Here is a 57,671-nt window from a genome sequence, read left to right as displayed (position 1 = left end):
TGTTCGTCGACGTGGACGAGTTCAAGGCGATCAACGACGGCTGGTCGCACGGGGTCGGCGACGACGTCCTGCGCGCGCTCGCCGACGTGCTCCGCTCGGAGTCGCGCCACTCGGACGTGCTCGTGCGCTACGGCGGCGACGAGTTCCTCGTGCTCGTCCAGGGTGGTCCGGACGCGGCACTGTCCGTCGCGGACCGCGTCCAGCGCGCGGTCGGGGCGTACGCGTGGGACGCGCTCGCGCCGGGCCTCACCGTCACCGTCTCGATCGGCGTGGGCGGCCGGTCCGAGACGCGGACCCACCTGCAGGCGGCGGACGACGCGCTGCTCGAGGCCAAGCGGTCGGGGCGGAACAGGGTCTCGGTCGCCTGACGACGGCGGTCAGCCGGACGCGAGCGACGCGCGGTGGTCCGCGAGGAGCGCGTCCACGACGGCGGCCGTGCGGCGCGCGCTGCGGCCCGTGCTGGGGCACTCGCCGCGCCCGGTGAGGGCGTCGACGACGGTCTGCACGAGCGGCAGCTGGACGGTCGCGGGGTACGGCGCGGGGACGTGGCGCGTGCCGTCGGCGGTCGTGAGCCGCAGCGGCTCCTCGCCGAAGCTCGAGAACCGCAGCGTCCCGCCGTCGCCCACGATCTCGACCTCGTCGAGCCTCTCGTGCGCGTCGAAGGACCACAGGCCGACGCCGTGCACGCCGGACTCGAACGACAGCGACGCGGTCACCAGGTCCTCGGCGCGGTGGCGCCCACCCTGGTTCACCGAGGTCCCCTCGACCCGCGTGACCGGACCGAGCAGCTGGTCGAGCAGGTCGAGCGTGTGCGAGCCGAGGTCCACGAAGAGACCACCGCCGGAGACCGCGGGGTCCACGCGCCACGGCAGGTGCTCGGCGTCCCACATGCCCGCGGGGCGCTGGAGGCGGACGCTCACGGCGCGCGGCCGCCCGATCGCGCCGTCGGCGAGCAGCGCGGCGACGGTGCGGAAGCGCGGCATCGCGCGGCGGTAGTAGGCGACGAACAGCGGGACGCCCGCGTCCTCGCACGCACGGATCATCGCGTCGCACTCGTCCGCTGTGCGCGCCATGGGCTTCTCGACGTACACGGGCTTGCCCGCCGCGGCGGCGCGCAGCGCGTAGTGCGCGTGGGTGTCCGGGGGAGTGGCGACGTACACGGCGTCCACCTCGGGGTCGGCGAGCAGCGCGTCGGCGTCGTCGTACGAGCGCGCGACGCCGTGCCGCCGCGCCCAGTCGGCCGCCTTGGCGCCGTCGCGGCGCATCACCGCGACGAGCTCGGAGCGCTCGGCCTGCTGGAACGCCGGACCGCTCTTGACCTCCGTCACCTGACCGACGCCGATGATCCCCCAGCGGACGCGCTCGAGCTGTGCCATGGCCCGCACGCTAGCCGTGCGCGGCGCGGCGTCGTCGGCGGGTCCGGGATGCGCGCGGGTCAGATGAGCTTCTCGAGCGCGTCGCCGGACAGCACGTGCTCGATCGCCATGGTGGACGCGCCGAGGACGCCGGCGCGTCCGCGCGTACGGCTCGTGACGATGCGCAGGTGCTGCGTCGCGAGCGGGAGCGACCGGCGGTAGACCACCTCGCGGATGCCCGCGAGCAGGTGCTCGCCCGCGTCGGCGAGGCTCCCGCCGATGACGATCACCGACGGGTTGAGCAGGCTCACGCACCCGGCGAGGACGGCGCCGAGCGACCGTCCGGCGTCGCGCACCGCGGCGGACGCGGCCAGGTCGCCGCCCCGCACGAGCGCCACGACGTCCGCGCTGGTCGCGGCGGGCGTCCCGGCCGCGGTGAGCCGGGCGGCGACGGCGCGCCCGCTCGCGAGCGCCTCGAGGCACCCGGTGTTGCCGCACGTGCACGGGACGTCCTCGCCGCCCGGGACGGCGACGTGGCCGAGGTCGCCCGCGGCGCCCTGCGCGCCGCGCCGGATCGCGCCGTCGCTGATGACGCCCGCGCCGATGCCGGTCGCGACCTTGACGAACATGAGGTGGTCGACCTCGGGCAGCTCGGTCGCGTGCTCCCCGAGCGCCATGACGTTGACGTCGTTGTCGACGAGCACGGCGACCGGGCCGAGGTGGCCCTGGAGCGTGCCCGCGACGTCGGCGTCGTCCCAGCCGGGCATGATCGGCGGGTTGGTCGGGCGCGCGGTGCGGTGGTCGACGGGCCCGGGCAGGCCGACGCCGACGCCCACGAGGTCGTCGGCCGAGCGGCCCGCCTCGCCGAGGAGGTCCCGGACGACCTGCGCCGCACGCGCGAGCACGGGCTCGGGGCCGTCCCCGATCACGATGTCCTCGAAGTGCTCCGCGAGGACGGTCGCGGCGAGGTCCGTGACGGCGATGCGTGCGTGCGTCGCGCCGAGGTCGACCGCGGCGACGACGCGGGCCGCGGGGTTGAACGCGAACGTCGCCGGCGGGCGGCCCCCCGTGGAGACCGCCTCTCCCGTGGGGGCGACGAGACCGGACGAGAGCAGCTGGTCGACACGCAGCGCCACCGTCGACCGGGCCTGGCCGGTCAGGTTGGCGAGCTCGGCGCGCGTGCGCGGCCGGCGGTCGCGCAGCAGCTGGAGCGTCGCGCTGAGATCGCCGGGGCGGCCGCTCGTGGTCGTCATGGTGGAAGTCAAGCACAATCGCCTAGGCTGCGTGAGGATGTTGACACGCAGTTCTCGACTTTTGCTTGACGCCCGACAAAACATCACCCTACGGTCGTCGACATGGTCAATGAGGACGGCCGGCGCGACGCCGGCGACGGCGCCGGGCGCCCCCTGCTGCAGATGCAGGGCATCGTCAAGCACTTCCCGGGAGCCAAGGCGCTGGACGGCGTCGACCTCGAGGTCCGGCCTGGCGAGGTGCACTGCCTCCTCGGCCAGAACGGCGCCGGGAAGTCGACGCTCATCAAGGTCCTCGCGGGTGCGCACCGGCCCGACGCGGGCACCCTGCTCTGGCGCGGCGAGCCGCTGCGGATCACGTCGCCCGTGGCCGCGCTCCACGCGGGCGTCGCGACGATGTACCAGGAGCTCGACGTCGTGGACGGGCTGACCGTCGCGGAGAACGTCTACCTCGGCCACGAGCTCGCCGCCGGGGGCTTCACGCGTCGTCGTCAGGCGCACGCCCGGACCGCGGAGGTGCTGCGCCGCCTCGGCCACCCCGACATCACGCCGCACCGCGAGGTCGGGACGCTGTCCGCGGCCGGCAAGCAGATCGTCAGCATGGCCCGCGCCCTCTCGCACGACGCCCGCCTGATCATCATGGACGAGCCGTCCGCGGTCCTCGACTCCGGTGAGGTGGCGAACCTGTTCCGCGTCGTGCGCGAGCTGACGGCGTCCGGGGTGGCGGTCCTCTACATCTCGCACCGCCTCGAGGAGATCCGCCAGATCGGCGACCGGATCACGGTCCTCAAGGACGGCCGCACGGTCGCAGCGGGCCTGCGCGTCGCGGACACGCCCACGACCGAGCTCATCCGGCTCATGACCGGTCGCGCCGTCGACCAGGTGTTCCCCGCGCGCACCCCGGTGCGGCCTGACGCCGACGAGCTGCTGCGCGTCGAGGGCCTCGGGCTGCGCGGCGCGTTCTCCGACGTCTCCTTCACCGTCCGCGCCGGGGAGGTGGTCGGCCTCGCCGGCCTCGTCGGGTCGGGACGGTCGGAGATCCTCGAGACGATCTACGGCGCGCGGCGCGCGACCTCCGGCACCGTCCACGTGGCCGGGTCGCGCGTCCGGCCGGGGTCGGTCCCCGCGGCGGTCGCCGCGGGCGTCGGGCTGGCGCCGGAGGAGCGCAAGAGCCAGGGCCTGCTCCTGGACGAGCCCGTCTACCGCAACATCACGTTGTCGACCTTCGCGCGGACCGCGCGGGGCGCGATGCTCGACGAGCGCACCGAGCGGCGCGTCGCGCGCGAGCAGATCCAGGCCCTCGACCTGCGACCCGCCGACCCGGACCGCGCCGCACGCACGCTCTCGGGCGGCAACCAGCAGAAAGCCATGCTCGCGCGCTGGCTCGTGCACGGCTGCCGCGTGCTCCTCCTCGACGAGCCGACGCGCGGCGTCGACGTCGGGGCCCGCGCCGAGATCTACGGCCTCGTCCACGCGCTCGCCGAGGCCGGCAACGCCGTCGTCGTCGTGTCGAGCGAGATCGAGGAGGTCCTCGGCCTCTCCCACCGCGTGCTCGTCGTGGCCGACGGCCGCGTCCTGCACAGCGGACCCGCAGACCAGATCGACGAGCACGGCGTGCTCGACCTCGTCATGGAAGGAAGTGCCGCGTGAGCGAGCAGACCCCACCCACGCTGGCCACGGCCGGCAGCGTGCCGCCCGATCCCGACCGGTCCACGCCGCTCGAGCGCCGCGAGGGCGGCGACACGACCGGGGCGACGTCCCGCAGGTCCCGCAACCCGTTCCACGGTGCGGCGGGCCGCAACATCGGGCTCGTCATCGCGCTCGCGCTCCTGTGCGCCGTCGGCGTCGCGACCGCGGGCGAGCGGTTCGCGAGCATCGACAACCTCATGACGATCCTGCGGCTGGCCGCGGTCATCGGCGTCCTGAGCATCGGGATGACGTTCGTCATCACAGGGGGCGGCATCGACCTGTCCGTGGGCTCGGTGCTGGGCCTCGCGTCGGTGTGGGCGTCGACCCTCGCGACGCAGACCATGGCGCGCGACGCGCACTGGGGCGTCATGGTGTTCACCGCGCTCGCGGTCGGGCTCGCGTGCGGCCTCGTCAACGGGGTGCTCATCGCGTACGGGCGGGTGGTCGCGTTCATCGCGACCCTCGCGATGATGGTCGCCGCGCGCGGCCTCGCCGAGATCATCGCCAACCGCCAGACGCAGATCGTGAGCGTCGACGCGTTCCTCGACGTGTTCCGGGCCGACGTGCTCGGGGTGTCGGTGCTCGTCTGGATCTTCGCCGCGGTCGCGGTCGCCGGCTGGGTCCTGCTCAACCGCACGACCTTCGGCCGCCGCACGATCGCCGTCGGCGGCAACCCCGAGGCCGCGCGCCTCGCGGGCATCAAGGTCCGACGCCACACGATGTACCTCTACGGCCTCGCGGGCCTGACCGCCGGCATCGCGGCGATCATGATGCTCGCGCGGACGACCTCCGGGTCGTCGACGCACGGCATGTACTACGAGCTCGACGCGATCGCCGCGGTCGTCGTCGGCGGCACGCTCCTCGCGGGTGGTCGCGGCACGATCGTCGGCACCGTCCTGGGCGTCCTCATCTTCACGACGCTCACCAACGTGTTCACGCAGAACAACCTCTCGATCTCGGCGCAGTCCGTCGCCAAGGGCGTGATCATCGTCGCGGCGGTCCTGCTCCAGCAGCGGTTCGCGGCGCGCTCGCGCAGCGCCTGACCAGCGCCCGACCGGCGCCCGACCGGCGCCACGTCGCTCCACCCACCGGCCCCACCACCCGCCGCACCCGGCGGTCCCCACCTCGGCCGGCGTCCCCCACCCGCCCGACCGCACCACTGCACGGCCCCCGGGCCGGCGCAGCGGTCCCGCTCACCCTCGGCCCGCCCGAGGTGCCCCACCGTCGAGCCCCACCCCGAACCGACCGACTCCCGGAGTCAAGGAGGATTCCCATGTCCGCTCCCACCACCCCGCGCCGCCGCTGGTGGCTCACCGCCGGCAGCGTCCTGGCCGGTGCCGTCCTCGTCACGGGCTGCACGTCCAACACCCCCGAGCCCAGCGCGACCGAGGGCGCCGTCGAGCAGGCACCCCTCGCGAGCGGCTCCAACGACGAGCCGGGCGACACCGTCCGCATCGGCTTCTCCGCCCCGGCCGCCGACCACGGCTGGATGGGTGCGATCACCAAGGCCGCGATCGCGGAGGCGGACCGGTACGAGGACGTCGAGCTCGTCGTCGCGGAGGCGACCAACGACGTCAACCTCCAGATCAGCCAGGTCGAGCAGTTCATCAACGACGGCGTCGACGCGATCGTCCTGCTGCCGTTCGACGGTGCGGCACTCACCGAGGTCGCGACCGAGGCCATGGAGGCCGGCATCCCCGTCATCAACGTCGACCGCGAGTTCGCGAGCCCGTTCGCGGCACGCACCACGATCCTCGGTGACAACTACGGCATGGGCGTCAGCGCCGGCACGTACGTCTGCGAGCAGCTCGGCGACCAGCCGGACGCCGTCGTCGCGGAGATCGCGGGCATCGACTCGCTGCCGCTCACGCAGGACCGCAGCCAGGGCTTCGCGGACGCGCTGGCCGACTGCGGCCTCGAGGTCTCCAACCGCGTCGCGGCGGACTTCACGGTCCAGGGCGGCCAGACGGCCGCGGCGAACCTGCTCCAGGCGGCGCCCGAGATCGACGCGCTGTGGAACCACGACGACGACCAGGGCGTCGGCGTCCTGGCCGCGATCGAGGAGGCCGGGCGCGACGAGTTCTTCATGGTCGGCGGGGCCGGCTCCGCGAACGTGATGCGCGAGATCCAGTCGGGCGACTCGGTGCTGCAGGCGACGGTCATCTACCCGTCGACGCAGGCGGCCGACGGCATCCGCCTCGCCCGCCTCATCGCGCAGGACAAGGCGATGGGCGACCTCGTCGAGGTCGAGGTGCCGCGCCAGGTGCAGCTGTTCGCGCCGGTCGTGACGTCCGAGAACGTCGACCGCTACCTGCCCACGGCGTTCGAGTCCTGATCCGCTCCTGATCCGCACGGGGGTGCGGGGCGGGCGCACGCGCCCCGCACCACCCGTCGGCCGGCCGTGGGCCGCCGACGCCCCGACGACGCGTGCGCACAGGAGGTGACCGGCATGGTCGAGCAGGAGAGCACCGGGGCGGCCGAGGACGGCGCACGTGCGACGCTGGGCGTCGGGATGGTCGGGCACGCGTTCATGGGCCAGGCCCACTCGCAGGCGTGGCGGGTCGCACCGCGGTTCTTCGACCTCCCGGTCGAGCCCCGGATGGCCGTGGTCGCCGGCCGTCGGGCCGCCGCCGTCGAGGAGGCCGCGCGACGGTGGGGGTGGGCCGAGTCCGAGACGGACTGGCGCAAGCTCCTCGTGCGCGACGACGTCCAGCTGGTCGACGTGTGCACGCCGGGCGACACGCACGCCGAGATCGCGATCGCGGCGCTCGAGCACGGCAAGCACGTGCTGTGCGAGAAGCCGCTCGCGAACTCGGTCGAGGAGGCCGAGCAGATGGCGGCGGCCGCGGCGGACGCGGCGGAGCGGGGCGTCATGGCGATGGTCGGCTTCACGTACCGCCGGGTCCCGGCGATCGCGCTGGCCCGCGAGCTCGTCGCCGAGGGCCGGATCGGGACGGTCCGCCACGTGCGCGCGCAGTACCTGCAGGACTGGATCGCGGACGAGGACGCGCCGCTGTCGTGGCGTCTCGACAAGCAGAAGGCGGGCTCGGGTGCGCTCGGCGACATCGGCGCGCACGTCGTCGACCTCGCACAGCACGTCACGGGCGAGCGCGTCACGGGGGTGGCCGGGCTGCTCGAGACGTTCGTCGACGAGCGCCCGCTGCCCGCCGACGGCGGTGCGCTGCGCGGCACGGCGTCGTCGGGCCGCGGCCCGGTGACGGTCGACGACGCCGCGGTGTTCCTCGGGCGGCTCAGCGGCGGCGGTCTGGCGACGTTCGAGGCGACGCGCTTCGCGTGGGGCCGCAAGAACGCCATCCGGCTCGAGGTCAACGGTTCGCGTGGCTCGCTGGCGTTCGACTTCGAGGACATGAACGTCCTGCACTACTACGACGCGACGGAGGACCCGCGCCTCGCCGGGTTCCGCCGCGTCCTCGTGACCGAGCCGGACCACCCCTACGTGGGGGCGTGGTGGCCGGCCGGGCACGGGCTCGGCTACGAGCACGGCTTCGTGCACCAGGCCGTCGACCTGGTGCGCGCGATCGCGGCCGGCACGCAGCCCGAGCCGTCGTTCGCCGACGGCCTCCAGGTCCAGCGGGTCCTGGCCGCCGTCGAGCGCAGCGCTGCCGACCGCAGCACCTGGACCACCGTGGAGGAGAGCTGACATGGCGCGACCGATCACCCTGTTCACCGGCCAGTGGGCGGACCTTCCCTTCGAGGAGGTCGCCCGGCTCGCGTCCGAGTGGGGCTACGACGGCCTCGAGATCGCGTGCTGGGGCGACCACCTCGACCCGTGGCGCGCTGCCGAGGACGACGCGTACGTGCGGAACCGCCTCGACCTGCTGGAGAAGTACGACCTGAAGGTCTTCGCGATCTCCAACCACCTCAAGGGTCAGGCGGTGTGCGACGACCCGATCGACCAGCGGCACCGCGACATGCTCCCGGACCGCATCTGGGGCGACGGCGAGCCCGAGGGCGTGCGGCAGCGAGCGGCGGAGGAGATGAGGATGACCGCGCGCGCCGCGGCCCGGCTCGGCGTGGACACCGTCGTCGGCTTCACGGGCTCGTCGATCTGGAAGTACGTCGCGATGTTCCCGCCCGCGTCCGAGGAGCTCGTCGACGCCGGCTACCGGGACTTCGCCGACCGGTGGAACCCGATCCTCGACGTCTTCGACGAGGTCGGCGTGCGGTTCGCGCACGAGGTGCACCCGAGCGAGATCGCGTACGACTACTGGACGACGGTCAGGACGATGGAGGCCATCGGCCACCGCGAGGCCTTCGGCCTCAACTGGGACCCGAGCCACTTCGTGTGGCAGGACCTCGACCCGGTCGGCTTCCTGTGGGACTTCAAGGACCGGATCTACCACGTGGACTGCAAGGACGCGAAGCGCCGCGTGGGCAACGGGCGCAACGGGCGGCTCGGCTCGCACCTGCCGTGGGCCGACCCGCGCCGCGGCTGGGACTTCGTCTCGACCGGCCACGGCGACGTCCCGTGGGAGGACTGCTTCCGGATGCTCAACACGATCGGCTACTCCGGGCCCATCTCGGTCGAGTGGGAGGACGCCGGCATGGACCGCCTGGTCGGCGCGCCCGAGGCCCTCGAGTTCGTCCGGCGGCTCGCGTTCGACCCGCCGACGGCGTCGTTCGACGCGGCGTTCAGCACGCGCTGAGCGCGCCGGACCGGCACCCAGGAGGGGGAGGGGAGGGGGACAGCCGCAGACGTGAGACACCCCGCTACCGCACACATCCCGTCGTTGCAGCGACGGGGGCCGCAGCGGGGGCCCACAGCACCTGAGTCCTGATGAGAGGAAGTGCCAGCTGTGAAGCATAGTCGCAGGAGGGTGGCCGCACTCGGCCTCGCGCTCGCCACCGCGGTCGCGCTGCCGCAGGCCGCCACGGCCCACGACGGCGTGGACCACGGGGCCGAGCCGGGGGCCGACGCGGCCCTGGACTGGTCCGCCTACGAGAAGATCGAGCTCACCAAGAACGTGGGGGAGCCGATCTCGCTGGCCGTCATGCCGGACCGCACGGTCCTGCACACGGCGCGCAACGGTGACATCCGCCTGACCGACCCGACGACCGGCGTCACACGCGTGATCAACACGATCGACGTGTACGCCAACTCCGAGGACGGCATGCAGACGATCACCCTCGACCCGGACTTCGAGGAGAACGGGTGGGTCTACCTCTACTACGCGCCCCGCGTGATGGAGGCCCCGTACCCCACCACGACGCCCCAGGGCTCCGCGCCGAACCAGCTGCCGGCCGGTGAGGACGAGTCCTACTGGGACCAGTGGAAGGGGTACAACCAGCTCACGCGCGTGCAGTGGGACCCGCAGGCGAGGCAGCTCGACATGACCACCGAGCAGGTGATCCTCAAGGTCGAGGTCCAGCGCGGGCAGTGCTGCCACGTCGCCGGTGACGTGGCGTTCGACGCGGACGGGAACCTGTACCTCTCGACCGGCGACAACACCCCCGCCGGGACGCCGGGCGCGAACGGGTTCGCGCCCAACAACGACGCACCGGGGATGAACCCGGGCTTCGACGCCCGCCGCGGCGCGGGCAGCACGAACGACCTGCGCGGCAAGATCCTGCGCATCACGGTCCAGGAGGACGGGTCGTACACCGTCCCCGACGGCAACCTCTTCGAGCCAGGCACCGAGGGGACCCGCCCCGAGATCTTCGCGATGGGCCTGCGCAACCCGTTCCGGATCGACGTCGACGCCGAGACCGGCGCGGTCATGTGGGGCGACTACGGTCCCGACTCGGGCACGGCCGACCCGGCGCGGGGCCCCATGGGCTACGTCGAGTGGATGAGCACGACCGACCCGCTCAACGGCGGGTGGCCGTACTGCCACGGCCCGAATGCGAACTACAACGAGTGGGACTTCGCCACGGCGACGCCCGGTGCGTGGTTCGACTGCGAGGCGGGCGCCGAGAACAACTCGCGCTGGAACACGGGACTGGACGTCCTGCCCCCCGCGACCGCGCCGCAGCTGTACTACGGCGACAACCCGGGCGACCAGCCGTGGGACGAGCTCGTCGAGTTCGACCCGCAGGGCGGTCAGGGCCCCATGGGCTCCCCGATGTACCGGTACGACGAGACGCTCGACGCGGCCGGCAAGTTCCCGGAGTACTGGGACGGCAAGGCCTTCTTCTACGAGTTCTCGCAGGACTACGTCGCCGCGCTCACCGTCCCGGAGCCCGACGGGCCGGTCACGCACATCGAGCACTTCCTGCCCAACGCCGCGCTGCGCGCCCAGGTGCAGGCGATCACGGACAGCCCGATCGACATGGAGTTCGGGCCGGACGGGTCGCTGTACGTCCTCGACTACGGCAACGGCTTCTTCCGCCAGAACCCCGAGGCGGGCCTGTACCGGATCGACTACGCCCCGGGCAACAAGACGCCGCAGGCGGCCGTCGACGCGGACCCGATCTCCTCGAGCGAGGCGCCCCTGACGGTCACGCTCGACGGCTCGCGCTCCGTGGACCCCGAGGGCGAGGAGCTCACGTACGAGTGGGACCTCGACGGTGACGGGACCTTCGACGCGACCGGCGCCCAGGTGACGCACACGTACACCGAGCTCGGCCAGTACACCGTGCGGCTGCGCGTCACCGACCCCGAGGGCAAGTTCGGCATCACGTCGCGCGCCGTCACCGTCGGCAACGTCGCGCCCACCCTGACGCTGGACCACCCGGCGGACGGTGGGTTCTTCGGCTGGGGCGACGCCGTGCCGTACCGGTTCTCGGTCTCCGACCCGGAGGACGGGACCACCCCGGTGTGCTCGCGCCTGTCCTGGACGTTCGGCCTGGGGCACGACACGCACGCGCACCCGGAGGTGCTGGGCAGCGGCTGCTCGGGGGCGTGGGCCACACCGGCCGACGCGCCCGAGCACGGCGAGACCGAGAAGCTCTTCGGCGTCGTCGTCGCGAACTACACCGACGCCGGCAACGGCGACGTCCCTGCCGCGCAGGGCGAGGTCTCGATCGTCCTCAACCCGTTCGTCAAGGAGGCCGAGCACGCCGACGCGCTCGCGGGTGTCGAGGTCGCCGAGGACACGACCGCGGGTGCGCTCGCCAAGGTGACCTCGCTCGACGCGGGCGACCACCTCGCGTTCGAGCCGGTGAACCTCGCCGGGATCGAGGGCGTCGAGGCGACCCTCGCGGGCAGCGGGACGCTGGCGCTGCGCTGGGGCTCGCCGGACGCCGAGCCGTTCGGCACCGTCTCGGTCGACGGCGAGGACTGGCAGACGCTGCCCGTCGTGCTCGACCAGCTCCCCGAGGGCACCTCGGCGCTCTACGTCACGAGCACGGGCGGCGTCGAGGTCGACCGGTTCCGGTTCATCGGGACGGGCGTCACCGACGTCACGGCCCCGGTCGTGGACCACTCGCTCACGCCGGCCGAGCCGACGGGTGCGAACGGGTGGTACACCGAGCCGGTCACCCTCCGCGTCGACGCCACGGACGACGGCCAGGTCGCGTCGGTCGAGGTCTCGTACGACGGCGGCGCCACCTGGCAGAGCATCCGCAGCTGGTGGAGCGGCGCCGTCAACCCGGTCACGCTGTCGGAGGACGGCGTCCACGAGGTGCTGTACCGGGCCGCGGACAACGGGGGCAACGTCTCCGAGGTCGGCAGCGTGACCGTGCGGATCGACACGACGGCACCCGAGGTGACCGTGACGGGCGTCGAGGACGGAGTCGACGCCGGTTCGTCGGCGACGGTGGACGTGGCCTTCTCGGCGCAGGACGCCACCTCCGGCGTGGCCGAGCTGACGGCGACGCTCGACGGCGAGGCCGTCGAGCCCGGAACGCTCGACCTCTGGACGGTCGCGCTCGGTGAGCACGTCCTCGTGGTGACCGCGACCGACGAGGCGGGCAACGTGACCGAGCAGTCGGTGACCTTCACGGTGACGACGTCGTTCGCCGACCTCGCGGCGCACGTCGGGCGCCTCGCCGCCGACGGCACGCTCACCCAGGGCGAGTCGCGGCAGCTCTCGGCGCTCCTGCGCCAGGCCGAGCGTCACGCCGACGCCGGTCGCACCACCCAGGCCGTCTCCGCGCTCGAGCGGTTCGTCGGGGCCACCGACGACGAGCTCCTCGTGCGGGACGCCCAGGCTCTCGCCGAGCAGATCGGGTGAGACCGACCCGGCGGGGCGCCCACGCGCCCCGCCGGGGACCGGCGCCCCGCGCGCCGTCGACCGCGTTCCACGGAACAAGCAGCAACGACGTTGCACCGATCCAAGGAGGAACAGTGACCCGCACCACGACCACCCGCCGCGCCCTCGCCGGCGCCGCCGCGTTCACGCTCGCCGCGACCGGCCTGCTCGCCGCAGGCCCCGCCACGGCGGCACCGAACGAGAACGCGGACGGCGCCTCGCAGTGCGCCGGCCGCAGCGTGCCCGCGAGCAAGATCTCGATCCAGCTCTTCAGCTACTTCGGCTGGCAGCGCCAGATCGGCACGGAGGCCGTCCTCGCCGAGCTCGCCGAGATCGGCTACCAGAACGTCGAGCCGTTCGGCGCGACGTACGAGGGCCGCACCGCGGAGGAGTTCGCGGGGCTGCTGAAGGAGTACGGCCTCAAGGCGCCGAGCTCGCACGGCAGCACCAACGAGGCGACGTTCGACGCCACGATCGACTACGCCAAGACCATCGGCCAGAAGTACATGGGCTCGGGGGGCTTCGCGTCGCCCGGCATCGGCAGCTACGAGAACGTGCTCGCGACGGCCGAGACCATGAACCGCCTCGGCGAGCAGTCGGTGAAGTCCGGTACGGGCAAGCTCTTCGGCCACAACCACCAGTCGGAGTTCACGACGCAGTACGTGGACCCCGAGACGGGTGAGCTCAAGAGCGCGTGGCAGATCCTCGTCGAGAACACCGACCCGCGCTGGGTGACGTTCCAGCTCGACGTCTTCTGGGCGGCCGACGCGGGCGTCGACGTGGTCGACCTGATCGAGCGCCACGGCGACCGCATCGAGCTGCTCCACATCAAGGACGGCGACCTCAACGGCGACGCACGGGGCATCCCCGGCGACGTGGGCGAGGGCGACATCGAGTGGGGCCCGATCCTCGAGGCGGCCCAGGGCAAGGTCAAGTACTACGTGGTCGAGCGCGACGGCGCGCCCGCGACGGCCGAGTTCGCGCGCGACAGCTTCGAGTTCCTCACCTGCTTCACGTACTGACCGGCGGTCGGGCCCTGCTGCGCGCCGACCACCGGCGCGCAGCAGGGTCCGGTGTGCCGACCCCACCCCCCGGCGACGACGCCGTCGCAGAGAGAAGGACGAGATGACCCCCAGGACCTCCACCCGCACCCTTGCGGGAGCAGCCGCCGCAGCGCTCGTCACGACGGGCCTGCTCGCCGCAGGACCCGCCGCGGCGGCTCCGCAGAGCGACCGCGCGAACGCCGCCGCCGACTGCGCCGGCCGCTCGGTCCCAGCCGGCAAGATCTCCATCCAGCTCTACAGCTACGCCGGATGGCAGCAGGAGATCGGCGTCGAGGGCGTGCTCGCCGAGCTCGCCGAGATCGGCTACCGGAACGTCGAGCCGTTCGGCGGCAGCTACGAGGGGCGCGCCGCCGAGGAGTTCCGCGCGCTGCTGAAGGAGTACGGCCTCAAGGCACCGTCGGCGCACGGGAGCACCGACGAGGCGACGTTCGACGAGACCGTCGAGTTCGCGAAGGCCATCGGGCAGCGGTACACGGGTTCCGGTGGCTGGGCGGGCCCGGGGGTGCCGTTCTTCGGCGGGACCGCGACCTGGGAGGGTGCGCTCGAGACCGCCGAGGCGATGAACCGCCTCGGGGAGCAGTCGGTCCTGGCCGGCACCGGCAAGCACTTCGGGCACAACCACTGGAACGAGTTCCTGCTCCAGGTCACCGATCCGGCGACGGGCGAGCAGATGAGCTGGTGGGAGGCGGTCGTCCGCAACACCGACCCCCGCTACGTCGCGTTCCAGCTCGACGTCTACTGGGCGACCGACGGCGGGGCGGACGTCGTCGGCCTGCTCGAGGAGTACGGCGACCGCATCGAGCTGCTGCACATCAAGGACGGCGACCTCAGCGGCCCGACGCCCGCGTTCGGCGGGCTGACCGACGTCGGCGAGGGTGACATCGACTGGGCGCCGATCCTCGAGGCGGCCCAGGGCAAGGTCAGGTACTACGTGATCGAGCGCGACGGGGCCCCCGCGGACGCCGAGTTCGCGCGCGACAGCTTCGAGTACCTCACCTGCACGACGTTCTGACCGGCGCGCGAGAGCCCGGCACCGCACGGTGCCGGGCTCTCGTGACGTCCGGGGAACGGCTGGGTCGGTCAGCCCGGTGCGGCGGACGACGGCGCCCCGACGGCGACGTCCGCGAGCGTGACGAGCAGGTCGCGCACCTCGGCCGCCTCCAGGCGACCGCGGCGGGCGCCCGGGTCGCTGCACAGCAGGACGGGTCCGTCGGCGGGGTCGTCAGGCAGGCGGCCGTGGCTGCCGCGGACGGGGGAGGGGTCCAGGGGGACGACGCGCATCGAGTACCGCAGGCCGAGCTTCCTGCGCACGAGTGCGGCCGCGGCGCGCGCCGTGACGAGCGGGTCGCCCGGGTCCATGAAGAGCTCGGCGGGGTCGTAGCCGGGCTTCTTGTGGATCTCGACCGTGCGGGCGAAGTCGGGGGCGTGGTCGTCGTCGAGCCAGTAGTAGTAGGTGAACCAGGCGTCGGGCTCGGCGACCACCACGAGCTCTCCCGCGCGCTCGTGGTGGAGCCCGTAGGTCGCCTGGCCGTCGCGGTCGAGGACCTCGGCCACGCCCGCGAGCCCGGTCAGCAGCGCCCGGACGGCGGGCACGTCGGCGGGGTCGCGCACGTAGACGTGGGCGACCTGGTGGTCGGCGACGGCGAAGGCGCGTGACGTCCAGGGGTCGAGGAGCTCGCCCGTGGCGTTGTGGTGCACGTGTAGCAGGCCGGCGCGCCGCAGCGCCCGGTTCACGTCGACGGGTCGGCTCACCGGGGTGATGCCGTACTCGCTGAGGGCGACGACGGTGGTGCCGGTGCGCTCGGCGTCGTCGAGCAGCGGGCCGAGCACGGCGTCGACCTCGCGTGCGGCGGCGACCGCCTCGGGGCCGTCGGGACCGAAGCGCTGGAGGTCGTAGTCGAGGTGCGGGACGTAGACGAGGGTCAGGTCGTGGTCGGGCACGACGCGTCGCGCGGCCTCGACGATCCACCGTGAGCTGTCGATGGACGTGCGCGGGCCCCAGTAGGAGAAGAGCGGGAACGGGCCGAGCTCGCGCACGAGCCGGTCGTGCAGGTCGGGCGGCCACGTCCAGCAGTCGGGGTCCTTGCGCCCGTCGGCGTGGTAGACCGGCCGGGGCGTCACGGTCGTGTCGACGCTCGCGCCCATGGCGTACCACCAGCACACGTTCGCGACGCGGTAGCCGGGCCGCTCGCGGCGGATCGTCTCCCAGACCTTCTCCCCGCCGACGAGGGCGTTGTGCTGGCGCCAGAGCAGGACCTCGCCGAGGTCGCGGAAGTACCAGCCGTTGCCGACGACGCCGTGTCCCGCGGGCGGCAGGCCCGTGAGGAACGTCGACTGGACCGAGCACGTCACGGCGGGCAGCACGGTGCCGAGCTCGGCGGACCAGCCGCGGTCGGCGACCGCGCGCAGGCGCGGCATGTGCTCCAGCAGGCGGGGCGTCAGCCCGACGACGTCGAGGACGACGATGCGGCTCATGCGTGCTCCAGGGTCGAGGGTGCGACGGCGAGGTCGGCGAGGCGGTCGCGGGTCCACGCGAGCTCTGCGGCCAGGCCCGCGACGAGCCCGTCGTCGTCGGCCGGGCGCAGGTGGTCGGGAAGGACCGACCAGGTGTACGTCTCGACCTCGAGGTGGTCGGTCAGGGCCGCCGGACTGCCGAGGACGGCGGCCAGGCCACGGAGGAGGGCGTCCCTGGTCGAGGTGAGCGGCGGCTCGGGCTCGTGGTGGACGGGCACGTGCACGTGCACGCGCCACGGGCCCACCGCGGGCAGGCCGTCGGCCCCGAGCGCGTCGGGCAGGTCGTCGCGGCGCACGACGGCGGCGTCGCGACGCCCGGCCCGCTCGCGGACCTGGTGCAGGAACCGGTCCTCGGCGAACGCCGAGAGCGCGGTGCGGGCGACGGTCGGGTCAGCGGCGTGGAGTGCGGCGGACACCTGGACCTTGACCACCGGGATCCCCGCGTCGCGGACCCGCTCGACCGCTGCGGCGGGGTCCTCGAACTCGGTCGCGACGTGGCACAGGTCGAGGCACACGCCCAGGTGCTCCGCGTCGAGGCCGCCCAGGCGCGCGACGGCGTCCGTGCTGGTCTCCAGCACGCACCCGGGCTCGGGCTCGAGGCCGACCCGCACCACCCGGCCCGTGCGGTCGGCCAGGGCGCGCAGCCCGTCCGTCAGGCGGTGGAGCGCGTCCTCCGCAGCGCGGTGCCGAGTGCGGTCCCACCCCGCGCGCCACCCGAGCGGGAGCGTGCTGATGCTGCCGCGGTCGGCGTCGTCGGGCAGCAGGCGGGTCAGGACCGCCGCGCAGTCGAGGGTGTACGCGAGGCGTTCGGGCGTGGACCAGTCGGGGCGGTAGACGGCGTGCTTGACGCGGGGCGCGTGGAACGCCGCGTACGGGAACGCGTTGAGCGTGACGACCTCGAGCCCGGCGGCGCGCAGCGCGGACCTCAGCCGGTCGGTGCCCGCGGGGTCGGCGGCGAGTGCGGCCGCGGCCCGCGCGGGCAGCCACAGCCCGAGGCCGAGCGTCGCCACGCCGAGGTGCTCGCGCACGCGCCTGCCGTACCGGTCGAGCTGCGCGAGCAGTCCGTCGACGTCCTCGGCGGGGTGCACGTTGGTCCCGTACGCGAGGTGGACGCGCGTGCCGTCCGGGTGGTGCAGGCGCACGTCAGGCGCCTGCGGTCGCGCGCTCGCCGCGCAGGACGGAGTTGCCCTCGTACGCGCCCGCGAACGAGCGGGCGACCGGGCGGGCGGTCCCGCCCGGCTCCGCGGCCGCCGCGACGTCGTCGGGGAGCATGAGCCGCCCGCTCTGGCCGTAGAAGGCGATCGGGTTGCGCCACAGGACCCGGTCGACGTCGTCGTCGGAGAAGCCCGCGGCGAGCATCGCCCGCCCCGTCCGCGCGGTCGTGAGCGGGTCAGACCGCCCCCAGTCCGCCGCCGAGTTCACGAGTACCCGGTCCAGGCCGCGCTCGGCGAGGAGCCGCACCATGCGGTGCTCGTCCATCTTGGTGTCGGGGTAGATCGAGAAGCCCGTCCAGCACCCCGAGTCGGCGACGAGGTCGACCGTCGTCTCGTTGAGGTGGTCCACCAGGACGCGCTCGACCGGGACGCCGACCTGCCGGACGAGGTCCAGCGTCACGCGCGTGCCCGCGGCCTTGTCGCGGTGCGGCGTGTGGACGAGGACAGGCAGGTCGTGCTCACCGGCGAGCTCGAGCTGGCGGACGAAGACGGACCGCTCGTCGTCGGTCATCGAGTCGAAGCCGGTCTCGCCGACGGCGACCACTCCGTCCTTGACGAGCCACCGCGGCAGCAGGTCCAGCACGCCCGTGCAGCGTGGGTCGTTCGCCTCCTTCGGGTTCAGCGCGATCGTCGCGTGGTGCGCGATCCCGTACTGCGCCGCCCGGAACCGCTCCCAGCCGAGCAGCCCGTCGAAGTAGTCGACGAACGACCCGACGTTCGTGCGCGGCTGGCCCAGCCAGAACGCGGGCTCCACGACGGCGCGGACGCCGGCGGCGTGCATCGCCTCGTAGTCGTCCGTTGTGCGGGACGTCATGTGGATGTGCGGGTCGAGGATGCGCACGGTGGTCTCCTGGGGCTGGTCCGCGGGCGGTGGGTGGGTGAGCGACGGTCGGGTCAGCCTTCGACGCCGTCCTGGATGTGGTCCGGGGTGACGAGACGGACGTCGTCGGGGACGGCACGGCCGGCGGCGGTCCGCTCGGCCGCGTACGCGCGCACCATGCGGACGAGCTCGGCGTCGGTGCGCTCCGTGAGCCCGGCGACGACGGCGAGCGGCACACCCGTGAACAGGCACTTGAGGACGCCGTGCCGCCAGGCCTCGTCCTCCAGGTGCGCTGCCGCGTACGGCCCCATGGCGGCCGCGACGAGGCGCACGTCGTTCGTGCGCAGGGCGTCGCGGACCAGCGGCAGCGCGAGGTCGCCGACGGCGAGGTGGGGCAGCGCGAGCAGGACAGCACGCCGCTCGTCCGCGTCGCCGTGCTCGTAGAGCTCGGCCACGGTGGCCGCGGCGACCGCGGCGTCGTCGTGCGGCAGCGCCCGCAGGACCTCGACGCGCGCGACGTCCTCGACGCGCTGGGCGCCGACCGCCGCGGAGCCGTCGGCGTCTGGCACCGGGCCGCGCCCGACGGTGCGCGCGACGGCGGGCAGGACGCGGTGGACGGACGACGGCTCGTGCTCGACCTGGGTGACGAGCACGTCGAGGCGTGCCAGCTGGTCCGGTGCCAGGAGGTCGCGCGCGGCGGTGAGGGAACGGGCGTCGGCGGGTGTCATGCGGGGACCTCCGGTCGGGTGCGGAGCATGCGGGTCTCGCAGAGGGCCGCACGCAGGGCGGCGTCCAGCGCGCGGAACGAGCGCCCGGCGACCGCGGCCGCGGCGTGCGAGTGGCGCGGGAGCTCGACCGAGAGGAGGCCCTGGTAGCCGACGTCGAGGAGCGCGGCGAGCAGCGGGGGAAGGTCGACCTCGCCCTCGCCGAGCTCGAGGTGCTCGTGCACGCCGCGGCGCATGTCGTCGACCTGGACGTGCACCACGTGCGCGCCGTGCCCGCGCACGACCTCGGGCGGTTCGGCGTCCTCGACGCACCGCAGGTGGCCGAGGTCGAGCGTCGCGGCGAGCGACGGCGGGTCGCCGAGCAGGCGCCGCAGCGTGACGACGTCGTCGGCGCGCTCGACGAGCATGCCGGGCTCGGGCTCGAACCCGAGCACCACCCCGGCTCGCTCGGCGTCGGGCAGCACCTGGGTGACGCCCTCCACGAGGCGCTCCCACCCGTCCTCGGGCGACGTGCCCGCGGGCAGCACACCCGACCACAGGTGCACGACCTCGGCGCCGAGGTCGCGCGCGACGGCGACCGCACGGCGCAGCAGGTCGACCCGACGCCCACGGCCCTCCGCCGAGACGAGCGTGGGCTCGTGCTTGCGCCGCGGGTCCAGCAGGTAGCGCGCACCCGTCTCGACGACGACGCGCATCCCGTGGCGGTCGAGCAGCCGGGCGACGTCGCGCGTGCGGGTCGCGAGGTCGTCGGCGAACGGGTCCAGGTGCTGGTGGTCCAGCGTCAGCGCGACGCCGCCGTAGCCGAGGTCCGCCAGCAGCGCGACCGCGTCGGCGAGGCGGTGGTCCGCCATGCCGTTGGTGCCGTAGGCGAGGGTGGGCCGCGCCGCGGGCGCGCGACCGGCGGACGGTCCGGGTGGCGGGACCGGTGGCCGTCCCGGGGGTGGTGGCGTCACGTGGGCGACACCACCCGTGACGCGGCCCGCAGGGCGGGTCCGACCGCGACCAGGCCCAGTGCCGTGCCGACCGCACCGGTCCCCGCGAGGAGCGACGCCTGGAGCGGGACGAGCCCGCGGACGCCGGCCCCGGTCGCGGCGCGCACGGTCGCACCGTCGGGGGTGCGCGCCGCGCGCAGCTGGGCACCCGCGACGGAGACGGCGTGGAGGCCGGCGAGGGCGACCGCGGCCACGACCGGCGTGCGCCGGACGGCTCCGCCGCGGCGGGTGCGCCGCACGAGCGGGAGCGCGCCTGCGGCGACGGAGGTCACCGCGGTGGCCGCCGCGACGACCGCGGGGACGACGGGTCGGGTCCCGTGCACCTCGCCGCGGCTGAGGGCCGTGACGCCGACGGTGTGCGCGGCCACGAGCGCGGCGGGCAGGGCCGCGTGCCGCGAGCCGCCCGCCCCGAGCAGCACGTCGAGGCCCCGGGCGGCGCCCATGACGGCCGGACCGACGCGCGTGGTACGGGCCGCGAGGTCGTAGGTCCACACGGTCGCGGCGAGCGCCGTCGCGACGGCGACGCTGCGGCGACCAGCGACGGCCGCGAGGCCGAGCCCGGCGGCGGTGAGCCCTGACGCCAGCGTGAACGCGGTCCGGGGAGCGACCCGCCCCGACGGGATGGGGCGCTCCGGACGCTCGACCGCGTCGAGGTCGCGGTCGGCCCAGTCGTTGAGGGCCATGCCGGCCCAGTACAGGCACACGGACGCGGCGGGCAGCGCGACATCGCCCGGACGGCTCGGGCCCGCGACGGACGCGGCGGCGGACCGCATGCCGACGAGCGCGTCGCCCGGCACGGTGAGCGCGGCGGGGAGCCGCACGAGCTCGGCGAGGTCGCGCGCCCTCGTCACGACGCGAGCTCCGCGCACCAGCGCACGAGGGCGGCCCACTGCGCGCCGAGCGCGTGCTCGTGGCCGCCCAGCGGCTCCTTGAAGAAGAAGCCGAGCTCGGAGACCGGGCCCGACCGACCCGCCTCGTGCGCACGGGCCATGAGCCGCGTCAGGTCGAGCACGAGGGGTGCCGCGAGGGCGGAGTCGCAGCCCTGCCACGTGAACTGCAGCGTCATGCGGGTCCCGAGGAAGCCCTCGAAGGTGATGTGGTCCCAGGCGGTCTTCCAGTCGCCCATGTCCTCCACGTAGTCGATCCGGACCGGGCCGGGGACGGGGTGCCCGAGGATGTGCTCGACGGCCATGGCCTTGGTGCCGGTCTTGCTCAGCGCGGTCACCGGGTCGGCGAGGGTGCGGCCGTCGCCGCCGCCGAGCAGGTTGAAGGCCGACCACGACCGGACCGCCAGGGCCCGCTGCGCGAACATCGGCGCGAGCGCCGTCTTGACGAGGGTCTCGCCGGTCTTGCCGTCGCGGCCGGCCCACGGCAGGTGCTGGACCTTGGCGAGCTCCTCGAGGGCCCCGAGGCACGCCCCGGTGCTCGGGGTGAACGCGACGTAGGGGCAGCCCGCCCGGAACGCCGCGTACGCGTAGAGGGAGCTCGGGGGCAGGGGCGACGCACCGCGCGCGAGCGCGGCCTCGAGTGCCGCGAGGTCCTGCACGTCGGGCGTCGGAGCGAACGGTGCCTCCGTGCTCGAGACGTCGACCACGACGACGCGGTCGAGGCCGTGCCGCTCGCGGAACGTCGTGAGGTCCTCGACGAGGCGGTCTGCGGCGCGACCCTGCGGCTCGCCCGCGGACCCGGCACCGGGTCGGACCCGCGCGTCGACGTCGGCGAGCGCGTCGGCCAGCCGCTCGACGAGCGCACCGGGGACGACCCCGGTCGACGCGAGGTCGCGTGCCCGCTGCACGAGCCGGACGTCCGAGACGTCGTGCCCCCCGATGACGAGCCGGTCGACGCCGACCAGCCCGGCACGGGCGACGTCGTCGAGCTCGCTCACGAGGCCGGTGCGCCCCGTGAGCCCCTCGGCGACGGCGAGCGCCCCGAGGGTCGCGGTCGTCGCGACGGACCCGCGTGCTCCGACCAGCCAGAGTCCGGTGCGCCCGGTGTCCTCCACCTCCCGGGACGAGGTGCGGTCCTGGGCCTCGTGACGGCCCGCTCGCGGTGTGTCCGGGCGCTGTCCGCGGGGGACGGGGGTGGGGCTGACCGGTGTGTCGTCGTCGACCATGCGTCGGGACAGTACCGGGCTTTTGCCGACAGTCAAGCAAATGTTGGATGGAGGATAGTTGCCTTCTGTTGGGCGCCCGCGATCTGTGCTTCACTCGTCGACGCGGGCCGACGGAGGCTCCGCAGGGGAGGTCACGGTGCGCTCAGCCACGCCGAGGTCGGCCACGACGCCGCCGCCTGCCGCTGTGCCAGCCGACGAGGCGCTCGACGAGCCACCCGACGAGCCGCCCGACGCGCCGCCGGACGAGGCCGACGGCCTGCGGTCGGTCACGTCGCACATCTCCGCGCTGATCGGCGCGTGCGCGCCGCTCGGGGCGGACGCGACCGCGTCACGACTCCTGTGGCGCGAGCTCGAGCGGACGGCCCTCGGCGGTCGCCACCTGCGGGCGCGGCTCGTCCTCGGCTCGCACGCGGCGTTCGGCGCGCCGCGTCCCGCGGCGGTCGTCGGGCTCGCCGCCGGGTTCGAGCTGCTCCACGCCGGGTTCCTCGTCCACGACGACCTGCTCGACGGCGACCGCGTGCGGCGGGGTAGGCCCAACCTCCTCGCGGAGGCCGAGCGGGACGCGCTGGCGCGGGGATGCCGGCCCGCGGCGGCGCGGCGGTGGGCGAGCGCGTCCGCCGTGCTCGCGGGCGACGTCGCGATCGCGCTCGCCCAGCGCGCGGTCTCGACCGTCGAGGCGCCGGCGGCGACGCGCGACGCGCTCGTCGGCCTGTTCACCGACGCGCTCGTCTCGACGGTCGTGGGGGAGGCCGGGGACGTGGCGCTCCAGCTCGGGACCTGCGACGCGGACGTCGAGACGGCGCTCGCGGTCGCCCGGGCCAAGACCGCGGCCTACACGGTCGGTGCCCCGCTCGCGGCGGGCGCGGTCCTCGCCGAGGCGCCGCGCGCGGCCGTCGGCGCGCTGTCGCGAGCCGGGGCGCTCCTCGGGGAGGCGTACCAGATGCTCGACGACCTCGACGGGGTGTTCGGCGACGAGCGGTCCACCGGCAAGAGCGTCGTCTCCGACCTGCGTGCGGGCAAGGTCACCGTCCTCGTCCTGCACGCGCGGAGCTCGGCACGCTGGCGTGCCGTCGAGGAGTGGTTCGGCCGCGACGACCTGGACCGCGACCAGGCGCGAGTCCTGCGACGCGAGCTGGCACGAACGGTCGCGCCCCGGCGCGTCGCCGAGCACGTGGACCGGCTCCTCGACGAGGCCGGCGCCGTCGCGCGGGACGAGCTGCCCGGCTCGGCCCGGGGCCTCGTCACCGCGGTCGTCGACGACCTGCGACGTCGGCTGGCGGGCGCGGCGAGAGCGGCGGAGTCGGCGGCGGGCTGACGCGGTCCGCGGCGGCTCGCGACGGCGTGACGCACCGCAGGCGGGCCGGACACCGGAGCGTGCGTCGGCCCGGGCCGCTCAGACCGCGGGGCGGCCGCCGCCCCTGCTCGGGCGCGTGTCGGCGTCGGCCGGTGCGTCGACCGGCTCGGGGGCGCCGAACCGGCGCGCAGAGGACCAGGCCGCGACGGCGACGCCAGCGAGGATGAGCACGTCACCCACGCTGAAGGTGTTGGCGAGCGGCAGGGGAGCGGGCCACGCGAACGCGTCGCCGAGCCACGGCAGCACGGGGTCCGCGACGACCGTCGAGTTGGCGAAGCTGCCGTCGTGCTCGAGGCCGGCGCGTGCGACCGCTTGCGGGTCAGCCGGCAGGACACCGCCGTTGACCGCGATCGTGAGGCCGTTCGTGAAGGCGCCGGCCCCGATGAGCAGCAGTCCCGGCAGGCGCCGGTTGACCCACACGAAGCCGAGGGCCACGACGTAGGTGCCGACGTGGAGCACGGGAGGCAGCGCGTCCGGCATGGGGACCTCGAGCACGACGAACTGGAGCGCGAGGGTCGCCCACACGAGCCACGCCATGCGCCAGCGGTGCAGGAGGAGGCCGGCGGGCCACCGCCCCGCCAGCAGCGGTGACAGCATCGCGAGGCCGCACGCGGCGAGGAGCAGCACGCGTCAGACCGTGGCCGGGCGCGGCGGGACCGGGACCGTCTGCTCGTCGAGGATCCGCACGACCTCGGCCGCGGGGACGGGGCGACCCAGGTGGTAGCCCTGTCCGACGTCGCAGCCGAGCGCGCGCAGCTCCGCCGCGGTGCTCTCCTCCTCGATCCCCTCGGCGACGACGCGCAGGCCGAGGTCGCGCGCGAGCGCCAGCGTCGAGCGCACGATCGCGTGGTCCTGGGCGTCCCGACCCATGTCGCTCACGAACGACCGGTCGATCTTGAGCTCGTCGATGTCGAGACGCTTGAGGTAGCCGAGCGAGGCGTGGCCCGTCCCGTAGTCGTCGACGGCGATACCGACACCGAAGAGCCGGAGGGCCCCGATGATCAGGTCGACGCGCGCCGGGTCGGAGAGGATGCCGGTCTCCGTGACCTCCAGCACGAGCGACGACGCCGGGACGCCGTGCCGGTCGAGGGACTCGGTGACCACACGCGGCAGCGAGAGCTCGGACAGGTGCCGTGCGGAGAGGTTGACCGACATCCGGATGTCGTGGCCGCTCCGCCGCCAACCGGCGAGGGTCGCGAGGGCCGTGTCGAGGACGTACTCGGTGAGCTCGCCGATGAGCCCCGAGTTCTCGGCGAGGGGGATGAAGCTGTCGGGCGGCACCATGCCCCGCTCGGGGTGGCGCCAGCGGATCAGGGCCTCGACGGCGACGACGCGACGCGTGACGAGGTCGACCTGCGGCTGGTACTCGACGGCGAGCTGACCGGCGTCGATCGCGGCGCGGAGGTCGGTGAGCAGCCTCAGTCGCTCGACGGTGTTGACGGCGTAGCGGGCGCTGTAGGTGCAGGTCCGGTCACGGTCGAGCTTCGCGTGGTAGAGCGCGATGTCGGCGTTCTTCATCAGCGTGCCGGCGTCGTCGCCGTGGTGCGGGGCGATCGCGAGGCCCGCGCTGGCGCGCACGAGGATCTCGACCTCGCTGACCGTCATGGGCGCGCTCAGGGCCCCGAGGATCGCCGCGGCGACCTCCTGGGTCCGCGACTCGTCGCCCTCGACGACGACGGCGAACTCGTCGCCGCCGAGGCGGTAGGCGACGCACTCGTCGTCGAGCGCCGTCGTGATGCGGTCGGCGACCTGCCGGAGGAGCTGGTCGCCGACCAGGTGCCCGAGGGAGTCGTTGACGTGCTTGAAGTGGTCGAGGTCGATGAGCACCAGACCCGGACCCGGGCCCTCGGTGCGGCGGGCACCCACGCACGCGCGGTCGAGGTCCTTGTGCAGGCGGTCGCGGCTGCGCAGACCGGTGAGCGCGTCGTGCGACGCGAGGTGCGCCTGCCGGATCGCGGCCGCGGTCGTCAGGTAGGCGGCGATGACGGGCGTCGTCAGCAGTGCGAGCACCCCGACGCCGTCGAGGGCGACGTGCGCCGCGATCGCGCCGACCGAGAGGAGCACGGCGTTGGTCGCGAGGAGGAAGTGCGCGTCGTCCCGGAGGACCACGAGCAGCCGCTGCCCCACGGCGAGCGCGACGACGCCCGCGACGAGCAGTCGGTTGACGGCCACCATCGAGACACCCGCGAGCAGCAGGGGGCCCAGGTCCGACGTCGTGACCTCGGCCGGCCCGGCGAAGAAGGCGGTGCCCGTGAGGGCGCAGTAGACGGAGCGCCCGACGAGGAGGCTCAGCGCGTACTGACCGGTGTTGAACGCCGACTTGCGCCAGTCGCGGCGGTTGACGACGTCGTCCACCACGCTTGCGACGGCCTGGACGGCGACGGCGACGCCGACACCGCCGAGGGCGAGCAGCGCGAGGATGAAGGGCGCCGAGGTCGAGATGGTCTCGGCCGGGTCGTCACCGCGGGGGACCGGGAGGGGGCGGACCTCGCCGATGACCGCGGCGAGGCTCAGGAAGACGTAGGGGCCGATCGCGGAGACGGTGAACGTCGACCATGGCGTGCCGACCAGGGCGATGGTGAGTCCTGTGAAGCCGAGTGCAGCGACGAGCGCGACGTACGGGTACAGCAAGGACGGCGGAGCCGAGGTGACCTCGGCCCCGCCGTCCTCAGTTCGTGCTGTCAGAGCCACTTGTACCCGGCGCCGACCAGCGCGGCGACGGCGGCGAGCGTGCCGGCGCTGGCGCTGATGCGGACGATCGTCGCGGTACGGGCGTTGCGCCACTTGTCCATGGTCGTTCCCCTCTCGGTCACGGCGACACGGCCGAGGCGGCCGTCCCCTGCCACGTCGCTGTCGGGGGCTCCGTGGTGTCGCTCTTGTTGATTGATCGACCGGCGGGGGCCGGTCTTGAGCCCTTGTCTTCGTCGTCACGTGACCGCTCACAGAGAACCTGCAGGTGAACCGGAGAACGATCTTGCGAATCGGGCCTGGGCAGATCCTGGTGGTGGTCCGATGCGCACGGCAATGTGCGGATCGTCACCCGTAGGCCGTTCGGGCGACTTGGCGGAAGTGTCGTGGTTGGGCGGGTGGTGCCCATGCGGTAGGGCGAGGGGCTTTCGTCCCCTTCCGCCGCGCGCACGAGGTCGCGCGGACGCGACGCCCGACGCCCCAGGACACCCGGGCGGAGGGCGTCGGCCCTGGGACTCAGGCCTTGCGCTGCGCCTTCACGGCGCGCACCGCGAGCTGCGCCGCGGACGCGAGCACGAGGACCGCGAACAGCACGCTCGACAGCGTCGGGGACATCCAGAACGCGAGGGCGACGCCCGCGAACGACGCGGCCGTGGCGCAGAGCCCGACGACCGCGGCCTGCCTGATGTCGACGAGGCCGCCCCGGGCGTTGGTGACCGTGCCCATGGTCGCGGTCGGGAGCATGACGAGGAGCGACGTCCCCTTGGCGACGAGGTCCCCGACGCCGAACACCGCGATGAGCACCGGGACGAGGATCACGCCCCCGCCGATGCCGAACAGGCCCGACGCGACCCCCATGAACAGCCCCGCGGCGACCAGGCCCAGGGCCACGAGCACCGTGAGGTCGAGCTCCGCGCCGCGCTCGGGGGCGACGAGCAGCAGCCGCGCCGCCGTGACGAGCAGCAGCGCGACGAAGCCCCACCGCAGCCACACGAGCGGCACGCGCCGCAGCAGCCGCGCACCGAGGTAGGACCCGAGCACGCCGCCGACGGCGAGCACACCCGCAGCGGCGAGGTCGACCTCGCCGCGCACGAGGTAGCCGATGCCGCCCGTCACGGACGCGGGCACGATGGCCGCGAGCGACGTCGCCGCGGCCCGCCGCTGGTCCATGTGGGCGAAGGTCAGCAGCAGCGGGACCATGATGATCCCGCCGCCCACGCCGAACGCGCCGGAGAGCAGGCCGCCGACCGCTCCGACGACCGCGAGGGTCGACCAGGGGACGTGGCGGGCGGGGGCAGGGGTCGCAGGACGCACGGCGGCGATGCTAGGCCCGACCGGGCCCGGGCACGCGGCCAGCTCCCGTCCGGGCGGGGCCGCCGCCGGACCGGGGTGCGGGCGCGGGCAGCCCGGCGGCGAGCGCGTCGAAGTACTCGCCGACGATCGTGTCGAGCGGCCGCGCGAACCCCGTGGCGCCGCTGTGCTGGGTCGCGGCGCGCACCGCGGCGATCGCGACGGCGACGACGAGGCGCGGGTAGGGGTCGGTCACGGGGTCGACGTCGAGACGCTCCGCGACGGCTGCGGTGATGCGCCGCTCGAGCTGCGCCGACGCGCCGTGCAGCGCGGGCAGCAGGTGCGGGTTGGCCTCGACGACCCGCATGCGCAGCCGCCACACCTCGCCGTCGAGCGGCGCGGACCGCGCGTAGGACGTCAGCACGGCGCGCAGGGACTCCAGCGGCGGCTCGTCGGCGGGACGCTCGACGAGCTCGGCGACCAGGGTCTCGCCGAGCGTCGGGTCGTTGCCGACGAGCGCGTCCTCCTTGCTCGCGAAGTAGTTGAAGAACGTCCGCACCGACACGTCGGCCGCGGCGGCGATCTCGTCGGTGGTCACCGCGTCGACGCCGCGCTCGGCGACCAGCCGCAGCGCGGCGAGCCGCAGCGCGTGCCGCGTCGCGCGCTTCTTGCGCTCGCGCAGGCCGGCGGGGGCGGCGTCGTCGGCGGCCGCGGGGCGGTCGGCCTCGGGTGCGGGTGCTGCCGGCATGGCTCCAGGCTAGCCGCGACGAGAAATAGGTGCAGACTCTGCGAAGTTGCAGAGTCTGCACCTTGGGCGCATCCTGGCCGGGTCGGGACGCCCGCGTCGAGGACGCGCACCGACGACCACCGATCACCACGAGGAGCCCCGTGTCCGCGACGGCACCAGCACCCGCTGCACCCGCGGCGGGCACCACCCCGAGCACGACGACGGGGCTGACGCCCGAGGCGCGGGCCGTGTTCGTCGGCCTCATGCTCGGCATGTTCGTCGCCGGCATCAGCCAGACGATCGTGTCGCCCGCGATGCCGGTGATCGTGGCCGAGCTGGGCGGGATGGCGCACTACAGCTGGCTCGCGACGGCGGCCATGCTCGCCTCGGCGGTCGTCGTGCCCGTCGTCGGGAAGCTGTCCGACCTGTACGGCCGCCGCCCGTTCTACGTGGGCGGGCTCGCGGTCTTCCTGCTCGGGTCGGCGCTCGCGGGTGCGGCGCAGGACTTCTGGTGGCTCGTGGGCGCCCGGACCGTCCAGGGGCTCGGCATGGGCGCGCTGATGACCCTCTCCCAGACGATCATCGGCGACATCATCCCGCCGCGTCAGCGCGGCCGGTACCAGGGCTACATGGGCGCGGTCTTCGGGGTCACGTCGATCACCGGACCGCTCGCGGGCGGCTGGATCACCGACCACCTCGGGTGGCGCTGGCTGTTCTACGCGACGCTGCCGTTCGGCCTCGTCGCCCTCGGGGTGATCGTCCGCAGGCTGCACCTGCCGCACGTCCAGCGGCGCGCGCGGATCGACGTCGCGGGCATCCTCACGCTGACGGCGGGGCTCGTCGCGGTGCTGCTCGCGACGTCGTGGGGCGGCACGTCCTACCCGTGGTCCTCGCCGACGGTCGTCGGGCTCTACCTGGCCGGCGCCGCGCTGCTGTCGGTGTTCGTCGCGGTCGAGCTGCGCGCCGAGGAGCCGGTCATCCCCCTGCGGCTGTTCCGCGACCGCGTCGTCACGGCGGCGAACGTCGCCGCGTTCCTCGTCGCCACCGGCATGTTCGGCGCGATCTTCTACATCCCGGTGTACGCGCAGGGCGTCCTCGGCGTCGACGCGACGGCCTCGGGCGCGATCATCGTGCCGATGAGCGCCTCGATGATCGTCGTGAGCATCGTCGTCGGGCTGCTCATCACGCGGTGGGGCCGGTACAAGGGGTTCCTCGTCGGCGGGACGGTCGTGCTCGTCGCCGGCTTCCTGCTCCTGACGCGCATGCACCACGGCTCCTCGCAGCTGCAGCTGACGCTCGCGATGGTCGTCGTGGGCGTGGGGCTGGGCGCCGCGAACCAGACCTACACGCTCGTCGTCCAGAACGCCGTCGCGCGCGAGGACCTCGGCGTCGCGACGGCGGCGACGCAGTTCTTCCGCAGCGCGGGCGGGACCGTGGGCATCGCGGTCCTCGGCACGATCATGAGCTCGCGCCTCGGCCCCGCGATCACGGGGCACCTCCCGCCGGCCGCCGCCGACGCCGTCCCCGAGGGGTCGGTCGACGCGAGCTCGGTGCTCGACCCGAGCGCGCTCGTGGGGCTGCCGGACGTCGTCGTCACCGCCGTCCGGCAGGGGCTCGGCGACGCGCTGCACGGCGTCTTCGTGGCCGCCGTCCCGCTCGCGGTCGCCGCCGTCGTCGCCTCCGCGCTGATCCCGAACCGCCCCCTGCGGACCGTGCTGCACAGCGCGCCCACGGCCGAGCCGGTCGCGGAGGCCGCGCGCACGGCATGACCGCTTGTATGCACGAGGGGGCGCGAGGTCGCCTGGCGCCGCGGTAGGGGCCCGTTGTTGTATACAAACGCGTCGGTCCAGGCGTACGGTCGGTCCCATGCGGGCGAGCGAGCGGGTCTACCACGCGCTGCGCGAGGAGATCGTCACGTGGCACCTCCCGCCGGGTGCCGAGCTGAGCGAGGTCGAGCAGGCCGCGCGCTGGGGCGTGTCCCGGACGCCGCTGCGTGAGGCGCTCGGCCGGCTGAGCGCCGAGGGGCTCGCCGTCGTCGGCAAGGGCCGCACCCTCGTCGTGTCGGCGCTCAGCGCCGAGGACGTCCGCCACCTGTTCGAGCTGCGCGAGGCGCTCGAGACCCAGGCCGCACGCCTCGCCGCGCGCCGCGGGGACGTGGGCACCTTCCGCGCGCTCGCGGCGCGGTTCGCGGCGGCACCGGACCTGCTCGGCCCGGCCGACCCCGAGCGGCTCGCCTACTACGCGCTCGTCGCCGAGCTCGACGCCGCGGTCGACGACGCCGCCGCGAGCCCCTACCTGCGCCGCTCGCTCACCGCGCTGCGCGCCCACGTCGCTCGCGTCCGGCGCCTCGCGCAGGACAACCCCGACCGCCTGCGGCGCGCCGCCGACGAGCACCGCCTCATCGCCGAGGCCGTCGCCGACCACGACGAGGTGCTCGCGGCGCAGGCGACCGCGGTCCACCTGCGCGCGAGCCTCGCGCACGTCCTATCAACCCTCGCCGGGCCGCCCGGCACGCCGCCGGCCGGCCCGTCCGCCACCACGCCCGCCGCCCAGCAGGCCGCCCGACCCCCGACCACAGCCGTCACCCAGCCCGCCACCCCGCTCGACACCACGGGAGACCGTCCATGAGGACCCACCACCTGCGCGTCCACCCCAGCGCCGACCGGCTGCCCCGCGAGGAGCAGCTCGCGTGGCGCCTCGCCGAGATCGCGACGGACGGCGCCGAGGTGCTGCCCGAGGTCGCGGACATGGTCGTCAACCGCGTGATCGACAACGCGTCCGTGGCGGTCGCTTCGCTGGTGCGCGCGCCCGTCGCCGCGGCGCGCGCGCAGGCCGTCGCGCACCCCTTCGCCCCGGGGGCGACCGTGTTCGGCCTCGCCGCCGAGCAGCGCGTGAGCCCCGAGTGGGCGGCGTGGGCGAACGGCGTGGCGGTGCGCGAGCTGGACTACCACGACACGTTCCTCGCGGCCGACTACTCCCACCCGGGGGACAACATCCCGCCGGTCGTCGCCGTCGCGCAGCACCTCGCGGCCCGGCGGGGGCTGTCGGGCGCCGACGTCGTCCGGGCGATCACGACGGGCTACGAGGTGCAGGTCGACCTCGTGCGCGCGATCAGCCTGCACAAGCACAAGATCGACCACGTCGCGCACCTCGGCCCGTCGGCCGCCGCGGCGCTCGGCACGCTGCTGGGCCTGCCCACGGACCAGGTGTTCCACGCGATCGGGCAGGCCCTGCACACGACGACGGCGACGCGGCAGTCCCGCAAGGGCGAGATCTCGACGTGGAAGGCCTACGCCCCGGCGTTCGCCGGCAAGGTCGCCGTCGAGGCGGTGGACCGCGCGATGCGCGGGCAGACCTCGCCCACGCCGATCTACGAGGGCGAGGACGGCGTCGTCGCGTGGATGCTCGACGGGCCCGACGCCGCGTACGACGTCGTGCTGCCCGAGCCGGGCGAGGCCAAGCGCGCGATCCTCGACACGTACACCAAGGAGCACTCGGCGGAGTACCAGTCGCAGGCGCTCATCGACCTCGCGCGCCGGCTGCACCGCGAGCGGCCCGAGGTCGCGGACCCCGAGCGGGTCGCGTCGGTCGTCCTGCACACGAGCCACCACACCCACGTCGTGATCGGCTCGGGCGCGAACGACCCGCAGAAGTACGACCCGACCGCGTCGCGCGAGACGCTCGACCACTCGATCCCGTACATCCTCGCCGTCGCGCTGCAGGACGGCGGCTGGCACCACGTGCGCTCGTACGCGCCCGAGCGCGCCGCCCGGCCGGACACCGTCGCGCTCTGGCGCACGATCACCACCGCCGAGGACCCCGGCTGGACGCGGCGGTACCACTCGACCGACCCCGCCGAGAAGGCGTTCGGCGGACGGCTCGAGATCACGCTCACCGACGGCACGCGCGTCGTCGAGGAGATCGCGGTCGCGGACGCCCACCCGCTGGGGGCACGCCCGTTCGGCCGTGAGCAGTACGTCACCAAGTTCCGGATGCTCGCCGACGGCGTGCTCGACCCGGCCGAGGTCGAGCGCTTCCTCGACGTCGCGCAGCGCCTGCCCGAGCTGTCGGCCGAGGAGCTCGGCGGCCTGACGGTCACGGCGCCGACCGAGCTGCTCGGCTCCGTGACCACGCCCGAGGGGATCTTCTGATGCTGTACTCCACGCTCACCCCGGCACGGAAGCGCGAGCTGCTCCGCGAACGGCTCGCGGGGAAGGGCCTGCTCCGCTTCCCGGGTGCGTTCAACCCGCTCTCGGCGCGGCTCGTCGAGGAGAAGGGCTTCGAGGGCGTCTACGTCTCCGGGGCGGTCCTCTCGGCCGACCTGGGGCTGCCCGACATCGGCCTCACGACGCTCACCGAGGTCGCGGGCCGGACCGCGCAGGTCGCGCGCATGACGGACCTGCCGGTGCTCGTCGACGTCGACACCGGGTTCGGCGAGCCGATGAACGTCGCGCGCACCGTGCAGACGCTCGAGGACGCCGGTGTCGCGGGGATCCACGTCGAGGACCAGGTCAACCCCAAGCGGTGCGGCCACCTGGACGGCAAGCAGGTGGTGGACACCGCGACGGCCGTCCGGCGCGTCCGCGCCGCCGTCGACGCGCGTCGCGACCCGAACCTGCTCGTCATGGCGCGGACCGACGTGCGAGGTGTCGAGGGCTTCGACGCCGCCGTCGACCGCGCGCGCCGCCTCGTCGACGCCGGGGCGGACGCGGTCTTCCCCGAGGCGATGGCGGACCTGCGCGAGTTCGAGGCGATGTGCGCGGCGGTCGACGTGCCCGTGCTCGCGAACATGACCGAGTTCGGCAAGTCCGAGCTCTTCGCCGCTGAGCAGCTCGAGTCGGTCGGGGTGCGCATCGTCATCCACCCCGTCTCGCTGCTGCGCATCGCGATGGGTGCGGCCGAGCGCGCGCTCGACGCGCTCGTCGCCGAGGGCTCGCTCGCGAGCCAGGTGCCGCACATGCAGACCCGCGCGCGGCTGTACGAGCTGGTCGACTACGCGGGCTACGACCGGTTCGACTCGACGATCTTCACCTCGACGGGGCACGCCGACCGGCCTGCCGACTGACCCGCCGACCGACCACCCCGCATGAGCGCAAGGGAGCGATCATGACCACGACCACCACCCCGTCCGCCCCCGGCGGCACGCCCGAGATCCGCAAGGGTCTCGCGGGCGTCGTCGTCGACACGACCGCGATCTCCAAGGTCGACCCCGCGTCGAACTCGCTGCTGTACCGCGGCTACCCGGTCCAGGAGCTCGCCGCGCGGTGCGGGCTCGAGGAGGTCGCGCACCTGCTGTGGCACGGCGAGCTGCCCACGCCGGGCGAGCTCGACGACCTGCGCGAGCGCGAGCGGTCGCACCGCGCGCTGAGCCCCGCGGTCCGTGCGGTCGTCGACGCGATCCCGACGACGGCGCACCCCATGGACGTCGTGCGGACGGCCGTGAGCGTCATGGGCGCGCACGACCCGGCCGCGGAGGACCCGTCGCGCGAGGCGACGCTCGACGCGTCGCTGCGGATGCTCGCGCAGATCCCGGCGGTGGTCGCGTACGACCAGCGACGGCGGCGCGGGCAGGACCTCGTCGAGCCGCGCGAGGACCTGGACCTCGCCGCGAACCTGCTGTGGACGACGTTCGGGGAGGAGCCGGCCGAGGTCGTGCAGGACGCGTTCCGCACGTCGCTCGTGCTCTACGCCGAGCACTCGTTCAACGCGTCGACGTTCACGGCGCGCGTCGTCACGTCGACGCTCGCCGACGTGTACTCCGCGGTCGTCGCCGCGATCGGCGCGCTCAAGGGCCCGCTGCACGGCGGCGCGAACGAGGCCGTGATGCGGCTGTTCGACGAGATCGGCGACGCGTCGCGGGCCGACGCGTGGCTCGAGCGCGCGCTCGCGGAGAAGCGGACGATCATGGGCTTCGGCCACCGGGTCTACAAGAACGGCGACTCGCGCGTCCCCACGATGAAGGCCGCGCTCGACCGGCTCGTCGACCACTACGGACGCCACGACCTGCTCGCGCTGTACGACGCGCTCGAGCAGGCGATGGCGGCGCGCAAGCCGATCCGGCCGAACCTCGACTACCCGTCGGGGCCCGCGTACCACCTCATGGGGTTCGACACCGCGACGTTCACGCCGCTCTTCGTCGTCGCCCGGGTCACGGGGTGGACGGCCCACGTCATGGAGCAGCGCGCCGCGAACGCGCTCATCCGTCCGCTCAGCCACTACGACGGCCCGGGGGAGCGGCACCTGGCCTGAGCTCCGCCGCGCCGCGCCGGTGCGGCTCACCGACCATCAGCCGGGGTCGCCGGCGTCCGATCGGGTGACCGACGGGAGCCCGGCACGGTGGGGTCCCTTGTGGTGACTCGTCACCCTCGCGACGATGTGCCCGGTCCACGGCGGTGCCCGCGGACGCAACGGCACGTGACGGGGGCGGCGCAGGGGCCGGCCCGCGCGTCGACCCGAAGGAGGCCGCGTGCGCGGTCGACGTCCGTCCCCCCGAGCCGCCGCGGCGCTCGTCGTCGTCGGAGCCCTGGCGGGCGCCGCCCTGGTGCCCGGTGCTGCCGCAGCCGAGGAGCTGACGTTCCTCGGCGGCATCGAGGTCGCCCCTGGTCTGCTCACGGGTCGCTTCGCGACCGCCGAGATCGGCGACGACGTCGTGTACGTCACGTCGTACGAGAGGTACGAGTCGCACGGTGAGCTCGACGAGCCCTACGAGGTGCTCGGTGAGATCACGTCGCGACCGCTCGAGCGCTCGGAGGGTTCGACGGTCCTCGGCCCGCGGTCGCTCGTCGGGCGCACGAGCGCGGCCGACGTGGCCGAGCACGAGGGGACCCTCGCGTACGTTCGCGCGTCGGACGACCGCCTCGTCCTGCACCGGCCCGACGGCACGCTCCATGCGCCGTCGTGGGGCGGCGACCCGTCCTTCGACGTCGTCGGCCCGCAGGGGATGAACGACACCTGGGTCGCGTCGTGGGACGCGCTCTTCCATCGCGAGACGGGTCGCCGCGTGGACCTGCACGAGGCGCTCATGGAGGCGCCCATGCCGTTCGGGTACGAGGTGTACGTCACCGACGTGACGCTCGGCACGGACCACGTCGCGTGGTCGGTTCTCTACTTCGGCGAGGCCACCGGTGCGAACGCCGAGTACGCGTACCAGGTGCTTGCCGCGCCGCTCGTCACCGACGGCATCGGCGCCGTGCGCGTGATCGGTCGCACCTCCGTCGGCGCGTTCACGGTCGCCCTGGAGGACGAGCTCCTGACGTGGGTCGAGGGACGCGAGGCCGGCGACGTCTACGACGGCACGGTGCACGTCGAGGACCTCGCCGCCGGGCGCGAGGTGGCGACCCACGACGTGCCCGGGCTCGTCGCGCCCGGGGTGCAGACCGACCTCTTCGTCGCGGGTGGTGACCTGGTCCGCGGCACGGTGCCGCCGTTCTTCAGCGGTCGCCCGACGGAGGTCCACCGGTCCGTCCTCACGACGTCCGACGCCACGCCGACCACCGGGTACCTCCCGCACGAGACCGCGGTCGTCGCGGCCGACGGCGACCTCGTGGCCTACGTCGACACGATGAGCGGCGTGAGCCTCGTCGACACCGCCGGGGGAGAGGTCGTGATCGCCGAGCCGCCGCTGCCCGCGGGCCCGGTCGTGACCACGACGCCCACCCGCCTGGTGCGGGACGGCGCCGTCACGCCTGGTGACGCGCGGTGCGTCCAGGTGACGGGCGAGGAGGCCGGCGTGGGCGTGCCCGACGGCGCGACGGGCGCGATCGTCAACGTCACGGCCGTCCGGCCGAACGGTGTGGGTTACGTCGTCGTCTACCCGGACACGACGGGCACGGGCGCGACGCCGGTGCCGAGGACGTCGACCGTGAACTTCGAGCCCGGGCGCGACGTCGCGAACTCGGCCTTTGTCGCGCTGCCCGAGAACGGCACCATCTGCTACGTCACGAAGGGCGCGTCGCGCACGGGCGTGATCATCGACGTGTCGGGCTGGACCGTCGAGGGCTCGGGCGTCGTGACCCGGGAGGGCGTCCGCGTGCTCGACACGCGGCTGGCGACGGGCCCGCTCGCGGGCGGCCTGCCCGCCCGCACCGTGCGCACCGTCGACGTCGCGACCGCGGCGCGGCTCCCGCGTACCGCCGTCGCGGCGATCGTCAACGTCACCGTCACGGGGACCGCGGCGCCGGGCAACCTGCGCGTCTTCCCGGCGGGCATGGCCGTGCCGAACACGTCGACCGTGAACTACGCACCGGGTGTCGACAAGGCGAACGGCACGGTCGTCCCGCTCGGCGAGGACGGGACCATCGCGCTGTACTCGGACACGTCGCCGTCGTCGCGCGTCCACGTCGTCCTCGACGTCGTGGGCTACGTCGAGAAGGGGTCGCCGTACGTCGGCGTCGCGCCGCAGCGGCTGCTCGACACGCGGGCGGGGTCGCGGGTCGGTGACGTCGCCGGCCCGGTCGCACGCCGGACCGTGGTGCCGCTCGACGTGGCAGGCGTGACGGCCGTGCCCGACGACGCCACGGCCGTGGTCCTCAACGTCACGGCCGTCGCCCCGTCGACCAACGGCAACCTGCGGGTGTACCCCGACGTCGCGGCCACGCGCCGGACGATGCCGCCGGACGCGTCGGTCCTCAACTACGTGCCCGGCCGGGCCATCCCGAACCTGGTCGTGGTCGCGGTCCCCGAGAACGGGCACGTCGACCTGTGGTCGGACCAGTACGCCGGTGACGTCCAGCTCGTCGTCGACCTGGTCGGCTACGTCGGCGGCAGCTGACCGGTCGCCCCGAGATGTCCGTTCCGGGACCTAGGGCTCCTGGACCTAGGGCCCGAGGAACGGTGCCGGCCGTGTCTAAGACTGGGGGCACGGGCCGCGGATGGCCCGCCGGGACCGGGAGGTCCCGCACACCGTAGGTTCCTGGGAAGGCAGCATCATGAACACCAAGCCGGTCCGCCTGATCGCGACGATCCTCATGGTCGCCGGTGCGCTGCTGGTCGTCGCCGGTGGCGCGACCTGGCTCACCGTGCGCAGCCAGCTGGTCGCGGAGAACATCACGATCCCCGACGACGCGATGGCGTTCCAGGGCAACCTGGTCGACGGTCCGCTGGACGCGTACGTGCAGGCCGACATCATCAACCAGCACGCGCTGGACGGTGCCGGTGGCAAGACGTACGCGGAGATGGACCGTGAGGACCCGGCCCGCGCGACGGCGATGAACGCCTCGTTCCTGCGCTCGAGCCTGTTCACCTCGGTGATCGCGTTCGGTGTCGCGGCCTTCGCCGCCGGCATGGGTGTGCTGTTCGCCGCCGTCGGGTACGCGCTGCGCAAGCTCGCCGTCGACGCCCCCGCCGCCGCGGTCCGCCAGCCCGTCACCGTCTGACCCGCAGGGTCGCACGCACCGACCACGAGGCCCCGTCCACCACTTCAGTGGGCGGGGCCTCGTCGTGCCGGCGTCCGGGTGCCGAGCGGGCGGCGCGCGGTCGGGTCAGGCGCCGTCGGCTCAGGCGCGGGTCAAGCGCGGTTCACGCGCTGCGGCCGAGCATCGCCGTCCCGCGCAGGAGCGGCTCGAGCCGCGCGGCGGGTCCGGGGCGCCCGAGGAGGTAGCCCTGGGCCATGTCGCAGCCGAGGGCGCGCAGCGCGTCGAGCTGCTGCTGCGTCTCGACGCCCTCGGCGACGACGGCCATGCCGAGCGCCCGGCCCATCGCGACGACGGAGGCGACCAGCTCGGTGTCGCGTGGGTCGTGCCCGAGGTGGGCGACGAAGCCGCGGTCCACCTTGATCTCGGTGACGGGCAGGTCGCGCAGGTAGGCGAGCGAGGAGTAGCCCGTCCCGAAGTCGTCCACCGCGAGCCGCACGCCCAGCGCCTCGACGCCGAGCAGCGTGTCCTGCCCACCCGCGCCGTGCGCGACGAGCGCGGACTCGGTGATCTCCAGGCACAGGCGGTCCGGCGGCAGGCCGCTCTCGGCGAGCGCACGCTCGACGACGTCGACGAACCCGCCGTCGACCAGCTGCCCCGCCGCGACGTTGACGGACAGGAGGAGGTCGTGCCCCTGGGCCCGCCACCGCGCGGACTGACGGCACGCCTCCCGCAGGACGTGGGCGCCGAGCGCCCCGATCAGCCCGCTGGCCTCGGCCACGGGCACGAACTCCAGCGGCGGCACGAGCCGGCCGTCCCGCTCCCACCGGACCAGGGCCTCGACCCCGAGCACCGTGCCGTCGGCGACGTCGACGATGGGCTGGTAGTGCACGACGAGCTCGCCCGCCGTGAGCGCCCGCCGCAGGGCGAGCTCCGTCCGGGCGTGGTGCTCGGCGCGCTCGTGCATCGAGTCCTCGAAGCGGACGGCGACCCGGCCCTGCGCCGACGCGGCCGAGAGCGCCGTCGCCGCACGGCGCACGAGGTCCGCGCCGCCCGTCCCGGGCTGGTGGGTCGCGACGCCGATCGCGGCCCGGACCGCACCGCCCGACGCCGCGTCGACCGCCTCGGCGAGCCGGTGGGCCAGCGCGTCGACGTCACGCGTCGAGTCACGCGACACGCACACCGTGAGCACGGCCTCGCCCGTGCGCGCGACGGCGGCCGTGGGGCCGGCCGCGTCGGCCAGGGCGGCGGCGATCCGGACGGCCGGCGGGAGGTCCGTGCCGTCCACGTCGAGGTGGACCAGCCCCCGCAGCCCGACGGCGAGCACGTGCGAGCCGCCGTGGCACGTGTCCACGTGCTCGACGAGGCCGGGCGCGTTGAGCAGCCCCGTCTCGTCGTCGTGCGTCGCGGCGTGCCGATGACGCGCCTCGTGGCCCGCACGGACGTCGAGCAGCGCGTTGAACTCGCGCCCGAGACGTCGGAGCTCCTGTGCGCCCGCCTCGGGCACGCGGCGGTCGGGGTCGGTCGCGGCCGCCTCCACCGCACGGGTGAGGCGTCGCAGGGGCCCGACGACCGTGCGGTGCAGGAGGAACCCGGCGCCCACGAGCGCCGCGAGGAGGGCCAGGCCGACGAGGGCCTGCCGCACCGCCTCGGACCGCGCGTGCGCGACGACGTCCGCCCAGGCGCTGCCGGCGGCGATGGCCCACGGCGTGCCCTCGACGGGCCGCGTGACGACGTGCCGCTCGACGCCGTCGGGCGTGACGACCGGCTCCGCGGAGTCCCAGTCGCCCGCGACCGGACGGGCGTCCTCGTCGGACGGGACCGGGGAGGCGATCGTGCGGCTGGACGTGTCGACCAGGAAGAAGGCCGTGTCGGCGGCGGGGCCGGTCGGTCCCTCCGCACGGTCGCCCGCGGCGTCCCGTCCGGGACGTCCGGCCGCGAGGGCGCCGGCCACGTCGTCGAGCGGCAGGAAGAGCGCGACGGCGCCGGCGGCCGTCCCGTCGTCGGCGTGGAACCGGTGCGCGACCACCGCGACGTCGCCGTCCCGCACCCGGTCGCCCGTGTCCCACAACGTCATGAGCCCGTCGCTCGCGAGAGCGCGTCCGAGCCACGGGGCGCCGGCGTGCGGCTGCGACCCGTCGATCGGGACGTCGGCGGAGGAGCACGCGATGGACCCGTCGGCGGACACGACGCTGAGGCGCGCTCCCGGGAAGGCGGTGCCCGCGTCGATCGCGAGCGTGCAACCGCCGGGGCTGGCGAGCACCGCGGTGAGGTCGGCGCCGGCGACGAGGCCGGTGACCTGGGCCGCGGCGGTCGCGACGGTCCTCGCGACCTCGTCTGCGGCCGTGTCCGCGACCAGGAGGAGGTGGCGCCGGTCCTCGGCGACGGCGTGCTGCTGCGCGACGCGGTGCCCCCACAGGACGGCGAGCGCGTCGAGCGCCACGACGACGGCGACCGTCACCGTGGCGATGCCCCGGACCGACCACCGACCACCGCCCCGTTGCGGTTCACGCCGTCCAACCATGTGCGCCCCCTTGCGTCCGGCACGCGGCGGCTCCGCCCCCACGTGCTCGGGACCTTAGAGCCGATGGGCGCCGTGGAAAACCCGTGGCGGGGTGAAAAGCGGGGTGGACACGTGGGTGCGACGATCAGGCATGACCGAGAACCCCACCTCCTCCTCCGCCGACACGCTGCGCTCCGTCACGCTCGACCGCGTGACGACGGGCACGTACGTGGCACGGACCGCGCGCGGTGGCTCCGTGACGATGAGCAGCACCGACGACGCGCACCTCTCGCCGATCGAGCTGCTGCTCGCGGCGATCGCCGGCTGCACGGCGGTCGACGTCGACACCGTGACGTCGCGGCGCGCCGAGCCGGACGCGCTCACGGTCACGGTCACCGCGCACAAGGTGCACGACGGGACCGGAACGGTCCTGCGCGACGTCGAGCTGACCCTCTCGCTGCGGCTGCCCGATGACGCGCCCGAGGGGGTGCGGGAGGTCGCGGAGCGCGCGCTGCGCGTCTCGCACGACCGCACGTGCACCGTCTCCCGGACGGTCGAGGCGGGGACGCCGGTGTCGGTGCGGATGGCGTGACCGGCGGGCAGCGGGCACGGCCCGTTCACGGTCCGGCGGGCCCGGGCCGCCGTCACTCCACCGTGATCGTGCGGCTGTCCGTCATGGGCTCGCCGCCCGCCTCGCCGCCCGACGGGTCGCCCTCGTCGACGACGACCGTCCACGTCCCGGGCTCGAGCTCGACCTGGAACTCGTAGGGCGCGAACGTCTGGCCCTCCGCCGTCATCGTGAAGCCGGACTGGACCTCGGCCCCCGACGCGTCGAGCACGCGCCACGTGAGGTTCGCCTCGAACACCGCCGCGTCGCCGCTCACGGTCAGGGGTGACGAGACGGTCGCACCCTCGAGCGGCTCGTCGATCTGGACCAGCACGCGCACCCCGAGCGGGTCGGTGCGGGCCTGCGCGCCGTCCCAGACGACGGCACCCCACAGCTCGCCCGCGGGTGCGCCCTCGATGAGCAGGTCGACGGTCGCCCCGGGGTCGTCCATCGCCTCGGTCACGGTGTAGACGAGCTGCTGGACCATGAGCGCGGCGCCCTCGGAGCCGACGTTCGCGGTCCGGGCCTCCTCGCTGAGGTCGACGACGGCCGAGCCGTCGGTCGTCGTCACCGACAGGACCTCCGTCGCGGGGCTCCACGAGGTCGTGTAGTCGGGGTCGACCGAGCCGGCGATCATCGCCTCGACCGCGGCCGCGACCGGGTCGCTGCCCGTGGCGACCTGGTGCTCGCGCGCGAGGCGCAGACCTGCGCGCGTGTCGACCATGAAGTACGCCGGGACCGTCGTCTCCTCGGACGGCTCGGTGGGCTCGGCCGTGGGCGACTCGTCGGGGGACGCGCCGGGTGACGTGGTTGGCGGCTCCGCGGTGGGCTCGGTGGGCGTGGTGCCGCCGCAGCCCGCGACGAGCAGGACGGCGGCGACGGCGAGCGCGGCACGGCGCCCCGGGCCACCGGCGAGGCCGCGCGCCCCCCGGACCTCGTCACGGCTGGTCAGGTCCATCGCAGCACCCCCGCTCGTCGAGCGTCCGACGGCGGTTCCGTCGGGGCTCCGTGATCAGTCTGGCACCGCCGACGGGGTCGCGTCAGTGGACGAGCTTGAGCCCGACGACGCAGCCGACGATCCCCGCGAGCAGGAGGACCTTCACGACGGAGAGGGGTTCAGCACCCGTCATGCCCGCCCACAGCACGGTCCCGACGGCACCGATCGCCACCCAGACGGCGTAGGCGGTGCCGACGGGCAGCTCGCGCATCGCGTACGCGAGGCCGCCCATGCTCGCGGCGAGCGCGACGCCGAAGACGACGCTGGGCCCGAGGCGGGTGAACCCCTCGGACCGGCTCAGTGCCGTGGCCCACACGGCCTCGAGCACTCCGGACAGGACCAGGACGATCCACGACATGACTTCTCCCTGGTGCCGTCTTGTCGCTCTCCGGGTACGGCACCCCTCGTCCGGGGTCCCCGTGGGGGACCACCCGGCGAGGTTCGCACGCACCACTTGACCGGTCAAGACAGGCGAGTACCGTGGACCCTGCTGTACCGGTACAGGAACCGCACGGGACGCGGGCCCGAGCACGTCGACGAGCACTGAGGGGAGGCGGCCGGTGGGCAAGGTCACCCTCCAGACGGTCGCCGACCGCGTCGGCGTGAGCCGCATGACGGTCTCCAACGCGTTCTCGCGGCCCGACCAGCTCTCGGCGGCACTGCGCGAGCGCGTGCTCGCCGCGGCCGCGGAGCTCGGCTACGTGGGGCCCGACCCGGCCGCGCGCGGCCTCGCGCGCGGCGAGGTGGGTGCTGTGGGCCTGCTCACCGGCTCGCTGCGGCACGCCTTCACCGACGAGATCTCGACGCGCTTCCTCGGCGCGATCGCCGAGGAGCTCGCCCCCACGGGCCTCGCGCTGACCCTCCTGCCGGCGTCGGGCGACGCGCCGGGCGAGGCCGGGCCTGCGCCGGAGCCGAGCGGGTCGCTCCCGCGGTCGGGGACGACGCGCGCACCGCTCGCCGCCGGGGCGCCGGCCGGCTCGGTCGCGCTCGACGCGGCGATCGTCTACTCGTGCGACCCGACCTCGCCCGCGGTCGAGCTGCTGACGCGCCGCCGCCTGCCGCTGGTGCACGTCGACCAGCCCCCGGCCGACGGCGTGACCAGCGTCAACGTCGACGACCACGGGGGAGCGCACTCCGCGGCGCGGCACCTGCTCGGCCTCGGGCACCGGAGGGTCGCCCTCGTGACGACCGGCCTGCCCGCGGCACTGACGCGCGGCCGCGCGATCGTCGAGGCGCCCCCCGCCGAGCTGCTCGCCGCGACGACCGCCCACGCGCCGCACGAGCGGCTCCGAGGCTGGCTCGACGCGCTCGCGGAGGCCGGCGTCGCGCCCGTCGTCGCGCACCAGCCCGACAGCTACGTGCCGACCGAGGAGCCGGCGCGCGCCCTCATGGCGCTCGACGAGCCGCCCACCGCGGTCCTGTGCTTCTCCGACGCGGTCGCCGACGGCGTGCTGCGCACGGCCCGGACGCTCGGCCTGCGCGTGCCGGAGGACCTGTCGGTCGTCGGCTTCGACGACAACGTGCTCGCGACGCGCACCGAGCCGGGGCTCACGACGGTCCGGCAGGACGTCCGTGAGAAGGGCCGCGTCGCCGTCGGCGCGCTCCTGGAGGCGATCGACGCGCGACGCGCGGGGAGGCCGCCCGAGGTGGGCAGCACCCTGCTGCCGACGGTCCTCGTCGTCCGCGCGACGACGGCGCCACCGCCCGACCCGAGCCGCCGGACCGCCTGAGCCCGCCGACGTACCCGTACCACCACCGACCCCGGACAACCACCGACCCCGAACCCCGGAAGGACCACCGTGACCCAGCACACCGCCGTCGAGCCCCGACGCGCCGCCGAGGACTGGTGGCGGCAGGCCGTCGTCTACCAGGTCTACCCGCGCAGCTTCGCCGACGCCGACGGCGACGGCCTGGGCGACATCCGCGGCGTCACGTCGCGGCTGCCCTACCTGCGGGACCTGGGCGTCGACGCCGTCTGGCTGAGCCCGTTCTACCCGTCGGCGCTCGCCGACGGCGGGTACGACGTGGACGACTACCGCGACGTCGACCCGCGCCTCGGGACGCTCGACGACGTCGACGCGATGGTCGCCGAGGCGCACCGGCTGGGCCTCAAGGTCGTCGTCGACATCGTCCCGAACCACTCGTCGGACCGGCACGTGTGGTTCCAGGAGGCGCTCGCGTCGCCGCCGGGGTCGCCCGCACGCGACCGGTACGTCTTCCGCGACGGGCGCGGGCCGGACGGCTCCGAGCCGCCGTCGGACTGGATGTCGCACTTCGGCGGCCGTGCCTGGACGCGCGTGCCCGACGGCCAGTGGTACCTGCACCTGTTCACGCGTGAGCAGCCGGACTTCAACTGGGACAACCCCGAGGTCCGCGAGGACTTCCTCACGACGCTCCGCTTCTGGTCCGACCGCGGCGTCGACGGCTTCCGGGTCGACGTCGCGCACGGTCTCGCGAAGGACCTGTCGCACCCGCTGCGCGACGTGGGCGGCGTGCACCCGGACGCGCTGACGGGGATCCCGCTCGACGGGAGCCACCCGTACTTCGACCGCGAGGAGGTCCACGAGATCTTCCGCGAGTGGCGCGAGGTGCTCGACGAGTACGACCCGCCTCGCTCGGCCGTCGCGGAGGCGTGGGTCGCGAACTCGCGCCGCGTCCTCTACGCGCGGCCCGACGAGCTCGGCCAGGCGTTCAACTTCGAGCTCGTGCGCGCGCCGTGGTCGGCGCCCCAGGTGCACGTCGTCATCGACGACGCGCTCTCGGCCGCCGCGGCCGCCGGGGCGTCGGCGACGTGGGTCCTGTCGAACCACGACGTCGTCAGGCACGTGTCGCGCTACGCGCTGCCGCCGGGCACAGACCTCGTGCGGTGGCTCCTGAGCGACGGCACCGAGCCCGAGCCGGACCTCGAGCAGGGGCTGCGCCGTGCGCGTGCGGCGACCCTGCTCATGCTCGCGCTGCCCGGCTCGGCGTACGTCTACCAGGGCGAGGAGCTCGGGCTGCCCGAGGTCGCGGACCTGCCGCGCGAGTCGCTCCAGGACCCGATCTGGTTCCGCACCGAGGGCGCCGACAAGGGCCGTGACGGGTGCCGCGTGCCGATCCCGTGGGAGAAGGGTGGCGCGTCCTTCGGGTTCGGCCCGTCGGGTGAGCCGTGGCTGCCGCAGCCTGCCTGGTACGGCGACCTCTCGGTCGAGGCGCAGGACGGCGTCGCCGACTCGACGCTCGAGCTCTACCGCGACGCGCTGCGGCTGCGGCGCGAGCTCCAGGGCGACGAGAGCCTCGAGTGGCTGCACGACGGCGACGTCGCGACGACGCTGCACCTGCGCCGCTCGACGGGGTGGGAGTCGTTCACGAACTTCGCGCCCGAGCCCGTGCCGCTGCCCGACGGCGAGGTGCTGCTCGCGAGCGGCCCGCTCGGTGACGGTGAGCTGCCGGGCGAGACGACGGTCTGGCTGCGCCGCTGACGTCGGCCGTCCTCACCCGGGTGGGTCCGGCCGCGGAGGTCGCGGCCGGACCCGCCCGGGTCGGCGAGATCGGCCGACCGCCCGCTCAGCGGCACTCCGGCTCGGGCAGGTCGATGCGGGGTTCGGCCGTCCGGTCGGTCGGGTAGATGCGGGTGATCGCCAGGACGGCGGGCTCGGTCCCCGGGTTGGTGACGTTGTGGGGGCCGACCTCGGTGAAGGCGTCGCCCGCGGTGAACGTCTCCGACTCGCACGGTGTCTCGCGCACGACGGTCCCGGACTTCACGACGACCACGACGATGCCGGGGTGCGCGTGCCAGCCCGACCAGCTGCCGGCCGGGTAGGTCAGGTCGAAGGTGGTCACCGTGGTCGGGCGCGCCTGCGTCTTGAGCTCGACGCCGTCCTGCTTCGCCTTGGTCGGCCCGGTGGTCGAGCCCTCGAGCACGCCGCTGTACTGGGTGCCGCTCGTGGGACGCAGGTCGCCCGTCGAGGAGGGCGTGGCGACGGCGGCGCCGATGGTCACGCCGGTGAGGAGCGCCGCGGCGGCGGCGCCCGCGAGAGCGGTTCGGGTGCGCATGGGATGACGTCCTTCCCCGGTGCGCGCGGCGCGGCGGCCGGCCGCGCATCGCGGTGCCGGTGGGGTGGGCTGCGCGGAGGCAGCGGAGGGGTCGCTCGGGGGTGGCGCGCGTGCGGCGCGTGAGGCGGCGGGCGTCGTCCATGAGGTCCGCCGGGGTCCGGCCACGCGAGGTGGCCCGCTGTCGACGAGGACGACGATCCTCCGTGTCCATGAGCGACTCAAGGCCCGCTCCGGCCTCGGGACGCTCGTGCGGGAAGCGTCACAGCACGGTCACGATCGGGTCACGGTGGTCTCACGAGAGCGCCAAGCGGTCGCGAGACACCAGAGCCGCTTCGCACGGTGGAGAGGTCCGAACGACGCGGGCGGGCCACCGCCCCAGACGGAAGGATCCGAGATGACCACGCGACGGACGAAGGCCCTGGCGGCTCCCATCGCGCTCGCGGCAGCGGTCGCCCTGACCGGCTGCTCGGACGACAGCGCGGGCCCCGAGGAGGGGACCACGGTCGAGGACGTGGCCGAGGCCGATCCGGACGAGGACAACGAGGGTGCTGGTGAGGCCGACGCAGGTGACGACCTGATCGGGGAGTCCGTGACGGTGAGCGGTGAGGTCACCGAGGTCGTCGCCGACGGCGCCTTCTGGCTGGGGGCCGGCGGCGGGCTGTTCGAGGAGGGCGCGCCCGTGGTGAGTGCGTCCGGCGACTTCGCGGACGACGACGTCGAGGTGGGGGAGGACCTCGTCGACAGCGACACGATCGTCCAGGTGCAGGGCACGGTCGAGGAGTTCGTCCTCGAGGACTTCGAGGAGGCCAACGGCGTCGACCTCGACGACGACGCGTACGAGGAGCTCGAGGGCGAGGCCGTGATCGTGGCCGACCGCGTCGCGAGGCTCGCGGGAGAGGACGTCACGATCTCCGGCGAGGTGCACGAGGTCCTGAGCACGGTCGCGTTCCGGCTGGTCGGTGCCGGCTGGACCGTCGTCGTCATCGATGCCGAGCAGGCCGCCGTCGAGCCGGGCGACACGGTGGAGATCACCGGCACCGTGCGGCAGATGGACGCTGCGGAGCTCGGCGACGACTACGGGCTCGACCTCGACGACGCGCTCTACGAGGAGTACGAGGGCGAGCTCGTCCTGGTCGCGGACACGGTGGAGCCCACAGGGGAGGACCCGGCGACCGACGAGGACAGCTGACCGGCACCACCACGGCCGGCGCCGGGCGAACGGCCCGGCACCACCACAGCCGGTGCCGGGCGAGCGGCCCGGCACCGGCACGGAGGAGGGACGACGATGACCGGACGGACGAGAGGTCGACGCCGCGGGGCGGCCGCGGCCGGGGTGGCGCTGCTGCTGACGGCGGGCTGCTCGTCGGACGGCGCGGGGCCCGAGGAGGGCGTCACGGTCGCGGACGTCGCGCAGGCCGAGACCGACGGCGACGGCGGGATCGAGGTGGGCGACGTCGTGACCGTGACCGGGGAGGTCGTGCGGGTCGTCGACCCGGGCGCGTTCCTCCTCGGAGGCGACGCCGCGGACGGGCCCGGGGTCCTGGTCCTGAGCCCGACCGCGGACTTCGAGGCCGAGGGCCTCGACATGACCGACGTCCTGCCCGGCGACGGCGACGACGTCCTGGTGCGCGTGACCGGCCTGGTCCGGGAGCTCTCGCTGGGTGAGTTCCAGGAGGACTACGCGATCCCCTACGAGGAGAGCGTCTTCGAGGAGTACGCGGGCGAGGCGGTCATCGTGGCCGAACGCCTCGAGCTCGCGGGGTGAAGACGGGCCCCGGAGACCCGGACGCCGTCGTTCAGGCGACGACGTCCGGGTGTCGACCGGCGAGGGTCGCGAGCTCCGCGTGGGCGAGCGCGGCCGCCAGCGGGTCGCCGTCCGTGCTCGGTCGCGGAGCGAGGCGACCGGCCACGCCCGTCGCCACGAGCGCGTCGACGAGCTCGACGGCGGCCACCGGGATGCCGAGGTTCTCGTCGGAGGCGTCCAGGCGGATCAGGGCGCCCGGCCCGCACGGCTCGGGCTCACCGAGGTGCAGCGGCCGGGCGCCGTCGGGCGCGGTGAGCACGCGTGGGGGAGCGTCGCCCACCCAGGCGGAGAGCAGCACGACACCGGCCCGCAGCGCCTCGTCGGCGCAGGCCCCAGCATCCCCGGGGCGCGCGACGACGACGAGCCCGCGCGGCGCGTGCGGGTCCACGCCCTCGGACCGGCCGAGCCGGTCGTGGACGGCCTCCCAGCCCGCGCTCGCCGGCGGGCGGCGGACGAGCGCCACGTCGCAGCCGAGCGCGTCGACGCCCGCGAGCCGGGCGTACAGCTCTCGGGCGTAGGCGTCCGCCGACGACGGCATCGTGACCACGGCGTCGGCGTCGGTGCGAGCGACGTCGCCGTCCGCCGTGAGCACCGCGACGCGCATCCCCGCCGCGTGCGCGGCGCGGACCGCCTCGGGCAGGACGGCCGCCTCCACCACCCGTACCGGGGTCGTCGGCGCGTAGTGCGACGCGAGCCGGCCGGGCGTGCGCGGCCCGCCGACGACGGTGCGGGTCGGCGCGTCGGCGAGGACCTCGGCAAGAGCGGCCGCGCCGATCCCGCCCGGCCGAAGCAGCCGGGGGCGCTCGCCCGTCAGGTCGAGGATCGTCGACTCGAGGCCGACCTCGCACGCGCCGCCCTCGAGGACCAGGTCGACGCGGTCACCGAGCTCGGCGACCACGCGCTCGCGCGTCGTCGGGCTCACGCGGCCGAAGCGGTTGGCCGACGGCGCCGCGACGCCGCCGCCGAACGCGGTCAGGAGCGCGTGCGCGACGGGGTGGCTCGGGACGCGGACGCCGACGGTGTCCTGCCCGCCGGTCACGGCGAGCGGCACGTCGGGGTGGCGGTGCAGCACGAGCGTCAGCGGACCGGGCCAGAAGCGCTCGGCGACGCGGCGCGCGACGTCGGGCACCCGCACCGCCCACGCGTCGAGGAGGTCGGCCGACGCGAGGTGGACGATGAGCGGGTGGTCGGCGGGGCGGCCCTTCGCGGCGAAGATGCGCGCGACGGCCACCGGGTTCGAGGCATCGGCGCCGAGGCCGTAGACGGTCTCCGTCGGGAACGCGACGAGGCCGCCGTCGCGCAGCGTCGACGCGGCCGCCGCGATCTCCTCGCGGGTCGCCCCACCCCTCGTGTCGAGGTCGGTTGGTAGCGCGATCGGGTGATTTGTGCGGTTTCCGGAGGCGCTCATGGTGCTCACAGTGTCCCATCGGTGTCGGTTCGTGCGGTGACCCCCTGGCGCATCTCGGGGTCGCCGTGTGAGCCTGGGTCGGCGGGTCAACCCGGGGTCGACGTCGACCTCCGGAGCCTGCCCATGGACGCCAGGAGGTCGGATGCGGGACGCACGACGCGTCGCGGCACACGGTGCTGCCGCGATCGCCGTGACGGTCGCCCTCACGGGCGGCACGGTCCACGACGAGTCGCGAGCGTCGGCGCCCGAGCGCGCCGTCGTCCGCTCGTCCCCGCAGGAGGTCGTTGCGGCACGCCTCGACGCGCAGGTCGCCGCCTGGGCGGACCGGCGGCGCGGCGACGCGCTCGCGATCGCCGACGCCGCGCTCGACGCGTCCCACGCGGCCTCCGCGGTCGCGACCGACGAGGCGCTGACCGCCGAGCTCGCGACGGCGAGCGCGACATTGACCGACGCGCTGCGCAGGGCCGGCTGGAGCCGCGTCGACGTCGTGCGCGTCACGTCACCGACCGCGGCGTGGCAGCCCGACGCCGTGCGGCTGCCGACCCGCCCGGCCGGCGCCACCCAGGCCGACCTGGCGACGGCGCAGACGCTCCAGGGCCTCGCCGACGACGTGTTCCGGCTCTCGGTGCTGGTCGAGGCGGCCGGTCGCGCGCAGGTCGGTGGTCCGGGCGAGCTCGTCGTCCCCGCGCTGACGCTCCCGAAGCCGCTCGAGCCGCTGCCCGAGCCGGCGCAGGCGCCCGCGGACCCGGCCGCCCAGGCCGCCGCCGGTGGCGGCGGCGCCGTACCTGCGGGGCCCGCCGTCCCAGCGGACCCTGCGACCCCCGCGACGCCCGGCGATCCCGCGACGCCCGCCGACCCCGCGACACCGGCGGCACCCGCCACCCCGGCCGAGCCCCGCGCCGACGCGGCCGCTCCCGCCGCACCGGCCGCCCCCGCGACACCCGCCGAGCCGGGCGAGCCGGCGACGCCTGCCGAGCCGGCCACGCCCGCCCAGCCGGCAGTTCCGGAGTCCGAGGTCGCTCCGCAGGACCGCCCGACCGACAAGCTGCCCGCCGAGCTCGTCGCGGGCCTCACCGAGCTCGAGGCCGCCGCCGCGGCGGCCTCGGAGGTCGGCGAGCCGCTCCGCACGCTCGAGGCCCTGCCCGTCCTGGCCGGCGCCTACGGCGTCTCGCTGTCCCGCGCCGGCACCTACGCCGACCACCTCCCGGCGGCGTGGTCCGAGGGTGCGTTCGAGAACGGGAAGCTGCCCAAGGGCCTGCTGTGCCCGCTGTCCTTCGCGCCCGACGCGCTCCTGCGGTGCGACGCCGCGGCCGCGCTCGAGGACCTCGCGGTCGAGTACCGCAAGCACTTCGGGACGGACCTCGAGGTCGTGAGCAGCTACCGCAGCTTCGAGCAGCAGGTGCTGGTCAAGGCGTCACGTGGCTGGCTCGCGGCGACACCGGGCCGGTCGAACCACGGCTGGGGCATCGCGGTCGACCTCGGCGGGTTCGGCGGGGTCGGGCAGTTCGACTCGCCGCGCTACCAGTGGATGCGGGAGAACGCGCCGGCCTTCGGCTGGGACCACCCGACGGCGATGCGCCCGGGCGGAAGCGCCCCCGAGGAGCCGTGGCACTGGGAGTTCGGCACCGAGTGACGCCGATCGTCGTTCAGACGGTCTGCGCCACGAGCTCCGCCACGGCCGCCGCGTACCGGTCGAGCACGACGTCGACCACACGGTCGTCGGGCGCCAGGGGACCGGTCACGACGTCGGCGCCCGCGAGGGCCAGCCGGTCGTGGAAGAACCCGGGCGCGAGCAGGTAGGCCGCGACGACGACGCGCCCGCCCCCGGATGCGGCCCGTGCGGCGGCGACGGCGTCGGGCACGGAGGGCGTCGCGGCCGACCCGTAGCCCACCGTCACCGGGCCGTGCGGCCACGCGGCGCGGAGCCGGTCCAGCACCGCCTCGACGGCGACGACGGCTCGGTGGTCGCTCGACCCGGCCGCGGCGAGCACCACAGCGTCGCCCGGTGCCGCCCCCGCCTCGCGGAGCCGGTCGACGAGCACCGCGACGAGCCGGTCGTCGGGGCCGAGCGCACCCGACGCGACCGCGGGCCGGTCCGCGACGGCGGCCGCGATGTCGACGTGCACGTGGAAGCCCGCGGACAGCAGGAGCGGCACGACGGCCGCCGCTCCCGCGTCGCGCACGGCCTCGGCGACGACGTCCGCGACCTCGGGCTGCTGCACGTCGACGAACGCCTCGCGCACGTCGAGGTCGGGTCGGCGCGCGCGCACACCGTCGAGCACGGACGTGACGGCCGCCCGGCCGGCGGGGTCGTCGGTCCCGTGCGAGCAGCCGACGAGGACGGGGGCGTCAGACATGGGCGGCCTTCCGGATCGGGGACGGGTCTCCATCGTCACGCACGGACGGCGCGGCACCCACGGGCGGGGTGGTCGCGGCGCCCACGGGCGGCGATGTGGTCGCGCCGTCGGGCACGGCGAGCCGGTAGCCGCGTTTGACCACCGTCGTCACGAGGCCGCGGTGCCCGAGGGCCTCGCGCAGGCGAGCGACGGCGACCTCGGCGGCGTGCGGGTCCGCCGAGTCACCGGGCAGCGCGCGCAGCACATCGGCGCGCGTCACGACCTCTCCCGCGCGCGTGGCCAGCAGGCGGAGCACCTCCAGGCCCGACGGCGACAGCGGCAGGACGCGCCCGTCGAGCACGGCCGCGCCGCGGTGCACCTGGAGCGGCCCCGCGACGGTCGGCACCACCTGGTGGCCGCCCACGTGCGTGACGAGCGACCGGACGAGCGACCCGAGGCGGCCGCGCTCGGGCACGAGCGGCTCGATCCCGCGCTCGACCAGCGGGCGCGCGGTCACGGGGCCGACGGCGGCCGCGAGCACCCCGCCGCAGCGGAACCGGTCGACCAGCGCGGGGGCGACGCCGGCGTCGTCGGCGGCCGAGAGCCACGCGGCGGCGCCGGGCGCGGACGTGAAGACGACGGCGTCGACCTGGCCGTCGGCGGTCGCGCGTGCGGACGCCTCGACCGCAGCGGGGTCGCGCGGCGGCCCCCACCGGTAGACCACGAGGCTGCACACGTCCGCCCCGGCGGCGCGGAAGGCCTCGTCGAGGCCGTCGGAGCCCGCGCCGTGGTGCTGGACCGCGATCCGCAGACCCGCCACGCCGTCGTCGAGCAGGGCCTCGGCGATCTCCGCGGACGTCTCCGACTCGGCGACCCAGTCGGCCTGGAGGCCTGCGGCCTGGATCGCGCCGCGCGCCTTGGGCCCGCGCGCGACGATCCGGGCGCGGCCGAGCGCCTCGAGCAGCGGCTCGGCGATCCCCGCGGCGTCGGCCGCCTCGACCCAGCCGCGCAGGCCGATGCCCGTGGTCACGACGACGACGTCGGGCGGGTCGGCGAGCAGCTCGCGCGTGGCGCGCAGCAGCTCGGCGTCGTCCTGGTGGGGGACCATGCTCAGCGACGGCGCGTGCCGCACGACGGCGCCGCGGCGCTCGAGCGCGGCGCCGAGCTCGCCGGACCGCCGCTCGGCGGTCACGAGCACGACGAACCCGGCGAGCGTCTGGGCGAGCTGTTCGGTCATCCGGCCTCCGCCGCCGTACGGACGGGCTCGCGATGCTCGGCGGCTTCGCACGCCGTCCCCGCGGCACCGTCGAGCAGCCCGGGTGCCGCGACGTCCCCGAGCACGACGACCGCCGGGGCCCGCACGCCGACCTCGCGGGCCCGCGCCGCGACCTCGCCGAGCGGTGCACGCGTCACGCGCTGGCGGTCGGTGGTCCCGCGCTCGACGACCGCGGCGGGCAGGTCCGGGTCGGCGCCGTGCGCGATCGCGTCGGCGGTGAGGTCGCCGAGCACGGACACGCCCATGAGCACGACGACGGTCGCGCTGCGGTCCCGCAGGGCCGTGCGTGCGGCGTCGTCGAGGCCGTCGTGGCCGTTGACGACGTGGACCGCCGCGACGGTGCCGCGGTGCGTGAGCGGGATCCCGGCCGCGGCGGGGACGGCGAGCGCGCTGCTGATGCCCGGCACGACCTCGACGGTCACGCCCGCCTCGCGGCACGCGACGACCTCCTCGCCGCCGCGCCCGTAGACGAACGGGTCGCCGCCCTTGAGCCGCACGACGACCTGCCCGCGCTGGGCGCGCTCGACGAGGATCCGGTTGATCTCGTGCTGCGGCACCGGGTGGTGGCCGGGCGTCTTGCCGACGTCGACCACCTCGACGTCGCGCGGCAGCTCGTCGAGCACCGACGTCGGCCCGAGCCGGTCGGTCACGACGACGTCGGCCTCGGCGAGCGCGCGGCGTCCGCGCAGCGTCATGAGGTCGACGGCGCCGGGCCCGCCGCCCACGAGGACGACGCGCCCGCCACCGCCGGCCGCGCCCCCCGGGGTGCCGTCGGGCGCGCCGCGACGCCGTCGCAGGTCGGCGCCGCCCGAGCGCAGGTGCTCCGTCAGCGCGTCCCGCACGACGGCGCTGCGGCCCGGGTCCGGTGCGCCGGCGGACACGACCCCGACGACGACGTCGCCGACGCGTCCGGTCGCGGGCGTGCGGGCGGTACCCCGGTCGACGTCGCCCGCCGCGACGCACCACGTGCGGCGGTCGGCTGCCCAGCGCGCGACGTCGCGGTCGGCCCGCGGGTCGCCGGTCGCGGTGTGGACGAGCCACGCGTCGTCGACGTCGGCCTCCTCGACCTCGCGCGCACGCCACTCGACGCCACCCGCGGCGGCGAGCGCCGCGAGGTCCTCGCACAGCTGCGGCGCGACGACGCGCACGTGCGCACCCTCGGCGAGGAGCGACCCGGTGCGGCGCGCGGCGACCGGTCCGCCGCCCGCGACGAGCACCGTGCGCCCCGCGAGCTCGACGCCGAGGAGCGCGGTCACTGTGCCACCTCGGTCGTGGGCGCCGGTCCGACGGCGCCGCCGACCGTGCCGCCGACGACCCCGACGAGCACCGTCCCGTTCTCGAGCCGCACGGGCCACGTCCGCAGGCGGGGCGCGTCGTCGCCGCCGGGGTCGAGGCACGCACCCGTGCGCAGGTCGAACACCTGCTTGTGCAGCGGCGACGCGACGGTCGGCACGCCGCCGCGTCCGCCGACGATCCCGCGCGACAGGACGTGGGACCCGGTGAAGGGGTCGCGCTGCTGGACGGCGAGCACCTCGTCGTCATGCAGCCGGAACAGCGCGACCTGCTCGCCGTCCACGAGGGCCGCGGCGCCGCGCTCGCGGACGAGGTCCTTGAGGCGGCACACCGCGACCCAGGCGCGGGGCGTCGCGGGGTCGCCGACGGCGGCGGGGGACAGGTCGACGGCGGTCATGCGCGCACCTCCAGGGTGGTGCCGGCGACGAGCACGGGCTCGGGTCCGGGCGGGGCGGGGACGGCGAGCCCGGCGGCGCGCTCCTCGGCGGTCGCGGGACGGCGCTGGCCGCGCTCGGTCACGTAGGCGAGCGACGGGTCGGGCGTCGTCGGCGCGTTGACGAAGGACGCGAAGCGGCGCAGCTTCTCGGGGTCGTCGAGCGTCGCGCGCCACTCGTCCTCGTAGCGGTCGACGTGCGCGGCCATCGCGGCGTCGAGGTCGGCCGCGATGCCGAGGCTGTCGTCCATGACGACGGCGCGGACGCCGTCGAGACCGCCCTCGACCTCCTCGATCCACGGCGCGGTGCGCTGCAGCCGGTCGGCCGTGCGGATGTAGTACATGAGGAACCGGTCGATCGTCCGGACGAGCGTCTCGGTGTCGAGGTCCTCCGCGAGCAGCTGCGCGTGGCGTGGCGTGAAGCCGCCGTTGCCGCCCACGTAGACGTTCCAGCCCTTGTCGGTCGCGATGACGCCGACGTCCTTGGCGCGCGCCTCGGCGCACTCACGGGCGCACCCGGAGACGCCGAGCTTGAACTTGTGCGGTGCGCGCAGGCCCCGGTACCGCAGCTCGAGCGCGACGGCGAGGCTCGTGGAGTCCTGGACGCCGAAGCGGCACCACGTCGACCCGACGCACGACTTCACGGTCCGCAGCGACTTGCCGTACGCGTGCCCGGACTCGAAGCCCGCGTCGACCAGGCGGCGCCAGATGAGCGGGAGCTGCTCGAGCCGTGCACCGAACATGTCGACGCGCTGACCACCGGTGATCTTGGTGTAGAGCCCGAAGTCGCGTGCGACCTCGCCGACGACGATGAGCCCCTCGGGCGTGACCTCGCCGCCCGGCATGCGCGGGACCACCGAGTACGTGCCGTCCTTCTGCAGGTTCGCCATGACGTGGTCGTTGGTGTCCTGGAGCGTGGCGCGCTCGCCCTCGAGGACGTGGCCGTCGTCGAGCGAGGAGAGGACCGACGCGACGACCGGCTTGCAGATGTCGCAGCCGCGCGACCCGGCGGGAAGGTCCGGGCGGCCGTGCGTCGCGAGGATCTCGCTGAACGTCCGCAGTCCCGTGACGCGGACGGCGTCGAAGAGCTGCCGGCGCGAGATCGCGAAGTGCTCGCACAGCGCCGAGCTGACCGTGATGCCGGCCTTCTCGAGCTCGGTGCCGACGAGCTTCTTGACCAGCGGCAGGCACGAGCCGCAGCTCGTCCCCGCGCGCGTGCAGGCCTTGACGGCGCCGACGTCGGTGCAGCCGTGGTCGGTGACCGCCGCGCGCACCGTCCCCGCGGTGACGTTGTTGCACGAGCACACCGCGGCGTCGTCGGGCAGGTCCGCGGTGCCGCGGCTCAGCGAGCTCGCGCCCTCGGGCAGGAGGTACGCCGACGGGTCGCCGCTCAGCTCGCGGCCGAGCATCGGCCGCAGCGCCGCGTACGCGGACGCGTCGCCCACGAGCACGCCGCCGAGCAGCGTGCGCGCGTCGTCGGACAGTACGAGCTTGGTGTAGACGCCCGCGACGGGGTCGGAGTGGACGAGCTCCATCGCGCCCGGCGTCGTCGCGAAGGCGTCGCCGAAGCTCGCGACGTCGACGCCGGCGAGCTTGAGCTTGGTCGCGGTGTCGGCGCCCGGGAACACGGCCCGCCCGCCGAGCAGGCGGTCGACGACGACCTCGGCCATCGCGTAGCCGGGTGCGACGAGGCCGATGCACGCGCCGCCGATGCAGGCGACCTCGCCGACGGCCCACACGTGCGGGTCCTCGGTGCGGCACGCGTCGTCGACGACGGCGCCGCCGCGCGGGCCGACCGGGAGGCCCGCGGCCCGGGCGAGCTCGTCGCGCGGCGTGACGCCGGTCGCGACGACGACGACGTCGACGTCGAGCCGCCCGCCGTCGGCGAAGTCCAGGCGCCCGACCGTGCCCCGGCGGTTGGGGCGCATGCGCGTCGTCGCGGTGTCGACGCGGACGGCGAGCCCGAGCGAGTTGACGAGCCGCCGCAGCGCCTCCCCGCCGCCGAGGTCGATCTGCGCGGACATGAGGTGCGTGCCGAACTGGATGACGGTCGACTGCGCGCCCATCGCCTGCAGCGCTCCCGCGGCCTCGAGGCCCAGGAGCCCGCCGCCGATGACGGCGCCACGCACCGGCCGTCCCCAGCGCTCGGACTGCTCCTCGACCCAGCCGCGCAGCGCGGCGACGTCGTCGATCGTGCGGTAGACGAAGACACCGGGCAGGTCGACGCCCTCGATCGGCGGCACGGAGGCGCGCGAGCCGGTCGCGAGCACGAGCTCGTCGTAGTGCCACGTGCGGCCCTCGTCCGTGCGGACGGTGCGGGCCGCGCGGTCCACCTCGGTGACGGTTGCGCCCCGCACGAGCGTGACCGCCGGGTCGTGCCACAGCTCGGGCGAGCCGAGCGCGAGGTCCTCGGGGTCGCGGCCCGAGAAGTAGGACGTGAGTGCGACGCGGTCGTACGGGGCGCGCGGCTCCTCGGCGAGCACGGTGACGTGCCACGCGCCGTCGGTGTCGCGGTCGCGCAGCGCCTCGACGAGCCGCTGCGCGACCATGCCGCCGCCGACGACGACGAGCCGGCGGCGCCCGTCCTTCGGGGCGTCGGCGGGGAGGTCGGTCGGGAGGATCGGGTCGCTCATCGCGGACTCCTGGGGTTCGGGCGCCGCCCCGGCAAGGGCGGCGACTCCGGACTCGGGCTGAGGTCCACGACGCTAGGGACGGCATGTTTCCCCCGGCGGCGCCCTGGTGTTTCGGTCCCGATAACGTCACCGCACAGCAGGTCGGCTGCGGGTGTGAGCGTCAGCAGTGCGGCCGTTGCGGTTGGCGGCGCGCGAACTCACCGTCGGACGCCAGGGCACCGGCACCAGCGGCACCACCACCTGGACGTATGACCAGGTCGGCAACCTCACCTCGGTGACGAACACGTTCGAGTACGCGACGAGCAGTTACGGGTACGACAGGGTGGGGCGCATTGTCTCCACCACCGACTCCGGCGGGACCACCACCTACGGGTACCGACACCGCCGGCGCGCTGGTCACGATGCAGTACCCGCACCCGAATGGCGGGACGGCCTCCAGGGGTCCGCCCGGAACGCCGGTCTCGCGGCATCATCAACGATGTCCACCAAGGCGGCAGCCGTCTTCGCGTCACGGGCCAGCCTTGCGCGACCCGGTGACGAGCTATTCACCCAGGGCGCGAAGCAGGTCTTTTTCGTCGATGGGGCCATTCCCAGCCATGACTGCGGCCAGGTCTCCCGCGAACGGCAGCATCTGCGGGGACGGAGGTCGAGTGCGGTCGGCGCTGCGCATCGCAGACCCTGTCATCACAGCACGCACGTGCTGCAGAGTGAGTTCAGGATCGTGGCGGTCCCTCGCCAGTTCTTGCGCGCGAGTAAGCACGGAACGTGCCGCGGCTGATGGACTTCTCACAGTCGATGCGCCTAGTTGCGGCAGAGGTACGAGTCGCTGGAGTACCACGTGGGCAGCGCCCACATGTTGCCATGCTGCCCGAAGTGGGTGCCTTTGGTCCGGTATGACCAACAGCCGGCCCTGAGTCCAGCGCGGGACTGCTGCAGGACCGGTTGACACCGTGACCTGCCCCACGGCTCGGTTACCAGATCGGGTCTGGTGGTCCGGCTTCTCGAGAGAGAAGGTCTGGACCATGCCGAAGCCGTATCCGGCCGAGTT

General features: G+C 74.8%; 47 protein-coding genes and 1 riboswitch (1 of these 48 running past the window's edge). Of the genes, 23 read left to right on the top strand and 24 right to left on the bottom strand.

Annotated features, from left to right (window positions below; genetic code table 11):
- Window positions 1–368, top strand: partial view of a GGDEF domain-containing protein gene (locus IEV86_RS14345; protein ID WP_052426246.1) — the final stretch only. Its footprint begins 1,174 nt before the window's first position; 368 of the gene's 1,542 nt are visible here — the last part of the coding sequence; the start codon falls outside the window, past its left edge; it ends in the stop codon at window positions 366–368.
- A gap of 9 nt (window positions 369–377) precedes the next feature.
- Here the strand turns inward: IEV86_RS14345 and IEV86_RS14340 are convergent, their stop codons facing one another.
- On the bottom strand, window positions 378–1,376 hold the full coding sequence (locus tag IEV86_RS14340) for a Gfo/Idh/MocA family protein (RefSeq protein WP_043607039.1): 999 nt from the start codon (window positions 1,374–1,376) through the stop codon (window positions 378–380).
- 59 nt (window positions 1,377–1,435) lie between these two features.
- Window positions 1,436–2,608: an ROK family transcriptional regulator gene (locus tag IEV86_RS14335; RefSeq protein ID WP_043607040.1), complete on the bottom strand. Its 1,173-nt coding sequence runs from the start codon at window positions 2,606–2,608 to the stop codon at window positions 1,436–1,438.
- 162 nt (window positions 2,609–2,770) lie between these two features.
- Here IEV86_RS14335 and IEV86_RS14330 point away from each other — a divergent pair, with 162 nt between their 5' ends.
- From IEV86_RS14330 to IEV86_RS14295, 8 genes are all read left to right on the top strand, one after another.
- Window positions 2,771–4,255 (top strand): sugar ABC transporter ATP-binding protein, encoded by a 1,485-nt coding sequence (locus IEV86_RS14330; RefSeq protein ID WP_229734680.1) that lies wholly within the window; start codon window positions 2,771–2,773, stop codon window positions 4,253–4,255.
- Window positions 4,252–5,337: an ABC transporter permease gene (locus IEV86_RS14325; RefSeq protein ID WP_043607044.1), complete on the top strand. Its 1,086-nt coding sequence runs from the start codon at window positions 4,252–4,254 to the stop codon at window positions 5,335–5,337. The genes IEV86_RS14330 and IEV86_RS14325 overlap by 4 nt, the downstream gene beginning before the upstream one ends.
- A 230-nt stretch (window positions 5,338–5,567) precedes the next feature.
- Window positions 5,568–6,629: a substrate-binding domain-containing protein gene (locus tag IEV86_RS14320; RefSeq protein ID WP_043607046.1), complete on the top strand. Its 1,062-nt coding sequence runs from the start codon at window positions 5,568–5,570 to the stop codon at window positions 6,627–6,629.
- Between the two features lie 114 nt (window positions 6,630–6,743).
- Window positions 6,744–7,955 (top strand): Gfo/Idh/MocA family protein, encoded by a 1,212-nt coding sequence (locus IEV86_RS14315; protein WP_052426248.1) that lies wholly within the window; start codon window positions 6,744–6,746, stop codon window positions 7,953–7,955.
- Window position 7,956: 1 nt separating this feature from the next.
- A complete protein-coding gene (locus IEV86_RS14310; RefSeq protein WP_043607050.1) occupies window positions 7,957–8,961 on the top strand; it encodes a sugar phosphate isomerase/epimerase family protein in 1,005 nt (334 codons plus the stop codon).
- Window positions 8,962–9,132: 171 nt separating this feature from the next.
- A complete protein-coding gene (locus IEV86_RS14305; protein WP_229734660.1) occupies window positions 9,133–12,429 on the top strand; it encodes a PQQ-dependent sugar dehydrogenase in 3,297 nt (1,098 codons plus the stop codon).
- Window positions 12,430–12,542: 113 nt separating this feature from the next.
- A complete protein-coding gene (locus IEV86_RS14300; RefSeq protein WP_043607054.1) occupies window positions 12,543–13,469 on the top strand; it encodes a sugar phosphate isomerase/epimerase family protein in 927 nt (308 codons plus the stop codon).
- A gap of 103 nt (window positions 13,470–13,572) precedes the next feature.
- Entirely contained in the window at window positions 13,573–14,523 is a 951-nt protein-coding gene (locus IEV86_RS14295; RefSeq protein WP_043607056.1) for a sugar phosphate isomerase/epimerase family protein, read from the top strand.
- A 68-nt stretch (window positions 14,524–14,591) separates the two neighbouring features.
- On the opposite strand, the gene IEV86_RS14290 is transcribed toward IEV86_RS14295, so the two are convergent.
- Genes IEV86_RS14290 through IEV86_RS14260 form a run of 7 tightly spaced genes read right to left on the bottom strand, consistent with a single transcriptional unit; the run spans window position 14,592 to window position 21,889 of the window.
- Window positions 14,592–15,986 carry an alkaline phosphatase family protein gene (locus tag IEV86_RS14290; RefSeq protein WP_043607059.1) on the bottom strand — a complete coding sequence of 465 codons (1,395 nt, stop codon included), beginning with the start codon at window positions 15,984–15,986 and terminating at the stop codon, window positions 14,592–14,594.
- Window positions 15,983–17,167 carry a metabolite traffic protein EboE gene (gene eboE / locus IEV86_RS14285; RefSeq protein ID WP_043607061.1) on the bottom strand — a complete coding sequence of 395 codons (1,185 nt, stop codon included), beginning with the start codon at window positions 17,165–17,167 and terminating at the stop codon, window positions 15,983–15,985. The genes IEV86_RS14290 and eboE overlap by 4 nt, the downstream gene beginning before the upstream one ends.
- Before the next feature lies 1 nt (window position 17,168).
- On the bottom strand, window positions 17,169–18,080 hold the full coding sequence (locus IEV86_RS14280; protein ID WP_043607064.1) for a TatD family hydrolase: 912 nt from the start codon (window positions 18,078–18,080) through the stop codon (window positions 17,169–17,171).
- Window positions 18,081–18,133: 53 nt separating this feature from the next.
- On the bottom strand, window positions 18,134–18,787 hold the full coding sequence (locus IEV86_RS14275; protein ID WP_052426247.1) for an EboA domain-containing protein: 654 nt from the start codon (window positions 18,785–18,787) through the stop codon (window positions 18,134–18,136).
- Window positions 18,784–19,737, bottom strand: a complete 954-nt coding sequence (locus IEV86_RS14270; RefSeq protein WP_229734659.1) for a sugar phosphate isomerase/epimerase family protein — start codon at window positions 19,735–19,737, stop codon at window positions 18,784–18,786. Before IEV86_RS14270 ends, IEV86_RS14275 begins: the two co-directional genes overlap by 4 nt.
- The gene (locus tag IEV86_RS14265) at window positions 19,734–20,627 is read right to left on the bottom strand and encodes an SCO3242 family prenyltransferase (protein WP_229734658.1); all 894 of its coding nucleotides are present in this window, start codon (window positions 20,625–20,627) and stop codon (window positions 19,734–19,736) included. The genes IEV86_RS14270 and IEV86_RS14265 overlap by 4 nt, the downstream gene beginning before the upstream one ends.
- Complete coding sequence (locus IEV86_RS14260) at window positions 20,624–21,889, bottom strand: inositol-3-phosphate synthase (RefSeq protein WP_081978831.1); 1,266 nt, start codon at window positions 21,887–21,889, stop codon at window positions 20,624–20,626. Before IEV86_RS14260 ends, IEV86_RS14265 begins: the two co-directional genes overlap by 4 nt.
- Window positions 21,890–22,073: 184 nt before the next feature.
- Between IEV86_RS14260 and IEV86_RS14255 the strand changes: the two genes are divergently transcribed.
- Window positions 22,074–23,204 carry a polyprenyl synthetase family protein gene (locus IEV86_RS14255; protein ID WP_052426360.1) on the top strand — a complete coding sequence of 377 codons (1,131 nt, stop codon included), beginning with the start codon at window positions 22,074–22,076 and terminating at the stop codon, window positions 23,202–23,204.
- Window positions 23,205–23,282: 78 nt separating this feature from the next.
- Here the strand turns inward: IEV86_RS14255 and IEV86_RS14250 are convergent, their stop codons facing one another.
- The 5 genes from IEV86_RS14250 to IEV86_RS14235 all read right to left on the bottom strand — a co-directional run bounded on the left by IEV86_RS14250 (window position 23,283) and on the right by IEV86_RS14235 (window position 27,969).
- Window positions 23,283–23,870 carry a DUF5317 domain-containing protein gene (locus tag IEV86_RS14250; RefSeq protein ID WP_043607964.1) on the bottom strand — a complete coding sequence of 196 codons (588 nt, stop codon included), beginning with the start codon at window positions 23,868–23,870 and terminating at the stop codon, window positions 23,283–23,285.
- Between the two features lie 3 nt (window positions 23,871–23,873).
- A complete protein-coding gene (locus IEV86_RS14245; protein ID WP_152605694.1) occupies window positions 23,874–25,934 on the bottom strand; it encodes a putative bifunctional diguanylate cyclase/phosphodiesterase in 2,061 nt (686 codons plus the stop codon).
- Complete coding sequence (locus IEV86_RS18140; protein ID WP_268235238.1) at window positions 25,925–26,056, bottom strand: hypothetical protein; 132 nt, start codon at window positions 26,054–26,056, stop codon at window positions 25,925–25,927. The genes IEV86_RS14245 and IEV86_RS18140 overlap by 10 nt, the downstream gene beginning before the upstream one ends.
- Before the next feature lie 391 nt (window positions 26,057–26,447).
- On the bottom strand, window positions 26,448–27,245 hold the full coding sequence (locus IEV86_RS14240) for a sulfite exporter TauE/SafE family protein (protein ID WP_043607962.1): 798 nt from the start codon (window positions 27,243–27,245) through the stop codon (window positions 26,448–26,450).
- Between the two features lie 10 nt (window positions 27,246–27,255).
- The gene (locus tag IEV86_RS14235; RefSeq protein WP_081978829.1) at window positions 27,256–27,969 is read right to left on the bottom strand and encodes a TetR/AcrR family transcriptional regulator; all 714 of its coding nucleotides are present in this window, start codon (window positions 27,967–27,969) and stop codon (window positions 27,256–27,258) included.
- Between the two features lie 140 nt (window positions 27,970–28,109).
- Between IEV86_RS14235 and IEV86_RS14230 the strand changes: the two genes are divergently transcribed.
- The 7 genes from IEV86_RS14230 to IEV86_RS14200 all read left to right on the top strand — a co-directional run bounded on the left by IEV86_RS14230 (window position 28,110) and on the right by IEV86_RS14200 (window position 37,322).
- On the top strand, window positions 28,110–29,717 hold the full coding sequence (locus IEV86_RS14230; protein WP_268235237.1) for an MDR family MFS transporter: 1,608 nt from the start codon (window positions 28,110–28,112) through the stop codon (window positions 29,715–29,717).
- Between the two features lie 97 nt (window positions 29,718–29,814).
- Entirely contained in the window at window positions 29,815–30,576 is a 762-nt protein-coding gene (locus IEV86_RS14225; RefSeq protein WP_081978828.1) for a GntR family transcriptional regulator, read from the top strand.
- Window positions 30,573–32,099: an MmgE/PrpD family protein gene (locus tag IEV86_RS14220; protein WP_043607960.1), complete on the top strand. Its 1,527-nt coding sequence runs from the start codon at window positions 30,573–30,575 to the stop codon at window positions 32,097–32,099. The genes IEV86_RS14225 and IEV86_RS14220 overlap by 4 nt, the downstream gene beginning before the upstream one ends.
- Entirely contained in the window at window positions 32,099–33,013 is a 915-nt protein-coding gene (prpB, locus tag IEV86_RS14215) for a methylisocitrate lyase (protein ID WP_043607958.1), read from the top strand. Before IEV86_RS14220 ends, prpB begins: the two co-directional genes overlap by 1 nt.
- Window positions 33,014–33,054: 41 nt before the next feature.
- Entirely contained in the window at window positions 33,055–34,197 is a 1,143-nt protein-coding gene (locus IEV86_RS14210) for a bifunctional 2-methylcitrate synthase/citrate synthase (protein ID WP_052426358.1), read from the top strand.
- Window positions 34,198–34,414: 217 nt separating this feature from the next.
- Complete coding sequence (locus IEV86_RS14205) at window positions 34,415–36,718, top strand: hypothetical protein (protein WP_043607957.1); 2,304 nt, start codon at window positions 34,415–34,417, stop codon at window positions 36,716–36,718.
- 157 nt (window positions 36,719–36,875) lie between these two features.
- Window positions 36,876–37,322: an aromatic ring-opening dioxygenase LigA gene (locus IEV86_RS14200; RefSeq protein WP_188484730.1), complete on the top strand. Its 447-nt coding sequence runs from the start codon at window positions 36,876–36,878 to the stop codon at window positions 37,320–37,322.
- 142 nt (window positions 37,323–37,464) lie between these two features.
- On the opposite strand, the gene IEV86_RS14195 is transcribed toward IEV86_RS14200, so the two are convergent.
- The gene (locus IEV86_RS14195) at window positions 37,465–39,759 is read right to left on the bottom strand and encodes a putative bifunctional diguanylate cyclase/phosphodiesterase (protein ID WP_052426477.1); all 2,295 of its coding nucleotides are present in this window, start codon (window positions 39,757–39,759) and stop codon (window positions 37,465–37,467) included.
- A gap of 193 nt (window positions 39,760–39,952) precedes the next feature.
- Here IEV86_RS14195 and IEV86_RS14190 point away from each other — a divergent pair, with 193 nt between their 5' ends.
- Window positions 39,953–40,393: an OsmC family protein gene (locus IEV86_RS14190; RefSeq protein WP_043608940.1), complete on the top strand. Its 441-nt coding sequence runs from the start codon at window positions 39,953–39,955 to the stop codon at window positions 40,391–40,393.
- 52 nt (window positions 40,394–40,445) lie between these two features.
- Here IEV86_RS14190 and IEV86_RS14185 read toward each other — a convergent pair whose 3' ends face one another.
- Window positions 40,446–41,366 carry a Gmad2 immunoglobulin-like domain-containing protein gene (locus tag IEV86_RS14185; RefSeq protein WP_043608938.1) on the bottom strand — a complete coding sequence of 307 codons (921 nt, stop codon included), beginning with the start codon at window positions 41,364–41,366 and terminating at the stop codon, window positions 40,446–40,448.
- Between the two features lie 82 nt (window positions 41,367–41,448).
- A complete protein-coding gene (locus IEV86_RS14180; protein ID WP_043608935.1) occupies window positions 41,449–41,763 on the bottom strand; it encodes a DMT family transporter in 315 nt (104 codons plus the stop codon).
- Window positions 41,764–41,772: 9 nt separating this feature from the next.
- Window positions 41,773–41,838, bottom strand: a riboswitch (guanidine-III (ykkC-III) riboswitch).
- A gap of 127 nt (window positions 41,839–41,965) precedes the next feature.
- On the opposite strand from IEV86_RS14180, the gene IEV86_RS14175 reads away from it, so the two are divergent.
- Window positions 41,966–43,135: a LacI family DNA-binding transcriptional regulator gene (locus IEV86_RS14175; RefSeq protein ID WP_043608932.1), complete on the top strand. Its 1,170-nt coding sequence runs from the start codon at window positions 41,966–41,968 to the stop codon at window positions 43,133–43,135.
- A 69-nt stretch (window positions 43,136–43,204) separates the two neighbouring features.
- Window positions 43,205–44,866 (top strand): glycoside hydrolase family 13 protein, encoded by a 1,662-nt coding sequence (locus IEV86_RS14170; RefSeq protein ID WP_043608930.1) that lies wholly within the window; start codon window positions 43,205–43,207, stop codon window positions 44,864–44,866.
- Window positions 44,867–44,951: 85 nt separating this feature from the next.
- Here the strand turns inward: IEV86_RS14170 and IEV86_RS14165 are convergent, their stop codons facing one another.
- On the bottom strand, window positions 44,952–45,440 hold the full coding sequence (locus IEV86_RS14165) for a cupin domain-containing protein (RefSeq protein ID WP_043608926.1): 489 nt from the start codon (window positions 45,438–45,440) through the stop codon (window positions 44,952–44,954).
- A gap of 394 nt (window positions 45,441–45,834) precedes the next feature.
- Between IEV86_RS14165 and IEV86_RS14160 the strand changes: the two genes are divergently transcribed.
- Together IEV86_RS14160 and IEV86_RS14155 are read left to right on the top strand one after the other, a co-directional pair.
- A complete protein-coding gene (locus IEV86_RS14160) occupies window positions 45,835–46,629 on the top strand; it encodes a hypothetical protein (RefSeq protein ID WP_043608925.1) in 795 nt (264 codons plus the stop codon).
- A 96-nt stretch (window positions 46,630–46,725) separates the two neighbouring features.
- A complete protein-coding gene (locus IEV86_RS14155) occupies window positions 46,726–47,205 on the top strand; it encodes a hypothetical protein (protein ID WP_152605735.1) in 480 nt (159 codons plus the stop codon).
- 31 nt (window positions 47,206–47,236) lie between these two features.
- Here the strand turns inward: IEV86_RS14155 and IEV86_RS14150 are convergent, their stop codons facing one another.
- Window positions 47,237–48,652: an L-threonylcarbamoyladenylate synthase gene (locus IEV86_RS14150; protein WP_081978889.1), complete on the bottom strand. Its 1,416-nt coding sequence runs from the start codon at window positions 48,650–48,652 to the stop codon at window positions 47,237–47,239.
- Window positions 48,653–48,794: 142 nt separating this feature from the next.
- Here IEV86_RS14150 and IEV86_RS14145 point away from each other — a divergent pair, with 142 nt between their 5' ends.
- A complete protein-coding gene (locus IEV86_RS14145; protein ID WP_188484729.1) occupies window positions 48,795–50,285 on the top strand; it encodes a M15 family metallopeptidase in 1,491 nt (496 codons plus the stop codon).
- 13 nt (window positions 50,286–50,298) lie between these two features.
- On the opposite strand, the gene IEV86_RS14140 is transcribed toward IEV86_RS14145, so the two are convergent.
- From IEV86_RS14140 to nirB, 5 genes are read right to left on the bottom strand one after another with little or no spacing between them, the layout of a single operon-like run.
- Window positions 50,299–51,009 (bottom strand): sirohydrochlorin chelatase, encoded by a 711-nt coding sequence (locus tag IEV86_RS14140; protein ID WP_043610336.1) that lies wholly within the window; start codon window positions 51,007–51,009, stop codon window positions 50,299–50,301.
- Window positions 51,002–52,225 carry a uroporphyrinogen-III synthase gene (locus IEV86_RS14135; RefSeq protein WP_081978960.1) on the bottom strand — a complete coding sequence of 408 codons (1,224 nt, stop codon included), beginning with the start codon at window positions 52,223–52,225 and terminating at the stop codon, window positions 51,002–51,004. The genes IEV86_RS14140 and IEV86_RS14135 overlap by 8 nt, the downstream gene beginning before the upstream one ends.
- A complete protein-coding gene (gene cobA / locus IEV86_RS14130; RefSeq protein WP_188484728.1) occupies window positions 52,222–53,520 on the bottom strand; it encodes a uroporphyrinogen-III C-methyltransferase in 1,299 nt (432 codons plus the stop codon). Before cobA ends, IEV86_RS14135 begins: the two co-directional genes overlap by 4 nt.
- Window positions 53,517–53,954 carry a nitrite reductase small subunit NirD gene (gene nirD, locus IEV86_RS14125; protein WP_052426565.1) on the bottom strand — a complete coding sequence of 146 codons (438 nt, stop codon included), beginning with the start codon at window positions 53,952–53,954 and terminating at the stop codon, window positions 53,517–53,519. Before nirD ends, cobA begins: the two co-directional genes overlap by 4 nt.
- Entirely contained in the window at window positions 53,951–56,623 is a 2,673-nt protein-coding gene (nirB, locus tag IEV86_RS14120; RefSeq protein WP_081978949.1) for a nitrite reductase large subunit NirB, read from the bottom strand. The genes nirD and nirB overlap by 4 nt, the downstream gene beginning before the upstream one ends.
- Window positions 56,624–57,671 lie beyond the last annotated feature (1,048 nt).

The sequence above is a fragment of the Cellulomonas carbonis genome, from assembly GCF_014636275.1.
Lineage (GTDB): Bacteria > Actinomycetota > Actinomycetes > Actinomycetales > Cellulomonadaceae > Actinotalea > Actinotalea carbonis.
This window is presented reverse-complemented; position numbering and strand designations above follow the sequence as displayed.

Coding starts and splice junctions, on each gene's coding strand:
- IEV86_RS14340 (WP_043607039.1), bottom strand. CDS start 1,376: ATGGCACAGCTCGAGCGCGTCCGCTGGGGGATCATCGGCGTCGGTCAG.
- IEV86_RS14335 (WP_043607040.1), bottom strand. CDS start 2,608: ATGACGACCACGAGCGGCCGCCCCGGCGATCTCAGCGCGACGCTCCAG.
- IEV86_RS14330 (WP_229734680.1), top strand. CDS start 2,771: ATGCAGGGCATCGTCAAGCACTTCCCGGGAGCCAAGGCGCTGGACGGC.
- IEV86_RS14320 (WP_043607046.1), top strand. CDS start 5,568: ATGTCCGCTCCCACCACCCCGCGCCGCCGCTGGTGGCTCACCGCCGGC.
- IEV86_RS14315 (WP_052426248.1), top strand. CDS start 6,744: ATGGTCGAGCAGGAGAGCACCGGGGCGGCCGAGGACGGCGCACGTGCG.
- IEV86_RS14310 (WP_043607050.1), top strand. CDS start 7,957: ATGGCGCGACCGATCACCCTGTTCACCGGCCAGTGGGCGGACCTTCCC.
- IEV86_RS14295 (WP_043607056.1), top strand. CDS start 13,573: ATGACCCCCAGGACCTCCACCCGCACCCTTGCGGGAGCAGCCGCCGCA.
- IEV86_RS14290 (WP_043607059.1), bottom strand. CDS start 15,986: ATGAGCCGCATCGTCGTCCTCGACGTCGTCGGGCTGACGCCCCGCCTG.
- IEV86_RS14275 (WP_052426247.1), bottom strand. CDS start 18,787: ATGACACCCGCCGACGCCCGTTCCCTCACCGCCGCGCGCGACCTCCTG.
- IEV86_RS14260 (WP_081978831.1), bottom strand. CDS start 21,889: ATGGTCGACGACGACACACCGGTCAGCCCCACCCCCGTCCCCCGCGGA.
- IEV86_RS14235 (WP_081978829.1), bottom strand. CDS start 27,969: ATGCCGGCAGCACCCGCACCCGAGGCCGACCGCCCCGCGGCCGCCGAC.
- IEV86_RS14225 (WP_081978828.1), top strand. CDS start 29,815: ATGCGGGCGAGCGAGCGGGTCTACCACGCGCTGCGCGAGGAGATCGTC.
- IEV86_RS14220 (WP_043607960.1), top strand. CDS start 30,573: ATGAGGACCCACCACCTGCGCGTCCACCCCAGCGCCGACCGGCTGCCC.
- prpB (WP_043607958.1), top strand. CDS start 32,099: ATGCTGTACTCCACGCTCACCCCGGCACGGAAGCGCGAGCTGCTCCGC.
- IEV86_RS14210 (WP_052426358.1), top strand. CDS start 33,055: ATGACCACGACCACCACCCCGTCCGCCCCCGGCGGCACGCCCGAGATC.
- IEV86_RS14200 (WP_188484730.1), top strand. CDS start 36,876: ATGAACACCAAGCCGGTCCGCCTGATCGCGACGATCCTCATGGTCGCC.
- IEV86_RS14190 (WP_043608940.1), top strand. CDS start 39,953: ATGACCGAGAACCCCACCTCCTCCTCCGCCGACACGCTGCGCTCCGTC.
- IEV86_RS14185 (WP_043608938.1), bottom strand. CDS start 41,366: ATGGACCTGACCAGCCGTGACGAGGTCCGGGGGGCGCGCGGCCTCGCC.
- IEV86_RS14180 (WP_043608935.1), bottom strand. CDS start 41,763: ATGTCGTGGATCGTCCTGGTCCTGTCCGGAGTGCTCGAGGCCGTGTGG.
- IEV86_RS14165 (WP_043608926.1), bottom strand. CDS start 45,440: ATGCGCACCCGAACCGCTCTCGCGGGCGCCGCCGCCGCGGCGCTCCTC.
- IEV86_RS14160 (WP_043608925.1), top strand. CDS start 45,835: ATGACCACGCGACGGACGAAGGCCCTGGCGGCTCCCATCGCGCTCGCG.
- IEV86_RS14155 (WP_152605735.1), top strand. CDS start 46,726: ATGACCGGACGGACGAGAGGTCGACGCCGCGGGGCGGCCGCGGCCGGG.
- IEV86_RS14150 (WP_081978889.1), bottom strand. CDS start 48,652: ATGAGCGCCTCCGGAAACCGCACAAATCACCCGATCGCGCTACCAACC.
- IEV86_RS14145 (WP_188484729.1), top strand. CDS start 48,795: ATGCGGGACGCACGACGCGTCGCGGCACACGGTGCTGCCGCGATCGCC.
- IEV86_RS14140 (WP_043610336.1), bottom strand. CDS start 51,009: ATGTCTGACGCCCCCGTCCTCGTCGGCTGCTCGCACGGGACCGACGAC.
- IEV86_RS14135 (WP_081978960.1), bottom strand. CDS start 52,225: ATGACCGAACAGCTCGCCCAGACGCTCGCCGGGTTCGTCGTGCTCGTG.
- nirD (WP_052426565.1), bottom strand. CDS start 53,954: ATGACCGCCGTCGACCTGTCCCCCGCCGCCGTCGGCGACCCCGCGACG.
- nirB (WP_081978949.1), bottom strand. CDS start 56,623: ATGAGCGACCCGATCCTCCCGACCGACCTCCCCGCCGACGCCCCGAAG.